57 protein-coding genes (2 of these 57 only partly in view) are annotated in these 56,826 nt (G+C 44.9%); 29 read left to right on the top strand and 28 right to left on the bottom strand.

Translation table 11 applies throughout. The features are described 5' to 3' along the window. The 3 genes from LIN78_RS00500 to LIN78_RS00510 form a co-directional block, all read left to right on the top strand. A protein-coding gene (locus tag LIN78_RS00500) for a hypothetical protein (RefSeq protein ID WP_227177413.1) crosses the window boundary here: on the top strand, positions 1 to 253 show its 3' portion. It extends 59 nt beyond the left edge of the window; only the last 253 of its 312 coding nucleotides appear in the window; its start codon lies beyond the left edge, outside the window; the stop codon is at positions 251 to 253. Positions 254 to 435: 182 nt separating this feature from the next. Further along, positions 436 to 1,593 (top strand): ribonucleotide-diphosphate reductase subunit beta, encoded by a 1,158-nt coding sequence (locus tag LIN78_RS00505; protein WP_227177415.1) that lies wholly within the window; start codon positions 436 to 438, stop codon positions 1,591 to 1,593. Positions 1,594 to 1,767: 174 nt separating this feature from the next. Continuing rightward, positions 1,768 to 2,160 carry a hypothetical protein gene (locus LIN78_RS00510; RefSeq protein ID WP_227177417.1) on the top strand — a complete coding sequence of 131 codons (393 nt, stop codon included), beginning with the start codon at positions 1,768 to 1,770 and terminating at the stop codon, positions 2,158 to 2,160. Positions 2,161 to 2,835: 675 nt separating this feature from the next. On the opposite strand, the gene LIN78_RS00515 is transcribed toward LIN78_RS00510, so the two are convergent. Continuing rightward, positions 2,836 to 3,054: a hypothetical protein gene (locus tag LIN78_RS00515; RefSeq protein WP_227177418.1), complete on the bottom strand. Its 219-nt coding sequence runs from the start codon at positions 3,052 to 3,054 to the stop codon at positions 2,836 to 2,838. A gap of 229 nt (positions 3,055 to 3,283) precedes the next feature. On the opposite strand from LIN78_RS00515, the gene LIN78_RS18470 reads away from it, so the two are divergent. The 3 genes from LIN78_RS18470 to LIN78_RS00530 all read left to right on the top strand — a co-directional run bounded on the left by LIN78_RS18470 (position 3,284) and on the right by LIN78_RS00530 (position 4,620). Next, positions 3,284 to 3,637, top strand: a complete 354-nt coding sequence (locus tag LIN78_RS18470) for a DUF6862 domain-containing protein (protein WP_505744252.1) — start codon at positions 3,284 to 3,286, stop codon at positions 3,635 to 3,637. A gap of 78 nt (positions 3,638 to 3,715) precedes the next feature. Beyond that, positions 3,716 to 4,165 (top strand): hypothetical protein, encoded by a 450-nt coding sequence (locus LIN78_RS00525; protein ID WP_227177422.1) that lies wholly within the window; start codon positions 3,716 to 3,718, stop codon positions 4,163 to 4,165. Between the two features lie 2 nt (positions 4,166 to 4,167). Next, complete coding sequence (locus LIN78_RS00530; protein WP_227177424.1) at positions 4,168 to 4,620, top strand: hypothetical protein; 453 nt, start codon at positions 4,168 to 4,170, stop codon at positions 4,618 to 4,620. 656 nt (positions 4,621 to 5,276) lie between these two features. Here the strand turns inward: LIN78_RS00530 and LIN78_RS00535 are convergent. The 3 genes from LIN78_RS00535 to LIN78_RS00545 all read right to left on the bottom strand — a co-directional run bounded on the left by LIN78_RS00535 (position 5,277) and on the right by LIN78_RS00545 (position 9,560). Further along, a complete protein-coding gene (locus tag LIN78_RS00535) occupies positions 5,277 to 7,232 on the bottom strand; it encodes a methyl-accepting chemotaxis protein (protein WP_227177426.1) in 1,956 nt (651 codons plus the stop codon). A 466-nt stretch (positions 7,233 to 7,698) separates the two neighbouring features. Next, positions 7,699 to 8,472, bottom strand: coding sequence for a hypothetical protein (locus LIN78_RS00540; protein ID WP_227177428.1), 774 nt, complete (start codon positions 8,470 to 8,472; stop codon positions 7,699 to 7,701). Between the two features lie 212 nt (positions 8,473 to 8,684). Beyond that, positions 8,685 to 9,560 (bottom strand): hypothetical protein, encoded by an 876-nt coding sequence (locus LIN78_RS00545; RefSeq protein WP_227177430.1) that lies wholly within the window; start codon positions 9,558 to 9,560, stop codon positions 8,685 to 8,687. A gap of 348 nt (positions 9,561 to 9,908) precedes the next feature. Here LIN78_RS00545 and LIN78_RS00550 point away from each other — a divergent pair, with 348 nt between their 5' ends. The 3 genes from LIN78_RS00550 to LIN78_RS00560 all read left to right on the top strand — a co-directional run bounded on the left by LIN78_RS00550 (position 9,909) and on the right by LIN78_RS00560 (position 11,424). Continuing rightward, positions 9,909 to 10,238, top strand: a complete 330-nt coding sequence (locus LIN78_RS00550) for a hypothetical protein (RefSeq protein WP_227177432.1) — start codon at positions 9,909 to 9,911, stop codon at positions 10,236 to 10,238. Positions 10,239 to 10,326: 88 nt separating this feature from the next. Further along, the gene (locus LIN78_RS00555) at positions 10,327 to 10,593 is read left to right on the top strand and encodes a hypothetical protein (RefSeq protein ID WP_227177434.1); all 267 of its coding nucleotides are present in this window, start codon (positions 10,327 to 10,329) and stop codon (positions 10,591 to 10,593) included. Positions 10,594 to 10,743: 150 nt separating this feature from the next. Then, the gene (locus LIN78_RS00560; protein WP_227177436.1) at positions 10,744 to 11,424 is read left to right on the top strand and encodes a DUF1345 domain-containing protein; all 681 of its coding nucleotides are present in this window, start codon (positions 10,744 to 10,746) and stop codon (positions 11,422 to 11,424) included. Between the two features lie 24 nt (positions 11,425 to 11,448). Here LIN78_RS00560 and LIN78_RS00565 read toward each other — a convergent pair whose 3' ends face one another. From LIN78_RS00565 to LIN78_RS00575, 3 genes are all read right to left on the bottom strand, one after another. Further along, positions 11,449 to 12,213, bottom strand: coding sequence for a hypothetical protein (locus LIN78_RS00565; RefSeq protein WP_227177438.1), 765 nt, complete (start codon positions 12,211 to 12,213; stop codon positions 11,449 to 11,451). A 123-nt stretch (positions 12,214 to 12,336) separates the two neighbouring features. Then, the gene (locus LIN78_RS00570; RefSeq protein ID WP_227177440.1) at positions 12,337 to 12,954 is read right to left on the bottom strand and encodes an FMN-binding negative transcriptional regulator; all 618 of its coding nucleotides are present in this window, start codon (positions 12,952 to 12,954) and stop codon (positions 12,337 to 12,339) included. Positions 12,955 to 13,055: 101 nt separating this feature from the next. Beyond that, complete coding sequence (locus tag LIN78_RS00575; RefSeq protein WP_227177442.1) at positions 13,056 to 13,913, bottom strand: helix-turn-helix domain-containing protein; 858 nt, start codon at positions 13,911 to 13,913, stop codon at positions 13,056 to 13,058. A 128-nt stretch (positions 13,914 to 14,041) separates the two neighbouring features. Here LIN78_RS00575 and LIN78_RS00580 point away from each other — a divergent pair, with 128 nt between their 5' ends. The 3 genes from LIN78_RS00580 (at position 14,042) to LIN78_RS00590 (ending at position 16,605) form a co-directional block, all read left to right on the top strand. Continuing rightward, positions 14,042 to 15,010: a phytanoyl-CoA dioxygenase family protein gene (locus tag LIN78_RS00580; protein WP_227177444.1), complete on the top strand. Its 969-nt coding sequence runs from the start codon at positions 14,042 to 14,044 to the stop codon at positions 15,008 to 15,010. 153 nt (positions 15,011 to 15,163) lie between these two features. Continuing rightward, the gene (locus LIN78_RS00585; RefSeq protein ID WP_227177446.1) at positions 15,164 to 15,745 is read left to right on the top strand and encodes a TetR/AcrR family transcriptional regulator; all 582 of its coding nucleotides are present in this window, start codon (positions 15,164 to 15,166) and stop codon (positions 15,743 to 15,745) included. Then, positions 15,742 to 16,605: a DMT family transporter gene (locus LIN78_RS00590; protein ID WP_227177448.1), complete on the top strand. Its 864-nt coding sequence runs from the start codon at positions 15,742 to 15,744 to the stop codon at positions 16,603 to 16,605. The genes LIN78_RS00585 and LIN78_RS00590 overlap by 4 nt, the downstream gene beginning before the upstream one ends. 8 nt (positions 16,606 to 16,613) lie before the next feature. On the opposite strand, the gene LIN78_RS00595 is transcribed toward LIN78_RS00590, so the two are convergent. Then, complete coding sequence (locus tag LIN78_RS00595) at positions 16,614 to 17,597, bottom strand: LysR family transcriptional regulator (RefSeq protein ID WP_227177450.1); 984 nt, start codon at positions 17,595 to 17,597, stop codon at positions 16,614 to 16,616. Between the two features lie 79 nt (positions 17,598 to 17,676). Between LIN78_RS00595 and LIN78_RS00600 the strand changes: the two genes are divergently transcribed. Both LIN78_RS00600 and aroE read left to right on the top strand, forming a co-directional pair. Beyond that, on the top strand, positions 17,677 to 18,894 hold the full coding sequence (locus LIN78_RS00600) for an MFS transporter (protein WP_227177452.1): 1,218 nt from the start codon (positions 17,677 to 17,679) through the stop codon (positions 18,892 to 18,894). Between the two features lie 118 nt (positions 18,895 to 19,012). Further along, a complete protein-coding gene (aroE, locus tag LIN78_RS00605; protein WP_227177454.1) occupies positions 19,013 to 19,855 on the top strand; it encodes a shikimate dehydrogenase in 843 nt (280 codons plus the stop codon). 73 nt (positions 19,856 to 19,928) lie between these two features. On the opposite strand, the gene LIN78_RS00610 is transcribed toward aroE, so the two are convergent. Beyond that, complete coding sequence (locus LIN78_RS00610) at positions 19,929 to 20,714, bottom strand: hypothetical protein (RefSeq protein WP_227177456.1); 786 nt, start codon at positions 20,712 to 20,714, stop codon at positions 19,929 to 19,931. 358 nt (positions 20,715 to 21,072) lie between these two features. Further along, positions 21,073 to 21,465 (bottom strand): lysozyme inhibitor LprI family protein, encoded by a 393-nt coding sequence (locus LIN78_RS00615; protein WP_227177458.1) that lies wholly within the window; start codon positions 21,463 to 21,465, stop codon positions 21,073 to 21,075. A gap of 158 nt (positions 21,466 to 21,623) precedes the next feature. On the opposite strand from LIN78_RS00615, the gene LIN78_RS00620 reads away from it, so the two are divergent. After that, positions 21,624 to 22,673 carry an RNA methyltransferase gene (locus tag LIN78_RS00620; protein ID WP_227177460.1) on the top strand — a complete coding sequence of 350 codons (1,050 nt, stop codon included), beginning with the start codon at positions 21,624 to 21,626 and terminating at the stop codon, positions 22,671 to 22,673. A 30-nt stretch (positions 22,674 to 22,703) separates the two neighbouring features. Here LIN78_RS00620 and LIN78_RS00625 read toward each other — a convergent pair whose 3' ends face one another. The 10 genes from LIN78_RS00625 to LIN78_RS00670 form a co-directional block, all read right to left on the bottom strand. Beyond that, positions 22,704 to 23,099 (bottom strand): GFA family protein, encoded by a 396-nt coding sequence (locus LIN78_RS00625; protein ID WP_227177462.1) that lies wholly within the window; start codon positions 23,097 to 23,099, stop codon positions 22,704 to 22,706. Between the two features lie 109 nt (positions 23,100 to 23,208). After that, on the bottom strand, positions 23,209 to 24,393 hold the full coding sequence (locus tag LIN78_RS00630) for a M20 aminoacylase family protein (protein WP_227177464.1): 1,185 nt from the start codon (positions 24,391 to 24,393) through the stop codon (positions 23,209 to 23,211). A gap of 44 nt (positions 24,394 to 24,437) precedes the next feature. Continuing rightward, the gene (locus tag LIN78_RS00635; RefSeq protein ID WP_227177466.1) at positions 24,438 to 24,917 is read right to left on the bottom strand and encodes a GFA family protein; all 480 of its coding nucleotides are present in this window, start codon (positions 24,915 to 24,917) and stop codon (positions 24,438 to 24,440) included. Between the two features lie 76 nt (positions 24,918 to 24,993). Beyond that, positions 24,994 to 26,319: a GGDEF domain-containing protein gene (locus tag LIN78_RS00640; RefSeq protein ID WP_227178288.1), complete on the bottom strand. Its 1,326-nt coding sequence runs from the start codon at positions 26,317 to 26,319 to the stop codon at positions 24,994 to 24,996. A gap of 101 nt (positions 26,320 to 26,420) precedes the next feature. Next, complete coding sequence (gene speD, locus LIN78_RS00645; RefSeq protein ID WP_227177468.1) at positions 26,421 to 26,810, bottom strand: adenosylmethionine decarboxylase; 390 nt, start codon at positions 26,808 to 26,810, stop codon at positions 26,421 to 26,423. Then, complete coding sequence (locus tag LIN78_RS00650) at positions 26,803 to 27,504, bottom strand: hypothetical protein (RefSeq protein ID WP_227177470.1); 702 nt, start codon at positions 27,502 to 27,504, stop codon at positions 26,803 to 26,805. The genes speD and LIN78_RS00650 overlap by 8 nt, the downstream gene beginning before the upstream one ends. Continuing rightward, positions 27,501 to 28,565 (bottom strand): fused MFS/spermidine synthase, encoded by a 1,065-nt coding sequence (locus tag LIN78_RS00655; RefSeq protein WP_227177473.1) that lies wholly within the window; start codon positions 28,563 to 28,565, stop codon positions 27,501 to 27,503. Before LIN78_RS00655 ends, LIN78_RS00650 begins: the two co-directional genes overlap by 4 nt. Beyond that, positions 28,562 to 29,134, bottom strand: coding sequence for a hypothetical protein (locus LIN78_RS00660; protein ID WP_227177474.1), 573 nt, complete (start codon positions 29,132 to 29,134; stop codon positions 28,562 to 28,564). Before LIN78_RS00660 ends, LIN78_RS00655 begins: the two co-directional genes overlap by 4 nt. A gap of 175 nt (positions 29,135 to 29,309) precedes the next feature. Then, on the bottom strand, positions 29,310 to 30,836 hold the full coding sequence (locus tag LIN78_RS00665) for a DUF945 family protein (RefSeq protein WP_227177476.1): 1,527 nt from the start codon (positions 30,834 to 30,836) through the stop codon (positions 29,310 to 29,312). An 84-nt stretch (positions 30,837 to 30,920) separates the two neighbouring features. Next, the gene (locus LIN78_RS00670; protein ID WP_227177478.1) at positions 30,921 to 32,108 is read right to left on the bottom strand and encodes an MFS transporter; all 1,188 of its coding nucleotides are present in this window, start codon (positions 32,106 to 32,108) and stop codon (positions 30,921 to 30,923) included. A 148-nt stretch (positions 32,109 to 32,256) separates the two neighbouring features. Here LIN78_RS00670 and LIN78_RS00675 point away from each other — a divergent pair, with 148 nt between their 5' ends. Beyond that, complete coding sequence (locus LIN78_RS00675) at positions 32,257 to 33,165, top strand: LysR family transcriptional regulator (protein WP_227177480.1); 909 nt, start codon at positions 32,257 to 32,259, stop codon at positions 33,163 to 33,165. A gap of 78 nt (positions 33,166 to 33,243) precedes the next feature. Here LIN78_RS00675 and LIN78_RS00680 read toward each other — a convergent pair whose 3' ends face one another. Next, on the bottom strand, positions 33,244 to 34,068 hold the full coding sequence (locus LIN78_RS00680) for a prohibitin family protein (RefSeq protein WP_227177482.1): 825 nt from the start codon (positions 34,066 to 34,068) through the stop codon (positions 33,244 to 33,246). 160 nt (positions 34,069 to 34,228) lie between these two features. On the opposite strand from LIN78_RS00680, the gene LIN78_RS00685 reads away from it, so the two are divergent. Then, positions 34,229 to 34,528, top strand: coding sequence for an ArsR/SmtB family transcription factor (locus LIN78_RS00685; protein ID WP_227177483.1), 300 nt, complete (start codon positions 34,229 to 34,231; stop codon positions 34,526 to 34,528). Position 34,529: 1 nt separating this feature from the next. Then, on the top strand, positions 34,530 to 35,519 hold the full coding sequence (locus LIN78_RS00690) for a cation diffusion facilitator family transporter (protein ID WP_227177485.1): 990 nt from the start codon (positions 34,530 to 34,532) through the stop codon (positions 35,517 to 35,519). Positions 35,520 to 35,528: 9 nt separating this feature from the next. On the opposite strand, the gene LIN78_RS00695 is transcribed toward LIN78_RS00690, so the two are convergent. Further along, positions 35,529 to 37,145: a methyl-accepting chemotaxis protein gene (locus tag LIN78_RS00695; protein ID WP_227177487.1), complete on the bottom strand. Its 1,617-nt coding sequence runs from the start codon at positions 37,143 to 37,145 to the stop codon at positions 35,529 to 35,531. A 284-nt stretch (positions 37,146 to 37,429) separates the two neighbouring features. Between LIN78_RS00695 and LIN78_RS00700 the strand changes: the two genes are divergently transcribed. Further along, positions 37,430 to 39,370: an ATP-binding protein gene (locus tag LIN78_RS00700; protein WP_227177489.1), complete on the top strand. Its 1,941-nt coding sequence runs from the start codon at positions 37,430 to 37,432 to the stop codon at positions 39,368 to 39,370. 58 nt (positions 39,371 to 39,428) lie between these two features. Further along, a complete protein-coding gene (rlmF, locus tag LIN78_RS00705) occupies positions 39,429 to 40,436 on the top strand; it encodes a 23S rRNA (adenine(1618)-N(6))-methyltransferase RlmF (protein WP_227177491.1) in 1,008 nt (335 codons plus the stop codon). A gap of 92 nt (positions 40,437 to 40,528) precedes the next feature. Here the strand turns inward: rlmF and LIN78_RS00710 are convergent, their stop codons facing one another. Continuing rightward, positions 40,529 to 41,305 carry an SDR family NAD(P)-dependent oxidoreductase gene (locus tag LIN78_RS00710; protein WP_227177493.1) on the bottom strand — a complete coding sequence of 259 codons (777 nt, stop codon included), beginning with the start codon at positions 41,303 to 41,305 and terminating at the stop codon, positions 40,529 to 40,531. A gap of 29 nt (positions 41,306 to 41,334) precedes the next feature. Continuing rightward, positions 41,335 to 42,738, bottom strand: coding sequence for a purine-cytosine permease family protein (locus LIN78_RS00715; RefSeq protein ID WP_227177495.1), 1,404 nt, complete (start codon positions 42,736 to 42,738; stop codon positions 41,335 to 41,337). A 285-nt stretch (positions 42,739 to 43,023) separates the two neighbouring features. On the opposite strand from LIN78_RS00715, the gene LIN78_RS00720 reads away from it, so the two are divergent. Further along, positions 43,024 to 43,995, top strand: coding sequence for a helix-turn-helix domain-containing protein (locus LIN78_RS00720; RefSeq protein WP_227177497.1), 972 nt, complete (start codon positions 43,024 to 43,026; stop codon positions 43,993 to 43,995). A gap of 9 nt (positions 43,996 to 44,004) precedes the next feature. On the opposite strand, the gene LIN78_RS00725 is transcribed toward LIN78_RS00720, so the two are convergent. From LIN78_RS00725 to LIN78_RS00740, 4 genes are read right to left on the bottom strand one after another with little or no spacing between them, the layout of a single operon-like run. Beyond that, the gene (locus LIN78_RS00725) at positions 44,005 to 44,844 is read right to left on the bottom strand and encodes a DMT family transporter (protein ID WP_227177499.1); all 840 of its coding nucleotides are present in this window, start codon (positions 44,842 to 44,844) and stop codon (positions 44,005 to 44,007) included. Beyond that, entirely contained in the window at positions 44,841 to 45,701 is an 861-nt protein-coding gene (locus LIN78_RS00730) for a DMT family transporter (protein ID WP_227177501.1), read from the bottom strand. The genes LIN78_RS00725 and LIN78_RS00730 overlap by 4 nt, the downstream gene beginning before the upstream one ends. Positions 45,702 to 45,715: 14 nt before the next feature. Continuing rightward, positions 45,716 to 46,699: a GlxA family transcriptional regulator gene (locus LIN78_RS00735; protein WP_227177502.1), complete on the bottom strand. Its 984-nt coding sequence runs from the start codon at positions 46,697 to 46,699 to the stop codon at positions 45,716 to 45,718. Between the two features lie 18 nt (positions 46,700 to 46,717). Next, positions 46,718 to 47,731: a GlxA family transcriptional regulator gene (locus tag LIN78_RS00740; RefSeq protein ID WP_227177504.1), complete on the bottom strand. Its 1,014-nt coding sequence runs from the start codon at positions 47,729 to 47,731 to the stop codon at positions 46,718 to 46,720. Positions 47,732 to 47,960: 229 nt separating this feature from the next. Between LIN78_RS00740 and LIN78_RS00745 the strand changes: the two genes are divergently transcribed. The 8 genes from LIN78_RS00745 to LIN78_RS00780 all read left to right on the top strand — a co-directional run. After that, on the top strand, positions 47,961 to 48,683 hold the full coding sequence (locus LIN78_RS00745) for a GntR family transcriptional regulator (RefSeq protein WP_227177506.1): 723 nt from the start codon (positions 47,961 to 47,963) through the stop codon (positions 48,681 to 48,683). A gap of 51 nt (positions 48,684 to 48,734) precedes the next feature. Beyond that, complete coding sequence (locus LIN78_RS00750; RefSeq protein ID WP_227177508.1) at positions 48,735 to 50,231, top strand: aldehyde dehydrogenase; 1,497 nt, start codon at positions 48,735 to 48,737, stop codon at positions 50,229 to 50,231. A 328-nt stretch (positions 50,232 to 50,559) separates the two neighbouring features. Next, on the top strand, positions 50,560 to 51,846 hold the full coding sequence (locus LIN78_RS00755; protein WP_227177510.1) for a quaternary amine ABC transporter ATP-binding protein: 1,287 nt from the start codon (positions 50,560 to 50,562) through the stop codon (positions 51,844 to 51,846). Continuing rightward, a complete protein-coding gene (locus tag LIN78_RS00760; protein ID WP_227177512.1) occupies positions 51,843 to 52,688 on the top strand; it encodes an ABC transporter permease in 846 nt (281 codons plus the stop codon). The genes LIN78_RS00755 and LIN78_RS00760 overlap by 4 nt, the downstream gene beginning before the upstream one ends. A gap of 75 nt (positions 52,689 to 52,763) precedes the next feature. Continuing rightward, positions 52,764 to 53,636 (top strand): glycine betaine ABC transporter substrate-binding protein, encoded by an 873-nt coding sequence (locus LIN78_RS00765; RefSeq protein WP_227177514.1) that lies wholly within the window; start codon positions 52,764 to 52,766, stop codon positions 53,634 to 53,636. A 148-nt stretch (positions 53,637 to 53,784) separates the two neighbouring features. Next, the gene (locus tag LIN78_RS00770; RefSeq protein ID WP_227177516.1) at positions 53,785 to 54,666 is read left to right on the top strand and encodes a dihydrodipicolinate synthase family protein; all 882 of its coding nucleotides are present in this window, start codon (positions 53,785 to 53,787) and stop codon (positions 54,664 to 54,666) included. Between the two features lie 15 nt (positions 54,667 to 54,681). Then, a complete protein-coding gene (locus LIN78_RS00775; protein WP_227177518.1) occupies positions 54,682 to 56,004 on the top strand; it encodes an NAD(P)/FAD-dependent oxidoreductase in 1,323 nt (440 codons plus the stop codon). A gap of 127 nt (positions 56,005 to 56,131) precedes the next feature. Then, on the top strand, positions 56,132 to 56,826 hold the 5' portion of the coding sequence (locus tag LIN78_RS00780; protein WP_227177521.1) for a transporter substrate-binding domain-containing protein. 76 nt of this gene lie beyond the right edge of the window; only the first 695 of its 771 coding nucleotides appear in the window; its start codon is at positions 56,132 to 56,134; the stop codon falls past the right edge of the window.

Raw genomic sequence — 56,826 nt, forward strand, 5'->3', positions numbered from 1 at the left:
CGAAGCATCCGAAACGGCAGAGGAAACGCCAGATAATCAGACAGAAGCAGCAGCTGAGGTACCGGTCGTAAATGAAGTGATCGAAGCGTTGGTAGAAACAACGGTTGCTATCAACCAAGCATCAGATTATTTACAAACCGAAGCGATAGCAGAAGTCATTTCGCAAACCGCCCAACCAGACAATGAGCAAGCCCCTCCTAACCCTCGTATTGCCCCTTGGTGGCAACGATGGTGGACATGGTTCAGGCGTTGAGAAGTAAAGGCAGCTTCGGCTGCCAATTCGGTTGCATGCCTTTCACAGCAAATGGGCAACCTTGTGAGTCGCTAGTCAGTGTGTCTCACTAAACATTAACCCTATGTGAAATCGGAATTTATCGGCAGGGCTGCTAGTCAAAGTAGTAGCTGCCGAACGCAAAATATTAGGAGTATCACACCATGCTAAGCTGGGACGACGAAATCAAACCCCAAACCCAACCTGCTGCAGCGCCATCTGCGCCAGCTTTGAAAGATCCTGCGCCAGTTTACGCAGCCTCTGCAGCACAACAACAAGCTAGTAGCATGGTGTCTGCTAGTACCAATCGTATTAACGTGGTCGACAAACGTATCATCAACGGCATGACCGACGTTAACCAGCTAGTTCCATTCAAATACAAATGGGCATGGGAAAAATACCTAGCGACTTGTGCAAACCACTGGATGCCACAAGAAGTGAACATGCAGCGTGACATCGAGCTATGGAAAGACCCTAACGGTCTGACAGAAGACGAACGCCGTTTGGTGAAACGTAACCTAGGCTTCTTCGTGACTGCAGATAGCTTGGCAGCAAACAACATTGTGTTGGGTACATACCGCCAAATTACTGCACCAGAATGCCGTCAATTCTTGTTACGCCAAGCGTTTGAAGAAGCGATTCACACTCACGCTTACCAATACATTGTTGAAAGCTTGGGTTTGGATGAAGGCGAAGTGTTTAACGCTTACCACGAGATCAAATCGATCCGTGATAAAGATGAATTCTTGATCCCGTTCATCGATGCGCTAACTAACCCAGAATTCAAAACCGGTACGCCAGAAACCGACCAGCAATTGCTCAAATCGCTGATCGTGTTTGCCTGCATTATGGAAGGCTTGTTCTTCTACGTTGGTTTCGTGCAAATCTTGGCGCTTGGCCGCCAAAACAAAATGACTGGTGCCGCAGAACAGTACCAATACATCTTGCGTGACGAATCCATGCACTGCAACTTTGGTATCGACTTGATCAACACCATCAAGCTAGAAAACCCACACTTGTGGACTGATAGCTTCAAAGGTGAACTAGAAGACCTATTCCGCAAGGCTGTAGACCTAGAATACGCCTACGCCGAAGACACCATGCCACGTGGCGTGTTGGGTCTAAACGCTAGCATGTTTAAAGAATACCTACGCTTCATTGCCAACCGCCGTATGCAGCAGATCGGCCTAGAGCCAATGTTCCCAGGCGTAAACAACCCATTCCCATGGATGTCTGAAATGATCGACTTGAAGAAAGAGAAGAACTTCTTCGAAACGCGCGTGACAGAGTACCAGACCGGCGGCGCGTTGAACTGGGAGTAGGTCTTCATCGAACGACCGATAAGTTTGCAAAAACGTCAAACAAATTTGCAGTGAGAACTGCTTGAAAACAGGTTTAGAGGTACTTCGGGCCACTGAAGGTCTCTGAACCTGTAGATTCAATAACTCCATTCGGTACCAAAAACTCTAGCTCTAACCTCGAGAGCCTCCTCTCCTATGTCTAGTCAAATGGAAAAAATACTTGGTGGTCCGATTGGATTTGAGAAGGTAATACCAGGAACAGTTGTCAGGGAAGGAAAGGAGATTGTTTACTTCTCCGACGACGGCACATCGGATTTCCTCACTCAGTTCAATAGACTAACAAAAGATGTTAGCCCACGACATGCGAAGCAAGGGGGGAGGACATCGCAAGGTTGCCGTCTTTGGTTGCCAGATGGAACCCTCTTTCATCCAGTCGGCTACCACGGGGACGTTGATGGGTGGCGCAAGGACATTGAGTGTGGTGCGCGCCAACTTAATTTGCTGCTTGCAAGAGTAGATGGTGATCGGATCGTTGTTTCAGATGGACGATCATTTGCTTTAGCCGACTGCAAAGTTGCGTTTGATTGATATTGCCATCGCCTTTGCGGGCGGAGCAACTTAATAAATTGTGCCAAATCGTAGCGCTTGGACGGATCTAGTTCTAGTCGGCAACAAGCCCATAGGGGAGATACCCTGGATCAAGAAGCTCTTAGGAAAAGCGCAGAGAATCTAGAGTTGCTACTTCAGCGATATGCGGCTCTTAGTGATGACGCAGCTCTGTTGTTGGCTGCTTTGCGCAGACTCTTGCTTGATGCGAAGACAGGCGCGATAAGTTCGCCTGTCGATTGGCAAGCTGTGCCGGGCGACTATTTATTCGACGAAGGGCAGTTGCGTAAATACCTAGGTCTTGAAAGTGCTTACGCTAGATTCAAAATCGAAATAACAGGGGGTGAAACTCCTGCGTTAAGGATGTTTCGGGAGCAGATGGAGGTCGGGAAACTGGAGCGATAGAGAGTGTTACGGGTTCACGATCTGCTGTTTAACTGACAACTGGACGTAACCTGTGTAGCTTCAATACGTCAACGCAACGCCTTATCAATAATCTGTTGCGGTGTTTTCATTGTTATAGCGAGGGAGGATTGGCCAATGTACGATGAGGTGTTATCGCTGGAGACTTTGAAGGTCGCTGCGAAATAATGGGCTGACAACAAAACTGGAGTTTGAGCCTCTGTACTTAATTAGCAACTTGTTCCTGTTTTTCCCTTAAAGACCTATCACACTTCCTACGACTTCTAGTCGATGCTCGTTTCCATTTTCTCTGACAATCCCAAGCGAATTCCCACGTTGTTTTAGCGAGTCAGCAACGGCTAGTAGCGCAAACGCCTTACGCATGGCCTCTGCTTTGGTGATGCCGTTCCGGTTGGCTATGTCTGTTAGCTTTTGATCAATCTCATGAGATAAATTGATAGTCAGTCTACTCATGTCATTCTCCAAATGAACGTTGTCTATCTGCAATATTACTGTATTTCATGTGAGAGGCACCAAGTCAGTGAGGGACTGCCGGTCGATGTACGATAAGGATGACTCTGTGGTGACGTAGGGCGTTGCAACGAAATAGCCGACAAGCGGAAGCGAGAACTTGAGAAATGAACTTCTAACGCTGAAAGAGTTCAAGTTTTTTATTAAATAATAAAATTATTTAATCTATATTATCAATTATCAAAATCATCTACATCAGCTAGCTGTAGCAAAGCAAAAATGTATCCAAGGCGATGCTGCTGCGTGCAAATTGAGAAATCAGCTAGTTACTCTAGATATAGCACGAGACAAAGCTATTGATGACTTTATCCAGACATGCAAACCAGACGACTGTCGGTCTATGCAAGAATTTCTAGGAAAAATAATCATCCAAGAACAACGAATTGCAGGCTTGCAGGCTAAGGGCGCAACGGGGTGTTCGGTGGTAATGGCTGGATGTACTCCGGAAATGTACGATCAATTGTTACAGGAGCAAAAATCAGCCTTAGAAGCCACAAAAGGTGAACTGGCTACACTTTACAAATAACTAAATAATGTATCCTACGAGTATAAAATCGGCGAAGAACCCCTTGTTAATCTGGGTGACAAGGTTACCGAGTTTATCATGTCAGGTGGGGCAACTAGTATTGTTCTCAAGCTTGCTCAGAAAGGTTTGGTCAGCGAATTATTTTTGATCGAGACAGGATTGAGCTCAAGGGCAATAGGTGGTAGTACGAATATTACACCATCCATAGGTAAGACATCTGTCTACGTGTCGTACATAGAGGATGGTACGATTCAATTTATAGGTATTACTGATGATTTGCCATCAAGAGCAGTGGCACGCCTCTCACAGAAAGGTATTTCTATTTCTGCAATTCCAGGTCTGCAGAATATATCAAGGGCAGATGCTCGGGCTGTCGAACAAACGCTAATTGAATATTATGGGCTAGGTAAAAATGGTGGAGCATTGCTTAACAAGATAAATAGTATTGCTGTTACAAATCCAATTTATAGTAATTCAATACAGCGAGGTCGAGCGTTGTTAAGATCAATCGGTTATCAATGGTTTTAGACATGTTAAAAGCAGGCGATACATTTTCAATTGAAACTGATTCAGGGGTCGGTTACTTTCAGTTTATTAAAATTAACAAAACATATGGCAGCTTAATTCGCGTCGTGCCAGGTGTATTTCCTTTTGATGATTGTTTTTCTCCTGATCGTTTACAAGTTGAAAGTAATTTTTGGTGCTTTTTCCCTGTTTCAGCTTGCTTGAAAAAAAATCTTATAAGTAAAGTTGGATGTTATCCAATTCCTGAACATGCTGTAGTACCATTTTTCAGGCATGGAGTTGTAAATCAATCTACCAAAAAGGTGGATACTTGGTGGCTTTGGAATGGAGAGCAAGAGTGGATGGTTGGTGAGTTAAATAATGAGCAAAGGAGACTTCCTATTCTGGGTGTTTGGAATGATTCTCTTTTGAGAAACAGGCTTGAGGCCGGCTGGCTTCCTGAGCTGGATATCTGGTGAAGTTAATCAGTTGTAAAGACAGGCGCTATTTCTGGTGTGCGGGTGCTTGGGCTAACTCAAACCACCCTCCTTGGGGGGGGGCTCTTAATCGCATCATGCGACGCCCAGAAAACAACGTTGCCGACAATTACCGTGTGTTGCTTGCAAAAAATAGCCCTAACATGGTTCTCAACCTCGCTCCTTTCAGTCGCTGGAAGCTGCGCGATAAGGCCGCGCAGCGCCGGTTAGCCCTGGGTTAGGCCATGCAGAACAAGTGTAAATCCACGCGACGGAAGATCCCAGGCAAGGAAGTGTGGTCCGGATACGAAACCGATCTCGACGTTCCCTATCTACACAAGTGATTCTTCGGAAAGTCCATTGATGAAGTCATCCAGTACTTTCGATGCAATTTCATTGAGCGCATGGACGAACTTCTGCATGCCCCAAGCCTGTCTTCCAGTACTACGTCCACGCTTTTGGTCAGTACTTGATGTCCCCCGACGCCAAGGGCGAATCTGCAATTTATTGGCACATAAATAAAAAGTGGATCTAGGCAAGTTTCCTTGCTTAGGTCCACTCACCTAAAGGGTTGTTTTTTGCGGTTGGGTTCTAGAGAAATCGTTTGCTTTCGGTATTCTCTTCTTCCATTAATGAATGTGGTGAACTCTAGCGCTTAATTAAACCTTAAATCTACCTACTAGGGCCTTTAGGTTATCTGCCAGCGTTTCTAATCTGGCAGCATTTCCATGAGCATGTTCAGAAACTTCTGCGACCCGATTCGCCTCCTCGTGTAATTGCCCCATATTATGGTCAATATTATTTGCAGCTTGATTTTGCTCTTGGGCTGCAGTGGCAATTCGAATGTTCATATCTCGAATGTGTGCAACGGCTTCTAGGATTTCCCCAAAGTTTGAGGTGACTTTTTCAATAGATGAAAAGACTGTGTCAGAGGTTTCACGGCTTGCGCTCATGGTTATTACAACCTGCTGTGTGCCACTGGTTAAGCGATCAAGCATCGTTTTAATTTCTAGCGTAGAAGAGGCGGTACGTTCAGCTAATTTACGAACCTCATCAGCTACTACCGCAAAACCTCTTCCTTGTTCTCCTGCTCTTGCTGCTTCAATGGCGGCATTAAGCGCTAGTAAATTGGTTTGTTCAGCTAAATTCTGGATAGTACCTAGAATTTGTGAAATGTCTTGGCTGTTTTGATCTAGACGACTAATCACATCCGCTGCTTGTCGAATCTCTTGGTTGAGTCGACTGACTTGTGACACTGCATTTCCGATGAGCGCTTCACCTGCGTGAGCATATTGGCTGCCACTATCCGCCGCACTTGCCGCTTGATTACACGCCTGTGCCACGTCATGAGATGATGAGGCGACTTCATGGCAGGCCGACTTGGTTTGATCTACTGCGGCGCTTTGGCGTCTGGCATTGTTCGCCATATCACCCGAAACTTTAGATGTATCGGCAGAAACTTGTTTGACTTCACTAGCCGTTTGACTAATTTGACTAACGAGCGTGCGAATAGATGCTAGAAACTGATTAAACAGTGATGCAAGTTCTGCTGTTTCATCGTTACCTTTTACAGGAAGGGTTTTGGTCAGGTCTCCCTCTCCCTGAGCCATTTCTCGAAGCCCCTGTGATACGCGCTGAATAGGTTTAACAATCAACCCTGCAAATCCATAGCCAGCAAGTCCAAACAGGATGGCTAGTACAGCCGTTGCAACTAGCATGATCAATGTGACTTTGTTTGCGGCCGCATACACTTCACTCTCTTTGGTGAGGCCGATAAAACGCCATCCTAACTTAGGTGATTGATAGATATTCGCCATATAGGCAGTGCCATCAATTTCAACATGTTCCAAATTTGTGGTGCTATTAGCTAACACTTGATAGGCGCCACCAAGTTCGGCTAGCTTTTTAAAGTTACTAGCAGGTTTAGATGGATCTACTAGAACTGTGCCGCTGTTCTCCACCATCATCAAATAACCGCTGTCTCCAATCTTGATGCGCTTTACCACATCGGTCAGTTTCTTCATGGAGACATCAATGCCAATCGCTCCAGAGTTTGTACCTAATGTCGTATCCAGGCTCTGGACTGTACTTACAATCACTGCATCGTCAGGAGCCCAATAATACGCCTCTGTCATTACTAGCTTGCCAGGCTCTTTCATTGCACTCTCATACCAAGGCCGTTTGCGCGGGTCATAGTTCTTCATGACTTTACCTTTGGGCCACTGAATGAATCCACCCTCTTTATTACCGGTATAGATATATGCATAGGCCGGATGGGTGCTGCCGAACTGGTCGAATAGTTTAAATATGTCACTCTCAACGCCGCCATTGGTGTCAGGCGTCATTTCATTTCCGGGGTTGTCTAAATACTTCGTTACCGACCCATCCATCGAATGGACATTGGGGTGTTTAGCAAAGAAACGAACATTTTCCCCTATATCATTAAAGTACTGAGTAAAAGCGGTATCAACTTGTCGGATTTCTCTTGTGCTAGAGTCCACAAAATTGTCGATGGCTTGTTGGCGCAGACTCGAAATTGCAAAGCCAGAAATGAGTAGTACAGGTAAAGTAGCGATTCCAACGAAACAAATTGCTAGGCGAGTTTTAATTTTCATGTGTGCCTCCTCTGTGAAACTTCGTGTCTCTCAAACGACTGCCGAAATTGCTCAAACACCCTGAGATGTAGTCAGATTGTAGTCTGAATAGATGCAGCCGTCAGTACGAAGAGTTTAAAAGCAAACGAGAAATGTGACTGGTAAATATTCGTATATTTTTTTTCAATTTTAGTATGGCTGAAATCTTTAAAATATGTGTTTTAGTTGCCGAGGCTCTATGGCCCACTGCAAACTAATGAACGCTGTAGAAATCACTTATGCTATTGATTAATAAATGATTTAAGAATTTTTGCCTGAAATGAAGGCGAACGGCTTAACGTGATCCATAAACTTCCTTCATCCTCCTATTGGCTCTACGTATTCGGGAAGGTAGATGCATTGCTTTCAGGCTGCCGCCGATTGAAATTCTGGGTTGTAACTTAGATAAGTGAAAAGGGGTTTCTGAGAGTAGAAGCCCCTTTTTATTTTAAGCGTCAATAAATACTGAGGTACTGTTCTTACTTGCCAGAGCGGCAATGGAGAAGAATTGTTTTAACTCGAATATAGTTTGATCATCATCTTCATGTGGAGTGTTGGACAAGTCATCTATGTTTTCTTCATTTTCATCTAAAACGCCGAGAAAATATGCACTTAATTTGGTGTGCGATGGAGGAAGGTCACCTAGCGTAAATAGCATATGAAAAATTTGGCTTGATGTGATTGTTCTCTTCCAAACTTTAAATCGAGGCCAGTGGCGTTTAACTGATGACGCTGATTCAAATAAAGCTCCACGCTTCCTTGATTCATCAACTTCTACACCATCGTAGTGAAAATCACTTAGCGCTTTTAATAACTTTAATCCGCGTTTGGTGTTTAGATCTGATGGTAGTTTAGAAACTAGCCACTCTTCCGCCTTTTGTGAGATAGGATAGTGAATACTACCTCCACAACCAAAATCTGTTGATCGAACATTCCACTTACAGTTAGTGCAATGTTTTGCAAGCTCTTCTAATGGAGCAGCTTCCGCAAGACAGTCCGATATTTTCATCTCAACCACGGTATAGTTGCCTGGTTCTCCAACGGCCATTAAGAAGCTCCACTCGCTTTCTGGTTTGTTTCGTGTTTCCTCTGTTGGATTATTCCTCATTAAATTTAGCGTATGCAAACCTCGAGACTTCGCATTCTCCATTCGAAGAAGATCTTCATTGGAAACGGCTTCTCTCACCTTGCAAGGAAAAGACCCATAGTAAGCTATTGTCATTTTATTGCTGTCCTGTTGAGTTTTAATGTGAATGGCAAATTCATGAATGGTAAAAGTTTATTGGTAACTGAGAGCATGACCAGCGATTGAGAAGATGAATCTAGGTAAGCCTAATAAAAGTATTGAGTGACTTGCCCGGTTGTATGAAATTGGCCATCCCTAATCTAAATGGCCAATTTCATTAGGTTGCTTTCTCAAGCTTCCCAGTTCTATCAATACTCTGACGAAATCTCCGGGCACTTCACTTTGTTGGCGGGTTTCACTTCTTTGGCTTGAAAACTGCTATCTAACATCCACGCACTAGTTCGGTGGCTTTGCATGTTATTGCCTTGTTGGCGAGAGACGTTAATTGCAATCACGTTGTTTAATTTGCCAGATGTGCAGCCAGCCTGAAACAAGATGCCTTCATTTGCTGCTAGCTTAGGTAGCGGAATATTCACCATGTTTACAGGTGATTTGGCCTGATCATTTGCAGACATGGCGGCGTAGTTGCTGCTGACATCAATAATGAAAGCTGCTTGCGCATACTTTTCGATTTGCGCTAGCTTTGGGTCTCCCGCCATTGGTTTGGCCATGGCGGTGATATTTTTACCTGCAACGGTAAAGACTTGCAGGTCCATCCAGTGGTTGAGTAACTCTTTACGGCTAGGTAGGTTTCCAGTTGTCGCTGCGCTGGCGGTAGTTTTGCTGTTGCTGCTTTCGTTTGCTGCGCTGTCTGCCCCATTTGCCGGTTTGTAGAGGCCATCAAATGGAACGTCGCCCCATGAGCCGCTACATCCTTCTACGTGTAGCTTCATGCCGCCAGAGGCGCGTTTTAGGGTCATGCTGCAGCGGCCTTCGCTAAAATCCCAACCACCAGGCGCATCTGCCAATTTACCTTCGCCTGATCCACTGCGTAGATTGCCTGCTTTCCCTTTTTGCATCACTTCTAAGGTGAATTTTCCATTTGGTTGAATGGTTAATTCCCGTTCAAATTGTTGATCGGTTCCGCTATAAACACCCTGTTTTGGATAAGGCGAATATTCTGCGGCATTTGCAAGGCTAGCAAATGCAGCGCTGAGGATGACCGTAATGGCAATGGATTTCATGTTGTTCTCAATTGTTGTGGTTTTATGCAGAAAGCATTCTACCTTACAATCAATTGGCATATTGACAAATATTTACAAGTGGAGGGTGACTACTATTTGTGATCGTACACATTGGGATTGTCGTATTCACAAACACCGTCGATTTTTTGGAAATGAAATACTAGAGTTCATCATTTAGCTTACGAAAAACATGTATCAAAAAAGTGTAAATTGCTTGTTACATTTTCTATTGAATCTTTACAGTTTCATTCCCCATGGTTTGTCTACGGTTGTTAAACCCCGCTCGTTTTATAGAATAAGTAGGTAAATATCGTGCCTGCTACATTCGGTAAAACAAGGGGAAATGCCATGAAAATTCGTCAATTATCTGTGATTGTGCTAGGTCTATTAACTGCGTCTGCCATGGTGTCTGTAAATGCGGCAGATGGTCAGTGGGCCAAAAAGCATCCTCGTCGTGCAGAAGTGAATGCGCAGTTGAAAGAACAAAATAAGGCGATTCACCACGAAGTAAAAACTGGTGAAATGACGAAGGTAAAAGCCAAGAAATTACATCAACAAAACCACCATATTCGTAAAGAAGAACAGGCAATGGCAAAAGTAAATGGTGGGCATATTACAAAGGCTCAGCAAAAAGTTTTACATCACCAAGCGAACAAAGTGCAGAAAAAAATCTCTTAACAAGGGTGATTTAACGATGTAGTGGATTTTCTTCTACGCAACCGATGTCCCAAACTGACTTCGGTTGCGAATGCGGTGAGGTATAAAAATGAAAATGGATGATTTATTTACAAACGCAAATTTAAGCGACCGAGCAAAAGCGGCGATTGCATTACAAGTACCAGATAGCGGAGAGGCGTGGTTGGATGACATGATTCGCCAAGCGATCATTAAAGAAACAGCCAAAGAAGCGATGCAGGCATTTATTAGCAAAAACGATACGGGGCTAAGCATTAACACAGAGAAGGTGTTGGTAAAGTCTTTTCAGATTGCGGATGCGTTTTTGCAGCAGTTTGAGAAGAAGCGGTTGGGTTAATCGATTTCTATTTGGTTTATTTCAACGCCGCAATCTGTGGCATTACGCTCACTTTCTTTCTTCCTGCGCTAGTCTGGCGTTGGCATTTTTGCAGTATGCTACTGCCACTTGTATGGTGCTTGGCATGACGTGGAAGAAGGGATTATTAATATGCCTGTCAATGCAGATGCTGTAAGAATGTATCCTATGTGGATGCGTAGTCACCCTCGTTTAATGATTGCCATTGCAATCGCCTTTTTAGCTTACTTTCTAGCGCCTGTGGGTTGGGTGGTGAATGGCGTCACACGCTGGATAATTGCGTGGAATATTGGTGCGGTGTTATATCTGCTGCTTGCTTTGCAGATGATGTTTGCGTCTACGCATGAAAAAATGCGCCAGCGTGCAATTAGAGAAGATGATGGGCGATTTTGGGTGCTATTGCTGGTGGTGGTGTCCGCTTTAACATGCATTGGCGCCATCTTTGCCGAGCTGGCGGTAGTCAAAGATTTGCATGGGGTAGATCGGGTGGCCCATATTGCACTGGCCGCGCTGACGATTGCATCGTCTTGGTTTTTTACCCAGACGATGTTCGCACTTCATTGCGCACATGATTTTTATTTAGCGACTAGCCGTAGTCATCAGGGCGGTTTAATTTTTCCTGGCGATCAACCGCCTGACTATAGCGATTTTTTCTATTTTTCGTGTGTCATTGGCACATCTGGTCAAACGGCCGATGTGAGTTTTAGCAGCCGATCTATGCGAAGAATCGGCGCTATTCACTGTATATTGGCGTTCTTTTTTAATACGACGGTGATTGCACTGACCATTAATATTGCGTCTAGTTTGGTATAAGCCTTTTGCAATGTGTGGCTTTTATCAGCGATTGCAGCCTGCATTCGGGTGGCTGACGGCAAGATAATGCGCGGTGGTTTCAGACTGCTTGGTTTCAAAGCTCATCATGCCTAGCGCATCATCTAAACTGATCTCACGGTAATGTTCCGTATAAAACCCATCTTGCTGTAATGCTTGTCTGGCGGATTGTTGTTGCTCGGTTAGTGCATTAGAAAGCTCGCAAGCCACTTGAGAGTCTGTCAGCATTTTCTGAATATAGTTTTCAACGACTTGTGAGTGTCCACAACGCAAGTTGGCGTTAGGGGTATTGCCTTCTCTGCGGTAAGCCAATACGGTTTTGATTCGATGGTCTGCACTGCAAAGCGTTTCTCTTAAAAAAGTCGCGTGGCCGGTTGGGGAGTCTTCGACCAATAAGCGAGTAATGCCCCGATCATTAATGGCTTCTAAGATTTGCTCAGGATCATTGGCGACGATCACTTCTTTATGCGGTGGCCAAATGTCTAGCTGCGCATGGTTGCCTCTGCATTCGCCTGCATGAAAAACATAGTAGTCTGGATAGAGGCGAAGTTTATCTGGTTCATTGCCAAGCCTAGATCGGTATTCATCGTAAAACACCGTGCTCGCGGCTAAGAGCAGCGAGGCAACCCCCAAAGCACCTGCTGGTTGCTTAACCACTACACCAATCCGATCGCTTACCTGAAAATCTGGCAGCAAGGCGGCGATAGAGGTGGGTTGCTTGTCTTTATAAAAGACAAAATCTGCCAATGTGATTGTTTTGGTGGTATGCATGGCGTTTCCTTACCTAATAGTCGCGTTGCTAGGAAAGACTAGGGCGATTTGACCAGCATACCGTCAAGGTTATATTGCGCTTGTGCTGAATAAGACCTGATTATTTCTAAATGCGAAATGATCTTATTTGAGGTTTTTCATGAGTGATGCTACTGCTAGTTGATTGGATTGCGATAGCCCATCGACTACGCCTTGAAAATCTTCTGTCGAGCGATTTTGGCTTAACTTGAATTTTCCTTTTATTGATGTCACTGCAATTTCAATGCCGATAATCGCCTTCAGTTGGGTTGCAATATAGTCTGCTGGCGCATCAGAAACGGCCCATGGTTCAACTAATCCAGATTCTTGTTGCTGGGTGAGTCGATCTATTTGTCGATAGACCCATTCACTGTCATCCATTACGGTTACTGTCCCTTTGACTTGTACCATCGTGTAGTTCCAAGTAGGTACTTGTTTGCCATGTAGTGCTTTACTCGGATACCAACTCGGCGTGATGTAGGCTTCTGGGCCATTAAATATCACGAGCACTTCGCCACCCTGTTTTAATGCGGCGAGTTGTGGGTTTGCCCGCGCAATGTGTGCTTGTAAACGCAGTCCTTGTTCGGACTCGACTAATAAAAACGGGATGGCATTCGCTTCTAGCCCATGACAGCTAGTGATAAGTGTTCCCAACGGGTAGGTACGAATAAACGTATGAAGGGTGTTTGGATCGTCTTGGCGAAAAGAGGCAGGGCAGTACATATCACACCATGTTAGTTAGCGGTTGAAGGCCTAGTATGGTGTGAAAAATGGTTGGCTAAAAGTGCCAATTTATTAATAGTTGATAGAGCCATTTTGTAGTGTTAAGCGCGGCGGTTCAAAAACTGCTTTCTGAAAGAGAAGGGCGTTACTTTCTGCATCTGTTTAAAGAGGCGATTAAAGTAAGACAGCGAACTAAACCCTGCTTCTTCGGCAATTAACGCGATGGGCTTGTTCGTACTAATCAGTTGCTGGCAAGCATGTCCAATTCTTAATCGATTTTGGTATTCGACGGGGGTGCAGGCATTGCTTTGCTTAAATAGACGATGAAAGCCACCAGCAGATAAGGCGGACATCTCTGCCAAGTGCGCTATATCTAATACTTCTGTGAAATGCGTATGCAAATAATCCATGACTTTCTGCAACCGGGGGGCTTCGATCTGCGGCGATGCTGGTTGTGTCGACACTGTGGTGGCGTGTTTGTCCTCTGTGAGTAAAGAGAGAATGGAGATTAGCGTAAGCGTCTTCTCTGCTTCTGATTGGGCATTTAAGGTCAGCATCTTTTGGGCGATGTTTTTTGCCGCCTCCCTAGAAAAGACAAGCCCTTTTTCTTGTTTGGCGAGATATTGTGCCATGTTGCCCCATTCTGGAATTAACTCGCCTAGCGCTGTTAACCATGTCCGGCTAAACCAAAGAACAATGGCTAGCATGGGCTGAGTCTCATCTACCTTTTGGGTGGCGTACCAAGTATGTGGTTGGTTTGGGCAGACCAGAACCAAATCTCCCTCCTCAAAAGTCGCGATTTGATCGGCAATGAAACGTTGCCCGCTACAGTTTAAGGTGAGGGTCAGTTCGTACTCTGGGTGGTAATGCCAGATAAAGGGGATGCTATCGATTTCTCGCCATAGTAAGCCCCAAGACCGATTTGCCTCGATTTGATGGTGTTCTCTAAGTGGCTTCATGAGGATGTGTATGTGGTTAATTTGGTTAGTATAGGGCTATTTATGGTTGGTGATGAGCCATTTTTGAACGTGTATCGCATGAAAATGTAGTTAGCAACACACATTAAAAAGATAAAGAGGAAGACAAAATGAATGATCGCTACCAATATGGGGATAACCGCCCCGGTAACCCAAGTGTGGCCTATACCGACCGTGTGCAGTTAAGAGATATCCAAAAGCAAATCCCATTACGTGTTCTGAGTGAAGCAGACTTTGCGCATTGGCAGCGTTATGGTTATGTGATTGTGAAGCAGGCGGTTAGCCAACAAGCGGTGAATGAAACTGTGGATTTTTTATGGGAGTTTCAGCAACTAGATAGAAATGATCCAAGCAGTTGGGATCAGACAGAACGTAAATCCCATGAGATGGTCGAGCTAAATGGCTCGGGCATGGTGGAAGCGTATCACCATCAAACCATGTGGAATAATCGACAGAATCAACGCGTTTACGATGCATTTGTCGATATTTGGGATACGGAAGCCTTATGGGTCACCATTGATCGCGCCAATTTAAATACCCCCAATCGTGGTAAGCGCAAGTTTAATGGGTTTATTCATTGGGATGCCGATACAACGTTGCGCCCCCTTCCCGTGAATGTGCAAGGTGTGTTGGCCTTGTCTGATACCAGTGAGCACACCGGTGGCTTTCAGTGTATTCCCAAACTATTTGAGCAGTTCGAGTCATGGTTAGCGACAGCACCTGCCGAGCGAAATCCTTGGCAACCCGATGTAGCCAATCTGCCATGGCAGCCGGCGTTTATCCCCTTGCAAGCGGGTGATTTACTCATCTTTAATTCCTTGCTTGCCCATGGGATTCGCCCAAATACCTCAGAGAAAGAGGTAAGGTTGGCACAATACATTTCTTTTGCACCGGCAGATGAAGAGAATCTTGCCTTTCGACAGCAACGAGTTACATCGTGGCAAGAAAGGCTGCCACCTGTTGGCTATGCCTTCCCTGGGGATCCACGAGAGTGGGAGAAAACGAAGTACCCACAGGCTGTACTTTCTCCATTAGGTGAGAAAATTTTGGGATTAAAAAGCTTTTCGGAGCGTGCTTAGTTCACAAAAATGAGTGATTGATCGGATCGGTTTCTCCCTTTGCCCTCTGTGACGAGAGGGCATTTTTCTATTTAACACTTGCTATTTGGTCTAGCCTTTTGCATACTTTCTGATAAGACTGGTCTAGTCAATTAAGAGTGAGTGGTGGAGAAAATGGGAACGCGCGAAAACATTGTAGAAGCAGGCTTAGCCGCTATTATCCAGCAAGGCTATGACGGCATGGGGTTAGAAGATATTTTGAAAACTGCGAATGCTTCGAAAGGGTCGTTCTACCATTTCTTTAAGTCGAAAGATAATTTGGTATTGGCGATTATCGAGGAGTATGAGTCGTTCTATACCCATGCACGGAAAACATTACTCAGTTCAAGCGACGTCTCCCCAAAGCAGCGCATTCACAACTATCTTCTCTTTTTAGTAGAAGACCAACGCGCACACGAAATGGCGCGAGGCTGTTTATATGGCATGTTGGCGCAAAGTGCCAATGCGCGTTCAGATAGTGTGCGCCAAAAGTTAGACCAGATATTTACCGATTGGCGTACGCACCTAGAAACAGAAATTCTCGCCGCGCAATCTGCAAACGAATTAGCTACTTCGCTCACACCGGCAGATGCAGCGGATTTTGTGATTTGCGCGTATGAAGGTGCGCTGATTAAATTTAAAGTAGATAGAAATATTACCGCGCTAGAAAAGTTTGTTGATGGCTGCATGCGTTTTTTGTTTGGCCAACCAGCATGAGTAAAACACTTTCTTCCGAGCGCCTAGGCCTTATCTTTATCTTACTCAGCTATCTGATGTGGACGTTGCATTATGCGTCTGCCAAAAGCTTAACGGTGAATCACTCTGTCTGGCAGATTCTCTTTGTCAGAAGTGCCATTGCAATTGTGATTTCGCTAGTTGTCTTTAACCGTAAAATCTTTACGCCCATCACGCCACGGCAAACCATTATTTTGTGTCTCATCGGGTTAGCGCAATTTGGTTCAGCCGGGTTTTTCTATGTCGCATCAAAAGACATGAGTTTGTCTTTAGTGACGATTGCCTACTCTGTCTCGCCATTTGTGGTGATGTTTTTATCTGCTTGGTTTTTAAAAGAGCGCTTAAACCGCTTTCACTATGCATCTACCTTTATTGGGCTACTCGGCATTATGTTAGCCAACGCAGATAGTGCGCATTTTCAATTCTGGCCTGTGGTTTTTGCGTTGATGGCGGGGACTTGCTGGGGAATTACGGTAGTGTCGGCACGCGGGTTTAAAGCGTTTAACCCTGCGCTACAACTGCTTGTTATCTCTATTGTGTTTCTGGTGTTGAGTCTTTGCTTTAACCAATCTCAACCGCTAATTCGCCTAGAAAGTGTTAAGTTGTATGGCCTACTTGGGATTGAGGTATTTCTAGCGCAGTACTTCTTTTTAAAAGCGAGCAGGCTGATGACCGCCAGTGCGATGGGGCCGTTTGAGTATTCTAGTTTGCTCTGGTCGATTCTGATCGACTTTTGTTTATTTGGTGGTGTACCAACGATTCAAATCATTGCTGGTGCAGGGCTTGTCGTGTTGTCTTATTTCTTTGTGATTAAAGCACAAAGTACTGCATCAAGTGATTAATGGTTGATTTACGCTTGTTTTGCTGCATGTTCAAACACGCTCGGTAAAACTTGCTTCATGGCATCGACAAAACAACGCAAGCGGGCTGGGTAAAATTTTGCGTAGGGGTAAACCAAGTGAACGGGTAGAGGGGTTGCCTGCCAATCTGGTAGTAGATGTACTAAATCCCCTTTATCTAGCGCATCATTCATTACCCAGCGTGAGCCTACGCCAATTCCCATTCCGCTGAGAATGGCATTTTTCATGGCATAGAGATTGTCGGTACGTAGTTTCGGTAAGAAACGAAGCACGGCCTCTTCATTTGTTTCACTATGCGCTAAGGAAATATGGGTTTGGTAAAAGGTAGTGAGCGCCACCCATGGGAAGTTAGCCAGATCGGTCACCTTTTCTACTTTGGGATATTTAGCCAAGCACTTTGGCGAGGCAATCACGATCCGCTCGATAAACCCCAATGGGACCGCCACCATATCTGGGTAAGTGATCTCTCCCACTTGAATCGCGCAATCAATCCCTTCACCGATGAAATCATGAAAGGCGCGGTCATCATGCAAATTCCACTCCACCGATACTTGATTGTACTTTGCTAGGTAATCCGCCAATGGGCCGATGAGTTGCTCTTGCCCAAACGCATGTGGCGCTAACACGCGCAGGATGCCTTGTGGCTCTTCTTTTGCCTGCATTAAGTCAGATTCTACGTTGTGCCAAGTGGCTAACAATGCCTTGTAGCGTTCATAACTTCGTTCCCCATCGGGGGTGAGGCTCAGTGTATGTGTGGTTCGTTTAATTAGGTTTAATCCTAAATAGCTCTCTAGTAATTGCAGGCGCCGGCTAATCGTCGGTTGCGTGGTATTTAGTAAACGAGCAGCAGCAGACAAATTGCCACTATCAACAATTGCGATAAACGTTTCGATGAGTTCTATGCGATCAAAAGCAATTTTTCGAGAGGCTGGCGTCATGAGAGTATGGTTATGCGTTAAGTGTATGAGCATCATACAAAATTCGCTACTACAAATAAATAAGATAAATGATCAGAATAGGTGCATTCATTAGATTAGCAAAGAAAGAAATATCATGAGTGAACCGCAAAGCTTGGCCGCTACACCGCCAACAGGCATCAAAATAGACCTAGATATTTCACGTGCACTAGTGCTACTGATGGCCATTAGTGTGGGGCTAGCCGTTGCTAGTATTTATTACAGCCAGCCAATGCTTGGTGCCTTGGCAAGCCAGATGCAAGTTTCAGAAAGCGGCATTGGCTGGGTGCCGACCATCACCCAAATTGGATACGCCTTGGGTATTTTGCTACTTGCTCCATTGGGTGACCGGTTTGATCGTAAGCAGATCATTCTTCTTAAAGGGGTGTTGCTTGCATTGGCCTTGTTTGCATTTGGCGCAGGCATGCAATTATCTCATCTACTACTCGCCAGTTTTGTGATTGGAATGGCGGCGACCATGGCGCAGGATATTGTTCCTGCTGCGGCAACCTTGGCGCCAGAAGCTAAAAAAGGACAGGTAGTTGGCACAGTGATGACCGGCTTATTACTTGGTATTTTGCTTTCTAGGGTGGTGAGTGGGTTTATTGCAGATTATCTTGGATGGCGGTATGTGTTTATTGCGGCTGGCGTGGCGATGAGTCTTGTTGTTGTAGCGATTGCAAAAGGGTTACCTAGTTTTAAACCAACTAGCCAGTTATCTTACGCTAAGTTATTAATGAGTTTATTGCACCTTTTAAAGCAGTATCCCTCTTTAAGCGCTGCTGCATTAACTCAGGGCTTACTTTCCGCGGGTTTTAGTGGATTTTGGTCAACGCTAGCAGTGATGCTACATGGCGCTCCGTTTCACTTCGGTAGTGCAATTGCCGGGGCTTTTGGCTTGGCGGGAGCCGCAGGTGCCTTAGCTGCCCCCATTGCCGGGAAGCTCGCAGACCGTTCTGGGCCGCAAAAAGTAACCGAAGTGGGGGCAATTCTGACTGCTATATCGTTTATTTTTATGATGGGTAGTGTGTTTGTTTCTCCTGCAATTGCTCTTTGGATTCTGGTGATTGGTGCGGTGGGATTTGATATGGGCGTTCAAGTCACCATGATAGGACACCAAAGTATTGTGTATCGTTTAGATGCGAGAGCGCGAAGCCGCCTTAACGCTGTGCTGCTAACCGGCATGTTTATTGGCATGTCTGCCGGTGCGGCCATTGGCGCTTACTTACTTGGTCACTTTGGCTGGTTGGCGGTGACAATATTTGGTGCGATTTGCGGTGGACTTGCTTGGTTGGTTCGCTTACGTCAACGCTAGGCAAGCTTCTGTAATTCAGTCGTTAATTATGGAAATAGTGCTCGCTATTAACAATTGAAATTTGCTGCACCCTTGGGTTTTGTATGATGCATTTATACCAAACCCAAGGGAAACTGAAATGAATTTCTTGAAACCAATCACCGGCTCGTTTGCTTGTCCTGCCGCCGAAAATCCGACTGTTGTGATGATCGAAGCTGCGTATAAACAACTTGGTTTGGATTGGTTGTATGTCAATTTAGAAGTCTCTCCTTATGCGCTGGCTGATGCTGTTCATGGCGCAAAAGCCATGGGTTGGCGAGGGTTTAATTGTTCTATTCCCCACAAAGTCGCGGTGATTTCCCATTTGGATGAGTTAGGCAAGTCAGCCAGGTTAATCGGTGCGGTCAATACCATTGTTCGCCAAGGCGATCGCTGGGTTGGCGAAAACACCGATGGACGAGGCTTTGTCTCTGCGCTTCAAAAAGTAATTTCCCCTAAAGGTAAAACGATTGCATTGCTTGGGGCCGGCGGCGCAGCCAGGGCGGTTGCGGTGGAATTGGCATTAGCAGGGGCTAAACGAATTTTGGTGATTAACCGTAGTGCAAGTAGAGGCGGAGAGTTAGTGACTCACCTCAGTAAACATACCTCTGCAGCGAGTGAATTTATCCTCTGGGATAAGCCATTTTCAGTACCAGAAGGCGTAGACATTCTAATCAACGCCACTTCTATTGGATTGTATCCAGATGTGGATGGGATGCCTGAAATTGATGTCAGCAGTTTATCTACGTCTCTCGTCGTGGCAGATGGGATTCATAACCCCCCATTAACTCCATTTTTAAAGTCAGCCAAACAAGTGGGCTGCCAAACGGTAGATGGCTTAGAAATGCTGGTGCAGCAAGGTGTGCTAGGTGTGGAGTATTGGACAGGGTTTCGACCAGATGCGAGTGTGATGCGAGCCGCGTTGGAGAATTTACATCTTTAGTAAATTCACCCCTTGCGGGGGACGGCACGACAAGGAGAAGATGTCGTGCCGTCTAGGGAGACCTGCCTTCGTCTTAGTTAATTTTTATGGCGAGTGGCGCTGTGAAGTCTAGCGAGTACTGTGTACTCGACTCAAATTGATCTTCATTAGAGGCTTTGCTAAGGTGAAATTTATGCACTCTTTCTGCCTCGCAAGTTCTTTCAACCTTTGCTAATACTTCTTGGATATGATCGATCCGCTGGTTGGTTATCTCGGGGTATTCCGCGCCATATTTTGTATTCAAACGATAGCGGCGAAGGTCTTCAATATCTGGCATCTTGGTGATTTGAATAGGGGTGCTTGTTCCGGGGCAAGTAAAGGGGTCTCCCGCCCAGTACGCTATTAACTGTTCTCCGTAAGTACCATGCTGGTTTTGGTCATCTAGCAAACCAATACTCAATGCCAGATTGTTCAAAATAGCCTCTGCATGAGCGCTACTTCTTTGCTGGATAGCAAATAGCCATCTGGAAAACGCTTTTAGCATCTGCTCAAACTGCAGTTTTGAAAATGCATTGATTTTTGCATCAGAAATGTTGGATAACGTCTGGTTAAGCGCTGCTAATCTATCTTCTGGCAAGCCTCCTTGATGCGATAAATCAATAATATCGATCATCGAAAAACCATTTTGCTGAAGGAACTTACGCGCATCAGGAGACGTGCTAATGTCATGTTGCATTGGACCAAATCGGTATGCACCACTGGCAAAGCGGGCATGAGTAAAGCCACCTACGTCCACAGACAATGTATTTCGATGGGTTTGTACTTTTAAGAAAGCATTCCAAAGTAATTCACAGTGTCGTTCGGTGAAGTACTGACTCATTCCTCATTCCTCGTTGCTAGTCTTGGCTTCATCCCTGTCTTGATCATGAACGTACCAGGCAAGTCTATTGGTTACCGGTTCACAGAATGGATGTGCGATTCAATTTTAACGATAATGCAAAAGTCATTATGTCAATGTATTTAACTATATATGCTAAATGCTTTTTTTGCAAATGAATGGTTGGTCAGTTTTGTGTTTTTTCTATGGCATTAACCTGTGATATTCGCCTGTATGCGCTTTAGTTCAATGCAATACGAAAGCTTCTTTTATTTATCATTTTCTTTGTAGTATAAGGAGGAAGTATGACAATTTTATAAGTGCATAGTTTATGTTGAGCTTCGCTGACGTTAAACATGACTTAATCCTCACCGTAATAATTTCCAAGATCTTTTAACTCGTTGTGATGCGCGTAGGATTTATCGAAATAGCAAAAGCTGTACTGCACATTTTGTTCTGCGATTGCACCAAATGCACCTGAGTAGGCTTTGCAATAATTGACTGCAAAGGTTTTCCATGCGGCCTGGCTTGCCGTTAGTACTTTTACATGTTGTCCTGCAAATTTAGGCTGGTGACTAATTTCAGATAGCGTCTTTGTCATGCGCTTGTCGAGTTTCGCTTGCTCTTTGGCAAGGCAAGTCACCTGATCATCTTTTGACCCGCACAATTCGTCCGCCTTCGATGCCGCTTGTGTGGTGAATATTGGCAACAGAAGCGTAAGGCCAAAGAATGTATAAACAGTGGATTTTTTCATGCGTATGATATTGTTTGGAGATGATTTTACTATAAATGACATTTGGATTTTATGCCAATTTAATTATTTGGATGATCATGGCTGACCGCCAGCAGATCGGGTAAAATTACACAGATAGCAGGTAGATTCATCTAGCTGCAGTTATCTGGATGATCTTCATGCGTATTCAAGCATTTCACCAAGCGCTAGCCGAAATTGGCGCGCGTCCTTGCCATATTGGCAAAATTAATCGCGCGTGGTTAAAAGGGCTGCCTTTAGATACCGGCACGCGACATCAACGTGCTAACGATTATTTTCCCTTATCCGTTAGAGAAGGCTTGCCTCCCATTGCCAGCACAATGGAAGCGCTTGCAAGTATCCAGTCTCAACATGAAGGGGAAGATGGCGCCTTACGTTTATTGGTGAATTTGGCGGATGGGCAACTGGTAGAAAGCGTGTTGCTACCCCGAGATGGCTTATGTATTTCTAGCCAAGTGGGCTGTGCTGTCGGCTGCACATTTTGCATGACTGGGAAATCCGGTTTACTAAGGCAACTTGGCTCTGCAGAAATGTTGGCGCAAGTCGTACTCGCCAGACGCATCCGCCCTGTAAAAAAAGTGGTGTTTATGGGTATGGGAGAGCCTGCTCATAATTTAGACAATGTACTCGACGCCATTCATTACCTCGGCACCGATGGCAATATTGGGCATAAAAACTTAGTACTCTCTACTGTTGGGGATCCACGGGTATTTGAAAAACTCCCGCAACAACAAGTAAAACCTGCATTGGCCTTATCTCTTCATACAACCAAAGCAGATTTACGCGCCAAACTACTGCCAAATGCACCTAGGTATGAACCTGCGGACTTAATCGAAGCAGGGGAGGCGTATGCCAGAAGTGTGGGCTACCCGATTCAGTATCAGTGGACGCTATTAGCGGGGATTAATGATACCGAAGAAGAGATTGAAGGGATTCTCCGTTTGTTAAAAGGGAAATATGGCGTGCTTAACCTTATCCCTTACAACAGTGTAGAGGGGGATCATTTTCAGCGCCCAGCAGCAGAAAAGGTCGAGGCAATTCGCCGCTATCTGCAAGGCTATTATATTTTGACTAAGGTGAGAGATTCTGCCGGGCAAGATGTGGATGGTGGCTGTGGTCAGCTAAGAGCAAGAGCGGCGGATACGATTGATATCAGCCGCCTAAGTAAACGACATACCAAATTACTCTAGTCTTGGGCAAATAGAGGCTAGCTACTTTCTCTATTTATTTCCCCAACCCGGATAACGAGGAATATCACTGTTGTAGCAGAGCCAATCGACTTCTTCTGCAGTAAAAATATGTGCGGCAGGTGTTTGGTTGGGCGACTCATCTAACGTTGCTACCCGTAATACCCAATGAGGAGCGCCTTCGCGTTTTGCGATAAGTTGTGAGCCACATACTTTGCAGAAATAGCGCACTTTCCCTTTTGAAGACTCGTAACCCGTCAGTAAATCTTCCCCTGTTAGCCATTGAAAGTCTTCCGGTTTCACCCCCGCCGCCGTGTTAAAGGCCGCTGAATGAGATTTTCGGCAGGTGGAGCAAGAGCAATGCGATATCGGCGTACAAAGTTGTTTAGCCTCAAAAGTCACTTGCTTGCAAAGACAACTTCCTTTCATTGCGTTCCTCGATAATGTGTAGGGTTGGTTTGAGTGTGCATGGTCTATGCGAAAACAGCGATACTAAAGAAGGACGCATGCAAGACAAATGAAGACTGTGTTGTCCGTTTTATTTGAGAAAGGCTTCTGTTAGCTTAACCCAGTAGCTAGCGGCAAGTGGCAGCGCCTCATCATTAAAATCGTAGCCAGGGTTATGGATCATGCATCCACCACCCATTTCCCCATCATTACCAACAAATAAGAAGCAACCAGGTACTTGTTCTAACATATAGGCGAAGTCTTCTGCGCCCATCAGTGGTTTTAGATCGGGGATGAGGTGGTCTTCCCCTAACCAATCGACTAAAACTTGTTTGGCAAATGCGGTTTCCGCGGCATGGTTTACCACGGGCGGGTAGGGATCTTCAAATTGGATATCTGCGCTTAAGCCAAAGCTTTCCGCTTGTAGGCGAATCAGATCTTGAATTCTGGTTTGTAAGGTTTTTCTGGTTGCTGGCGTCATCGCCCGCATGGTCATCAGTAAATGGGCGGTTTCAGGAATGACGTTTGAGGCCTCCCCTGCATGCAAACTCCCAACCGTGACAACCGCCGGTTCAAATGGATCAATATTTCTAGAAACAATGGTTTGTAAGGCGGTAATGATGGAGGCACCCGCCACAATCGGGTCAATTGCTTTATGAGGAATGGCACCATGGCCACCTTTACCGCGTAAAGTGACGCGAATGGTATCGGCAGATGCCATAAAAGGGCCTGGCAAAAAGCCGATTTGTTTGCTGGAGTAGCCGGGCATATTGTGTAAGCCAAAGACGGCATCACAAGGAAATAAATCAAATAGCCCGTCTTCAATCATTTGTCTTGCGCCACCCCCACCAATTCCTTCTTCAGCAGGCTGGAAGATAAGGTGTAAGGTGCCATCGAACGTGCTTTCTGTTGCAATATGTTTGGCTGCGGCTAATAAGATGGCGGTGTGACCATCATGCCCGCAAGCATGCATCTTTCCATGGTGTTTGCTCGCGTATTCGAGACCTGTTTTTTCAACGATAGGGAGCGCATCCATGTCTGCTCGGATGCCTAAGCGTTTCGTTCCTGTACCTTTTACAAGTTTGCCCACCACGCCTGTCTTACCTAAACCACGATGCACCTCATAGCCCCATTCTTGCAGTTTGGTGGCGACAAGTTCACTGGTGGCCTCTTCTTGAAAGCCTAATTCAGGATGCGCGTGAATTTGACGGCGAATAGCGACCATTTCATCTTTGATATTCGCTATACCAGGCAGACAGGGATGTGGATGGCTCATAGATGCTCCTTTTTTTGCGGCACGGATTCAATGACTGAAACCGTTTAGGCACTGGCTTCTTTTTTTTGTGATTCATGCCAAGCATCAATCATATCGGCAAAATTTTCTGGGTTTTCTGGGTACTGCAAGACGTTATCTGGTAATTGCACCCATGGCTGTTTACTTTTGGTCCAGATATGCGCCACCGGTTGTAGTTGATTGGTTTGATTTAACGTACCGGCTTTTATACTGATTAAATCCTCTTGCCCTTTACCGTGGTGGAATAAGCGACTGCCGCATGTTGGACAAAATAGGCATTCCATTTCGCGCCCAGATGGTAATTTGCGCGTCCAGCTTTTTAGATCTTTGCCAGAGATTTCTACTGACTCTTGTTCAACCCATAATCCCATGCCAAATGCGCTGGAAGATTGTTTTTGGCATTCAGTGCAATGACAAGCAAACAAGGTTAAGGCTTCACCGGTTACCTTGTATTGAATATCGCCGCATTGGCATTGACCTTCCCATGTTTGTAGCGCTTCACTCATTGCAGATATACCCGACTAAGCCATTAAAACATCGAGTCTAGCCGAGATTAGTGTATCTGACTATGCTGGAGCAGGGCTAATCTAGGCTGACGACTTGATTTCTGCCATTGGATTTTGCTTTGTATAGTCGCAGATCGGCATGACGAATCAGCGTAGATAAAGAGTTTTCTTCGGTGTGTTCAGCTAAGCCAATACTAATACTGACTTGTAGTTCTGGATGAATAGGCTGCCAATTATGTTGGGTAATGGCTAAGCGAATTTGCTCGCAGCAGAAAGCTGCTTTAGAAATAGCCACTTCAGGAAATAAAATCACAAACTCTTCGCCGCCATACCTTGCCACAATGTCGGTTGTGCGGGTTTGTTGCAACAAAATGGTTGCGACTTCTTGCAAGACTAGGTCTCCAATCGCATGGCTAAAGCGGTCATTAATCGATTTAAAAAAGTCGATGTCCCCGATCATTGCACTAAAGGGTTGGTTTAGGCGAACCGCGTGTTCAAATGTTTTTGTTCCTGTTTGATCAATATACCGGCGGTTATATAAGCGAGTTAGCGGATCTCGGAAGCTTTGCTCTTTCAGTAACTTCGCTTGTTCTTCAATTTGTTGGTGGGATTCTCTTAAATGCTTATCCGCCAAATATAAACGCTCGCTCATGCGATTAAACGCTTGCGCTAATTTGCCAATTTCATCATTGCCGGCATGTTCGACAAATTGATTCATTTGTCCTGTATCAATGGCATTAACGGCCTCGGTTAACTGCTCTAAACGCCTAACTAAACGAAGGCTCATTAGGCTACCGACAACGAGTGCCATGAGTGCCGCTACAATACTGCCGGTAATTAAGGAGTTTCGAATCAATGCAGCATAAGCATCATCGACCGGTGAATGAATTATATTCTTCGCCATCAGAAAATAAGCGACCACTTTTCCATTCATTAAGATTGGTTTTAAGCTATTGCGATCTTCGTCTAATACGGTAAAACCACGTCGATACGGGGGGAGGTCGACTAGTGACCTGAATTGCGGATCAAACAAATGAAACTGCATTGATAACATCGATAATTTATGGTCAGTATCATCAATTTCTTTTGATAAGGTATTGCTACCTAATAGATGAAATAAACCTTCCTCATCTGAATGCGGTTTATGGGTTATTTCAGGATGCTTTTCTAGGAAGTGAAATAGACTTTCCTTTTTTTCAGCCTCTTCCCAAGAACCATAGGTGGCAATATAGGTTGAAACGCCTTTATTGATATGCATGGCCACATCATTGGCAATGCCTTCGTCGAACCGCTTGATTAACTGCGCATGAGCAAACCAGCCAACAGTTGCAATAGAAAAAATACTCAGTAACACCATACTGAGTATGAGGCGGATTTTTAGGGAAATCGCATTGACTTGCATCGTGGACAAGCTCACTTTTAAAGCGATAGTCCATTTCAGCTTAGCACCGGATTAGCAAATTGTCATGGTCGAAAAATAGGGGGAATTGATCAAAATTTAAATTATTTTGAATTCACTTCCCCACGTAGTTTTTCTTCTACTTTGATCTCTTTTGGTTGAAATGCCTGCTGTAAAACAGGGATGGCTAAGTAAGGATCACAGGATGCACACATAAAAATATCCATCGCCGTATAGTTGCTTTCTGGCCATGTATGAATAGAAATGTGCGATTCAGCTAATACTACAACGCCAGACAAACCACCAGAAGATTCAAAGGGATGGATATGGCTATGCAGTACCGTGGCATTGGCTGCTTTGGCCGCATCAATTAGTGTTTTTTCTACAAAATCGATGTCAGTTAAGCCTTGCCCACCCCACATATCGACAAGCAAATGCGTACCCGCATACAAACGACCATTTTTGCGGGAGAAATATAAATATGGATCAGTCATTTAAGTAGCTGTAGGTAAACTCAATAATGAGGATCAGAATAATTACTAGCCCAATCATCGATTCTAGGTGGAAACGGTGGGTTTCTTTCTTGCTATCTAGTAATTCTAATAGCCCTTCGTGTAACCACTCTAACTCATGCTCTACTCGTGACACACGATCAAATAGTAAGGCTTGTGTGGCGAGTTCTGTTCGCCATTTATCACTAAGGCTGGCTGGTCCAGTGCCAGATGGAAGTTCAAGCCGACGCTTTACAGCTAAAAATTGCAGCCCCGTTTTTGTACTATCTGCAATGGCTTGTTTAAGCATGGGGATATCATCGCCTTTGCTTAGTGCTTGCGTGCCCGTTTTGAGAAGATGTTGAAAATGCCTGCATTGCTCCTCAATCCGTTCGATGGTGTGTAGCAGTACATAAAAGCCAGCGATGGCGTTTAAGGCATCTGTTTTCATGGCTTCTGGTGCAATCACCACTGCCGATTGGTTTTGTAACGTTAAGTGTACATTCCTAAATTGCAAATCCAAACGGAAAGGAGAAGATGCATTTAACCAATCAAGAGGCGTTTCTTCTGTGGGCTCAATACACAATACTTTAATCGTATCGGGGTGTTCGTTTTTTTGACCCTCAGATAGCTGGTAACGAATGCTTGCATCCAAGCTAGCTTCTAAACTTTCTGGAGTAAGGATATGAAAACTCAACGTTTTTGCTCCTTGCGGGCAGGGTAAACCGGAAGTGATTCTGTGATGTCCTCTACTTCCGTTGGGTGAATATATTTTTCATCATCAGACAAAACTAGGCCGGGCATTGCTAATAATCGCCGCGTTTCTTTGCATAACATAAAGGAGCGAGAGATAAAGTCGCCATCTAAATGTTGTAAAGCATCTTGACCTAATCGCTTCGCTAACCGTGCATCCCATCTACTTGGCGTCCAGTCTCTTGGGTCAAACCAATCGGATGCAATCACATAGCCCCAAGGGGATAAAAAGGATGGTATCGCGACTTGATAGCTATGGACCTGAGGGAAAACCGTGCGTAGTGTTCTCACCAGCGCAGAGTGCTGTTGAAAGTCGACATGTGAAAACTCCATGCCTTGAACAACTACAATCCCATTCGGACGCAGTCTCTTTTTTAAATGCTGATAAAACTGCTTGGTATAAATCCGTTGTGCAGGGCCGTTATCGAACATATCGACGACATCGATAATCGCGAGATCGTAAAAGCTATCATCATTTTCTACAAAGGCGCGGCCATCAGTATGGACAACTTTTGCCCGTGGATCGCGAAAACCATTGCGGTGCCAAGTAGGCAGATGTTTTTCACAGGCTGCAACTACTTTCGGATCAATATCCACCATGGTGACTTTTTTCACGCACGGATGGCTTAGCGATTCACGAAGTGTCGCGCCTTCACCGCCACCAATAATCAGCACGTCACGTGGGTTGTCTAATGCTAATAAGGCTGGTTGGACGAGTGACTCATGATAAAGCGCCTCATCGTATTCCGAACTTTGCAGTACGCCATCTAAAAATAGTGCTCTACCTAAGTTGACTAAGTCGGCAATCAATACATTTTGAAAGTCCGTCTGTTCTGAATGAAGTACACGGTATGCTCTAAAGCCAAATATATCGACAGGGTCTGAGGTGTCTTCACAGTAGACAGGCGTGTCAGTGGGGAGTGGCTCTATTCCTAGATGAAAACACCCCGGACGCAATGTCGGCAGTAGGGGGACGGCCCCCCTAGGCGGAAAAGGTGTACTCATTTTGCAGAAACTAAGGTTAACTCTGCGTTTTCGTGAAATTCTGTTTCTAAGACTTCCAGATTATCATCGTCCCATTCGATGACCATTAACCCATCATCATCGTCTTGTTTAGAGACAAAAGAGTAAATAGAAATCTCATCTTCGCTGCTAGATGGCGTTTCCATAAATTTTACATCGTCGGAATCGTCGGCACTATATTCATACTCTACGCCGTTGTAGGTGATGCTTCCTTGCCCCTTTTTATCCGCTTGGAAGACATCTTTTTTTGTAAAGCCGGCCTCTTTGGGTTTCATGCGCTTACCAATCAGCCCAATTTCACCATTACCTGTAGGGTCTAACATCCAACTAATGATTTGTCCGTCTGCTGTTTTACCATTGGCAATAAACCAAGTGCTGCCGTCTGGTTCTTTGATGGTATTCACGGTTTCAATCTTGATCGACATCATTTTGTCACCGTTTTTCCATTCCAATTGATCAGATGCTTTGACGGTACTAATCTCTGCTGCGGAAATGGCAAATACGGATGTGCTGCTTAACCCTAATAGAATGGCAATGAGGTGCTTTTTCATTCGATTACTCCCGTTTAATCAATGAATTTATTACAGCAGAATATAAGTATGCTGCAGACTATTCAATAGAATTTTGATGAAAGCAATCAGGGATGAGCGATGATTGTGAAAAATGCTAAGTCACGGTTGGCCCCCCTAATGAATCGCTGGTAGTCACTAGGGGGAGGGGAAACTATTATTGCATTTGAACCGCTGCCGCTTCTAGTTCCGCAATAGATTGGTAGGTTTTGTCGAAGATCGTAATCTTGCCACCTTCAAACTTAAATGAATGTAGGAGGTGATTGTTTTCTTTTTTCAGCCATCCTGCTTTGATAAGTTTATCCAAACTAGGATTCGCTAATACTTCTTTCGGAATTAACGACCAATCAAAGTTGGCAGAGGATTCTGCATAAAGTTTTTTCAATGCGGCCATTGGGTTGCCGCCAGAAATATCCATATCCGTTAGCCCTTTAAGGGTAGCAGACGCAGACATATTGGCTTTGGCACCGTCTTTAGTCTCGACTTCGACGGTACTGATCTTGAAAGACGGGTCATTTTTAGCAATGGTCGTCAAGTTAGTTAACGCTACCATGCCAATGCCCGCCATTTGCGCGGTCAGTTGATCGGTATTTGGTTTGCCTTTTGATTTAATCGTGTCGATTAACATCGTCTTATAAAGGTTTGCGATCGTTTCATTTAACCCGCTAATAGAGGCTGCATGAATATGGTTGAGTTCCATGCCAAATTTGGCAGATTTTACTGGTTTTTGGTTGATGGCTAGCTCATCACATTTCTCGCAATTACCTAATTCATATAGATAACTTAGGTCAAAGAAGCCATCTTTTAGCAAGCCTTTATAGGTGAAGGCTAGGTTATCCATTTTCACCGAGTAAGGTTTGGCAGCTGGTTCTGCGGTGTCTGAAGCTGGGGCTTCAATTGGGAAGGCTGGCGGTAGACTTGGCTTCATTCCTGACGCACTAATGGATGCAATTTTTAGTGTGCTATTGCCGGCTAGTGGATTAAATTTACCTTCCACAGGTTCAGTTTTTCCATCATAAACCAGGCCTTCGAGCAGGATGTTTTCTTGTTTACTACCCGTTGTGTTGACTGCTAACTTTGGTAGCTCGAAGTGAAACTCAATTTGATCTTGTGCTTTGGTGTAAGTAAATTGCTGAGAGGCAGCCGCTATTTCAAAGGTGCCCATTGCCGTTTTTTCATTCAGCGCCTCTGTGTTTAGATAAACGTGGCGGTCTTCATTTAAACCAACGGTATAACCTAATTTCACCCATTTTGGATGTTTGCTTATCCAGTTAGCAAATGCCGCATCTGATTTTGCCACTTCTGCAAATAGCGTAGGCAAGTCTAGATCATAATCCACATGGTACCAGCCGGTTTTAAAGCCAGTGGCAGTATTGAGTAATGGACCATGTTTGATGTGTTGTTTAATCGTGAGTTTGACGGGGGGCTTTTCGTTACCCGACGCATCAATGCCATCGCGAATCAAGATCGTGAACTGATTGTCTGAAGACAGAAAACTGCGATTATATTTGGTATCGACAATCGAAATGCTATCTCCCGCTAGTAGAGAAATCACTTCTTTCTGAAATTCGCTTTGCGCATTTTTAATTTCAGTTTCAGCTTTTTGGCCTGCATAGTAAATGGAACCAGCACCACCTAGTGCAACAACGGCAACAAGGCCTCCAATTAACGGGAGCTTTTTCATTTCAGGGTATCCTGTATATTCGCTAACCGTTAATTTTATGCCAATGTCACCGTTTTAAGCTAGTTAAATTACTGTTAAATCTACTTAGGGTTGCGGTTGGGCAATTGCACGAACAGGTTTGTCTGTTTTTGGCTGACGGCAAAGCAAGTACAAATAGTACAAACAAATCCCGCCAATTAGGCTGATGATTATCCAAGAGAGCGCAGGGCGCTGCCACTCGATAGACTGTTGGTACAGCCAACCGCTTAATACATATCCTACGCTGCCAGAAATTGCCATACTGATTGCGTTAAAACCTAAATAGGCGCCACGCATTTTAGGATCAGTATGGTGGGCGATGGATTCTTGCAATGCAGGGTCTCCAATCACAATCCCTAAGGTAAAGACGACGAGCGCAGGCCATAATAGGTAAGCGGATGATGTCACACTCAGCATGAGTAATCCGGCAATCATTAGCCCCATGCCGGTTTGTAAGCGAGCATCACTAGCCCATCTGCCAATGCTCCATTTTGCGATTGGATATTGCAAAGAAAGGGTAAGGATGGTTTCTACCGTATACATCCAAGATACTGCTGTCTGCTGCCCGGTGATTCGAATCACCAGCAGCGGCATGGTCGACATCATTTGTAGCCATAAAAACCAGTAGCCAGAACCTAGTAGCGAAAAGCGGACAAACCACTTGTCTTGCCAGACCTTCTGAAGTCCGGATAGTAAATGCGCTTGTTTTACGCCCACTCTAAAGGGCGGTAAAAAGAAGGCGGTGAGAAGAGAGGCTAATAAGAATGCGGCGGCACCTGCGTAACAAACCCATTGAAAATTAACGACGAGCAACCAACCACCAAGTGCTGCGCCACCAGCCGTGCCGACGGTACTGAGGGTGCCCATTAGCGCATAAAATTTTGTCCGTTCATTGGCTCTGGTCAGTTTGACAATGACAGCACCTTTTGGTGAATCAAATAGCGCGCCACCTAATCCCGCAATGAGGCAGGCAAACCAAAGAGACCAAACCGATGTGGCATGTGCAAAGCACAGAAAAGAAACCGCACGAAGTGCTAGCCCACTTGTAATAAATGGCTTGGCACCCAAACGATCTGCCAGCGCGCCAGCAAAAACGGTAAGGCTTTGTTGGATACCTGTTCTTAGCCCTAACCCTACCGCGACAACCGTAGCTGACATGCCAAGTTGATTGACAAAATGGACGGTGAGAATCGGAAAAAGAATATAAAAACCAATAAACACCAACAAGTTATCAATGATAACTAGTTTTTGCATCCGCTTTCTTAGCGCATTTGGCAGGCTTTGTCTTAGTGTAGGGCGTTGCATCTTGATCAATCGGTCAGGTGGTGATGCTTGCCAGTCTAGGTGGGTTGTTAGATATAATCTATACCATTAACTGTTATAGATTCTATTAAGATTTGTTATGACTATTTCTATTGATGATCTGACCTTACTGCAAGAGGTGGCAAGTGCAGGTAGCTTTAGTAAGGCAGCTGCTAAACTGGGCTGCTCGCAACCCCAAATTAGCGTGCGGATTGGATTGTTAGAAACCTATTTTGGTGCGGTTTTATTTGAACGGCATCGTCGTGGGGTGAAAGCGACGCCTGCCTGTATGATGTTGCTGCCGCATGTGACAAAAGCATTGGCTCAAATCAATGATGGCAAACTGGCGGTGCAAGGTGCGCCAACCACACCAAGGATCACGATTGGCAGTTTGCCTTCTTTAGCGCACACCATGTTTTCTCCACTACTGGCCGCGCTTGCCGATGCGCCAATCGAAATTGCGTGTACCACTGGTGATACGAGCGAACTGTTAAAAGAGTTATTAGACGATACGGTTCAAGTTGGTTTTGTCTTAGATGCGCCTGCGGTTGCAGGGCTACAATTAGAAATGCTTTGGAAAAGCCCAATCATCTGTGTGGTGGCGGCAAGCCATCCGCTTGCGAATAGCAAGAATTTGAAACTAGCTGATATTGTGGGGTATCGCTTAGCCCCACAAGATTGGGACGATGAGTGCGATACGCTCATTGCCAGTATTTATCGGCTACGCACGGTAGCGATGCCACTGCACAAAGTGGCGCCAGCCAGTGCGGCAAGGGCATTGGTGATGGAGCAAGGGTTTGTGTCTTTTATGCCAGAAATCACCGTGATTCGAGAGTTAAATGCGGGGACGTTGGTTCGGTTAAATGTGACAGACTTACCAAAATGGTATTGGGAAATCATGATGGCGTATCGCCCAGGGAAGCTACAATCGCCTGCTAAAGCAATGTTACTAGAGGCAGCTAGGACATTAGCGAGAACATTAAGACCTGCAAATAGTCACGCAAATTAATGTTGGTTTTTACGAAATTGCCCCACTCAGTGCGAGATTCCGTTTGAGCGGGGCAGGGGTAGTGCAAAGAATGCCCAGTTATTGAGAGGCTGCCGCGGCACCAACTTTAGGGCTAAGATTAATGAATGGTGTTGCTTGTCCACTCACCTGAGGAAGTACTCCGTCCCATTTCTCAATTGCTTTTAGCTGAACGTATTCCTGACCACCTTGTGCGCGAATCGCTTCTGCTTGAATACGGATGGTTTCTGCTTCTGCTTTTGCCATCGTGATTTTTTGCTGCGCTTCAATTTCAATCCGCTGCAAATCGTTTTTCGCTTTTAGTGCATTTTGTTCTGCCGTTTGTTTCGCTTCAATCGCTGCATCAAAAGAGTGGCTGAAGGTGAAGTTAGTAATTTGTACCGCTTCTAACGCAATATTGTAATTACGCAATTGGGCGCGCAATTGGTTCTCAATGTCAGATTTGACATCATCCCGCTTGGCTAATAATTCTTCTGCTGAATACCGAGCGACGACGGCTTTGACCGATTCTTGAATACGTGGATCAATGACTTTGCCTTCTACATCTAAACCGACACGGCTATAGGTATCACGGAGCGCATCTGCATTTAAGTGATAGTTCAGCGCCACTTTAGTAGAGACGCGCTGCAAATCTCTTGTACCAGCATCGGCAGGGCTCTCCGCTTTTAATGTTCTGACATCAACAGGAATAATGGTATCGACGAAAGGGACCTTCATGTGTAGGCCTTCCGATTCAATATTTTGAATTTGACCAAAGCGTAGCAAGATACCTCTTTCGCCTTGATTAATTGTGTAAAAGCTAGCGTTGGCAACGATACCAATACAAACCGCTGCGATGATAATTGGTAGCTTACGACCAATCATTGCGCCTACTGCATTTGCCATAGTCCTTCTTCCTTTTCAGTATTTATCCGCTATAAGCAAATGTCATTTTGCCTGAAATTATATGTAAAGCAATGTTAAGCGTAGGGTTTTGTTTTACTTGATGAATGATCTGTTGTTATATAACATATGAACAACTATTCAATTGTTTGTTTGATAAATCATGCCAACTGATCAACATGTCGTCGTCCTTGCTGACTTATTTCGTTTACTAGGAGATAGTACGCGATTAAAAATTGTGCTGACCTGCCTAGAAGAGCCAGTTTCTGTTAGTAATATTGCAACCATCAACGGACTAAGTAATTCATTGGTGAGCCACCACCTGCGCTTATTGCGGGCGGCGAGGGTGCTAAAAGCGGAACGACAAGGGAAGTTGGTCTTTTATTCGGCGGCAGATCAGCATATTTCTGACATGTTAGCGGGGATGCTGACCCACATTGATGAACCAGATGAGGAGCATTGAAATGGGACATTCACACGATCACCAGCATGACCATGCGCATCATGATCACCATCATCATGAATTACCCAAAAAACTAGGTAAGGCGTTTGTATTGGCCATTGTGCTGAATACGCTGTTTGTCTTTGTCGAGTTTATTTATGGCTGGCTAGCCAATTCAGCCGCCTTAATGGCAGATGCTGGTCACAACTTATCCGATGTGCTTGGACTTTTGGTGGCGTGGGGCGCAACTTTTCTTGTGAAGAAAATCCCTGATTCACGTTATACCTACGGTTGGCGGGGCGCATCGATCATGGCGGCGTTACTCAATGCGGTGATTTTGCTGTTGGCTTGCGGCGCCATTTTGTGGGAAGCATTTGATCGCTTAATTTCGCCGCCAGTAGTCGCGAGTACAACGGTGATGGTCGTCGCTGCGATCGGGATTGTGATTAACGGATTTTCGGCTTGGTTATTTGCAAGCAATAGTGATCATGACATTAATATTCGTGGCGCCTATTTACATATGCTTGCGGATGCCTTGGTGTCGGTTGGCGTGGTGATTTCCGCATTTGGTATTTCGCTCACTGGCTGGAACCGGATTGATCCAATTCTAAGTGTGGTGATTGTGGCGGTGATAGTGAAGGGGACATGGAAGTTGCTGACAGAGTCGCTGCAAATGGCGATGCAATCTGTGCCCTTATCGATTGACCTAACTGAAGTCTCCTCCACGTTGGCCGCTCATCCTGGGGTTCGGCAAGTGTATGATTTACATGTTTGGCCGGTTAGTACAACGGAAGTAGCACTGACAGCAAAGCTAGTGATGCCGGATGGTGGCACAGACGAGGATATAAACCAGCTATCGTTACTAATGAAAAGCCACTTCCAAATCAGCCATGTAACGTTACAACTAGAGAGGACCTCTTTGTCTGCTCATTGTGTGTTTCATGAAGAAGGCCATTCGCATGACCATCAAGATGATGGGCATCATCCTACGCATGCCCATCACGCTCACTAGTGAAACATCTTACAAACGATATTGCTGCAATATCCGAATCTGATTATTGGCCAATTCATCAAGCATGCTTGCCGTTGCGGCGGTTTCTTCTGCCGCAGCACTGGCTTCTTCGGTCATTTGAGCGATCCGTTCAATGTTCACCGCAATATTATTACTTGCGACACTTTGCTCTTTAATGGCTGATGCAATGTCTTCTACGGTATCGGCTGTACTCATTGCAGAATGTCCAATCGCCTGAATCGCCGCATCTGCAGTGTCTGCTCTCGATACACTGCTATTCACAATTTCAACTGTGGCTTCCATTTGTTCTGCCGCATGTTGAGAGTGATGCTTCATCGTTTCAATCGTACTAGCAATTTCTTGTGTTGAAGTACGTGTGCGTTCAGCAAGCTTACGTACCTCATCCGCCACGACTGCAAACCCTCTACCTTGCTCACCTGCACGAGCAGCTTCAATCGCCGCGTTTAGCGCCAATAGGTTGGTTTGTTCCGCCACTTCTTTAATCACCGAAACCACTTGGCCGATTTGTACACTTTGCTCTTCTAATGCACGGATTGATCCTGCCGTATCTGTGACGGTCATCGCAATTTGCTTGATATCGGATACGGTGCTGCTGATGGTTCTAGAGCCTTTTTGTGCTTGATCACCGGCATTTCTGGCAAGCGACAATGAGCTTTCTGCTTGTTCTGACACATGGTTGATACTGACCGTCATCTCTTCAACGGTGGCAGCGACATTGGCAGAGGCTTCGCTTTGAGTATTACTTGATACAGAGACTTGATTGGCTGTGTCGCGCATTTGTCTTGCATTATTTGCTACTGAACGCGCTCCTTCCAAGATTTCCCCTAAATTCTTCTGCATATGAGAGAGCAATCGATTTAGCGACTCAACGGTTTCACCCACTTCGTCTTGTGAGTCTGATTTTGCACGTAGCGTAAAGTCGAGAGATGAGCTGACATTGCTCACTGTCGATTGCAGTGTTTTTAAACCTTGGGTAATGATGCGATACAACCGATAAGCAAAATATAGGGTTAGTACAAAAGCAAACACGACACCAATTGCAATCATGAGGATGGTAAAGTTTGCATCATAAATGGCGACGGCTTTATTCGTTTCAGCCAGTTTTTTATTGAATTCGATGTGTTCATTTAATGCCCCAATCACCGCCTTAATTTTTGGCGGGGCAACATTTGCTGCTATTTCTTTTGCGCCCGCCTGATCATTTGCTTTTGATTTGGCGAGGACTTGCTCTAACACCGCACGATAATCATTCACAGTTTGCATGTCTGCTTTGATTAACTTTTCATCATCCGTATTAGAAATTAATGAGTCTTTGTAAAAATTTAGATGCTTGTCTAATTGGTCATTCGCTGTTTTGATATTGGCTTCAAATGCAGATTTCTTCGCAGCATCTTCTGTCATGATGTGACTAAGAATGTTGGTGCGAACGGTGAGCAGTTCTGCTTTTGCTTCCTCTAAAGTGACCAGACTTGGGACCGTGTTATCCGAAAACTCAATGAGTAAGTGCTCGATTTTGTATGCAGATACTACGCCAGCAATCCCCACCAGTAAGAGTAAACCTAAGCTAATTCCAAAGGTGAAAATTGTCCTTGTTGCGATGCGCATAGCGCCCCCTTGCAAGATTGATCAAACAGAATGATGTGCCTTTATAAAACCCAGAGGGCATCTTTTATCCTTTATAGGAAATATGATGGATAACTTCAAGATGAACCTAGGGAAAATAACTGCTTTAGATCAATAGAAAGTAGAAAAAATGAATGTTGTTTTCTGTTGAATAAAAGATTGATAAGTGGCAAGGTTTTTAATCAAAAATAAACCATACTAAGTAAATATAGTGCTTAATAAGTTGTATGTGTTTTGCGCGTCGTTTATCGCAGATTGGGTAACTAATGTCCGAGTCATCAATTGACACGCTTATTTCATACCAAATGTTGGCGGCCTATGAATGGCTTGCGACACCGATGTGGTGTTTTGATGTCACGAATCAGAAAATGTATTGGGCAAATCGGTCTGCAGCCGCCATTTGGAATGCATCAGATGTAAATGACTTGCTTCAACGAGATTTCTCTGACTTATCAGAAACATCAAAAACAAGATTACGCGCAGATCACCAAACTCATTTAAGTGGTAAAACCACCAAAGAACAATGGACTTTATATCCCAATGGACAACCCATGACGGTGAGCGCTCATGGGTTTAGCGTGTTATTACCTGACGGTGCGATTGGGTTGATATACGAAGGTATTTTATTAAGTAATGCGGCAGACCCTAGTACTTTAAGAGGGATAGAGGCCGTGCAGTACACACGGCTAAACATTGCGCTTTTTGATTCTGCTGGCCGTTGCATGATGAAAAATCCTTCCGCAGTGAGATCATTTGGCGTGCTGGGTGAGTCATCTGCATATGATCAGTTGGCGGGATTCTTTCTAAACCAAGCAGATGCAGATGCAACCCTGCAACAATTAAATAAACAAAAAGACTATTCTGCAGAAGCTATTTTAAATACCCAAATGGGACCTATTTGGCATGGGTTTGATTTTCGTTGGGTCACCGATCCGGTTTCTGGTCAGCCTGCTATTCAAATGAATGCATGGGATATCTCTGAACTGAAGGCCGCAGAAATAGCTCTTCGCCAAGCCAAAGAGGCTGCAGAGGCTGCCAACCACGCGAAAAGCCGATTTTTAGCAACGATGTCACATGAAATCCGTACCCCAATGAATGGCGTATTGGGAATGGCTCAACTCTTATTGCACCAGCAACTCACAGAAGAAGAGTGCAAATCTTACGCAAAAGTGATTTTGTCTTCAGGACAAACACTATTAGCGCTGCTAAACGATATCTTGGATCTGTCGAAAGTTGAGTCTGGCCAAATGGCGTTAGAAGAAGTGTCATTTGATATGACAAAACTCATGCACGAGACTATTCGAATTTTTCATGATGGTATTCAGCAAAAAGGCTTAACACTAACCTGTCAATGGAGCGGCCCACAGGGGTATCAATACAAAGGAGATATCACCCGCATTCGACAGATGTTATCGAACTTAATTGGTAATGCCCTAAAGTTTACGCATACCGGTTTTATTCGCATTGAAGGACACGAATTAACAGCAGATGATGAAGAGGCGCTTATTGAAATATCCGTACGTGATAGCGGTATTGGTTTAACCGCAGAACAATGTGCCATGTTGTTTCAGCCGTTTTCGCAAGCAGACTCCTCTACCACCCGTAAATATGGTGGAACCGGGCTTGGCTTATCCATTGTGAAAAACATGGCAAAGCAAATGCAAGGCGATGTCGGCGTAGAAAGCGAAGAGGGTAAGGGGTCTCGTTTTTGGTTTTGTATCCGTCTAAAAAGAATGGAAAGTGAAGAGAACCTTATTACGACAGAGAATGAATCACTCGTTAACGCAGTGGCTAATGTAGATGAAGTAGACGATGTGACGAATCGAACCATCTTGCTGGTTGAAGATAATCCGGTAAATCGCTTAGTCATTAAAACCATGTTGGAAAAAGAAGGTTTTCAGGTGATTTGTGCAGAAGATGGGCAAATTGCAGTCAACCGCATTAACAACCATGAGGTGTTTGATGCGGTGCTGATGGATTGCCAAATGCCCGTGATGGATGGGTTTGAAGCAACAAAACAGATTCGATTATTTGAAGCAATGAATCATCTTCCGCGACACCCCATTATTGCCTTAACCGCTGATGCGTTTAAAGAAGATAGAGAACATTGTTTATCCGTTGGGATGGATGATTACTTGGCAAAACCAGTCAAAATTGATGTGCTAATTCATACCATCAGCAAATGGCTAACTCAACTTAACGGATGAAACTAAGAGATGCTCATTGCTAGGGTATAATCATCGGTTAGATAGATAGGAAAACTGCATGCGCTACGACCGAGAAAGACTCCCAGACTTTGTAAAAGTCTATAAAACCGATAGTTTACATCCAAGGAATTTGCACCAAGCTCGCTATCCAATGGATGACTTGGTCGCTGCTGTTCCGGCATTAGAAGCATTTGTTAGACCTAATCCACTGGGTGAGTCGACGATTGATTTCACCGATGCCGTGGCGGTTAAAACGCTAAACCAAGCCTTATTGAAACACTATTATCAGGTCGATTACTGGGATATCCCACCAGGCTTTTTATGCCCGCCGATTCCTGGACGAGTGGATTATCTGCATTGTTTGGCAGACCTGATCAAATACCCTGATGAACCGATTAAAGGCCAGCCTGCACCACATATTTTAGATATTGGCACCGGTGCAAACCTGATTTACCCACTATTGGGGCATCAAGTGTATGGATGGCATTTTGTGGGGAGCGATATTGATAAACTAGCGCTTCGTAACGCCAAGTTTATTCTGGAAGCTAACCCCAAGATCACCAAGCATGTCGATTTGCGTCAGCAGAAATATACCGAATCGGTACTAGATGGCGTGATCCGTGGCAGTGACCGTTTTGCGGCTGTGATGTGTAACCCGCCATTCCATGCTTCTGAAGAAGAGGCCAATGAAGTGGCGAGCGAAAAATGGCGTAAATTGGGTAAGCAACCCAACCGACGTGCCGGCGCCAATATTCCACCGGTGCTCAACTTTGGTGGTCAGTCGAATGAATTGTGGTGCCCTGGTGGTGAAAAGCAATTCCTTGAGCGCATGATTATGGAAAGCCCGCATTTTGCTCGCCAATGTGGTTGGTTTACTTCTCTGATTTCTAGCAAAGAAACCTTGCCTGGGCTTTGCCATTTGCTAAGAAAAGAAGGTGCCACGAAGGTACTGGTGATTGAAATGAAGCAAGGTCAAAAAACCAGCCGGATGCTTGCTTGGCAGTTTGAAGACAGCATGCCGCTTTATTGGGATGCAGAGCAGCCTGCAGAGGAGTCAGCGGATTAAGCAAAAAAAACGCCACCCGGAGGGAAATAAATCCGGATGGCGCGAGCCCCAACAACTTCAACTACAAACTTTGATAACTGGTTTAAAAACGCTTACAGCGCTGAAAATCCGTTATCGACAAACAAATGGGTGCCATTGACAAAGCTGGCATCGTCAGACGCGAGGAATAGGGCAGCTTTGGCGACTTCTGCTGGTTCGCACAAGCGGCCTTGCTGCTGAACAATGGCTTCTTCGCTGACATCTACGCCCATCGCTTGCAAATCTTCCAACTCTTTAATGCCATGTGGTGTACGGATAAAGCCTGGTGCAACCGCATTACATCGAATTCCGCGGTCGCGATATTCGATGGCAATGGCTCGCGCAAACATGTGGCAAGCTCCTTTCGTTGCGTCGTATAGCACTTCGCCTGGTGTGGCGCAGACGGCAGAAATGGAAGAGGTACAAACAATGCTACCTTTTCCTTTTCTGAGCATCTGCGGCAGCACGGCTTGCGTCATCAAGAACATGCTTTTGACGTTAACGCCCATTAGCCAATCCCATTCACTTTCTAGAATCTCTAGAAAGGGTTTGACGATTAGCGTACCCGCATGGTTAAACAGAATATCTGCATCGCCATAGCGCGCATGGATAGCGGCCACTGCTTCGTTGACTTCCGCTTTCTTGGAGACATCGGCATAGTAGGCACTGGCCGCACCGCCTTCATCACGGATTTCTGCTGCTAAGGTTTGTGCCATCTCTAAGTTGCGATCAATAATGGCAACCGTGGCACCTTCTTTTGCAAACAGGCTGGCAGCGGCGGCGCCGCAACCGCTGGCGCCTCCACTGATCAGGGCCACTTTACCGGCGAGTTTTCCTGGGATACTAGACATCTGTTTCTTTCACCTAATTAACGTCTGAATTAACGCTTTGATTCATAAGCCAACTTACCTTCAGAAAATCCGACTTTTTCGGTATCTAAATGCAGTTGTTTGTTACGGTTGATTAGGTAATACAGCACGCCTGGGATAATCAGTGCTGGCATCCAAGAGATGTCTGTACCAACGATCTTGTCGATTGGGCCTTTGTAGAAAGACAGTTCCATGAATGGAATTTGAGCGATGATGGATACACCGTAGATCGCTAGGGTGTTCCAGTTCACTTTGCCGTAGATGCTGTTTACATCGTACATCGCTGGCACACTGTAGTTACCTTTGCGGATAAGATAGTAATCAACCAAGTTGATCGCACTCCAAGGCACAAGCACATACACTTGGCCAATCAGAATATCGCTAAAGTAAGCACCAAAGTTGTATTGGGCGGCGATGGCAATCCAAGTAACAATCGCTGCAACAATCGCCATGATGATGAACTTGGTCATCATGCCAATACGTTGTGCGCCTTTGAAGCCGGTAAAGATGGTGGTGGTAGACATGTACGAGCTGTACAGGTTCATCACGTTCCAACCTAGTACACCGATAATGATGACGTAGTAGGCTAGTTGTTTGTGCCCAGGGAACAGATTTGCAATCGCACTACCTGGATCGGTAATTACATCCATTGCTGCAGCGGCCATAATGGCACCTAGCAGCATCACTACACCAGAACCGACAACAATTCCCAGATAGCTGTACCAGAAAGTTTCTTTGGTAGAAATATTGCTAGGCAGGTAGCGTGAGTAGTCTGCTACATAAGGACCTGCACCGAGTGTCCAAGATGCTGCTTGTGTCACTACCAAGGCAAAAGTCGCAAATTTGAAGGTATGTGCAGAGACTTCCCATACACCTGCGGGTAGTCCTTTTTGTAGCACAATGTAAGCTGCCATGATGAAGAGCACGCAAGAAAATGCACTCATCCACGCACCAAGTCTGTGAATCAGTTCATAGCCAATAAAGCCTACGATTAGCGTCAGTACACCAAACAGGATAATCGCGTTATTGTCGGATACAGGAACTACCGCTTTGATCGAGTCACGCATCACGACACCGTTTGCAGCGGTAAACAAGATGTAAGCAAGTACCACAATGCCCAGAGGAACGCCTGCACCAATCACACCAAACTGCGCGCGGCTTTGAATCATTTGTGGGATGCCCAGATGAGGGCCTTGTGCAGAGTGGGCGGCCATAAAGATGGAGCCGATCAAGTTACCCAAAATCAGACCAATGAATGTCCAGCCTAGGTTTAATCCTGCCACAATACCTAGTGCACCAATCACCATGGTGGTCACTTGCATGTTGGCACTACACCAAATGGTAAATAGGCGCTTGGCAGAGCCATAACGTTCATTTTCTGGAATGAACTCAATACTTCTATTTTCGATATCCATGCTCTCTCCCGTGCGGATGTCTCAAATACGTTGATAAATGTGCTTCGTGAATTTTGCTTAAAGAACGTACATCTTTTAGATGACCTATTGGTCGATGAAAATTTAGGTGAAGCAAGTAGAGGGCACTATCAGATTTTGGCAAGCGACAAAAAAAAGACATTGAATTGATCGTTTTAACGAGTGATTGGACATTAATCGTCATACGGTTGACATCAATATGTGATCTCACCAATCATGTCGGTGTGAGAAAACTGGTTTCTCATTTGTTCTGATTGGGTTCACTGCATGCCACTCGTAGAAAATTTAACGGCTCTCGCTCGTCGCGCTTCGTACGTGGTGAGCAAAAATTTAGAAGAGCAGGCGTTGCAATTTACAGATTGGCATTTGCAATACAAGCAAATTTCCTCTGGACGATTTAAAGGTGCTTCCGCCATCACGCAACTCAGTGGGGTGAGAATTCATGTGGAGGCACTTAACACCCGCATTTTGCAAAAAGGGGGAGTGCCAGAGGGTACGATTGCCGTTGGTATTCCATTAGAGTTAGAAGGCCCTGCCAATATTTGCGGTGAACAAAGCAGCAAAGATACGCTGCATGTTTTTTCTTGTTTCTCTGACTTTGAGTTTGTCTCTCCTGAAAAACATCTCGTTGCGAATATCGAACTAGAAACAAAAGCATTGTGTTCTACGGAAAACCAACTCCTAGCTAAGCAACTGCAGACCAGTTTGAGTGCGCCCGCTATTTTGTTGCAACCAGACGCTGCCACTCAACTTCGTAATATGATTCAGCAGATTAGTAAAATCAGTGCGGAATTACCGGTGCATGACATGGCGCTGCAAGCCTCTTGGCAATCACAATTAGAGCGCCGAGTGATGTTTGGTTTACTTGAATCCATCACCACGTCTAGCGATGCAATCAAAGAAGACCTTAAGCTGCGGAAAAGCTGGCAAGTTGTTAAACAAGTAGAGCGATTATTAGAAAATCCTGAAACTTGCGTGACATCCATTGCTGAACTTTGCGTTGCCTTGCATCTAAGTAGACGCACCATCCAATATGCTTTTGAGTACGCTATAGGGATGAACCCCGTAAGCTATCTAAGGGCCGTACGGTTAAACCATGTCAGAGCAGATCTCTTAAATGGAGAGTCCGTTACTTTTGCGGCAACGCAGTGGGGATTTTTACATCTTAGTGCGTTCGCGCAAGACTACTACAAGCTATTTGGCGAACTACCTTCCATCACCCAAAAGAAATTTAAGTAATTTCTTTCTCTAGCTTGCCAACTTCGGTGGGCGATGTGAACAGAAATAACTACCCGCCACAATCAGCAAGGCGCCAATGTAAAAGGGCGCTGCTGGTGGGGCGGAAAAGAAAATCCACGCAAGCATGGCTGCCCACAGCAATTGACTATAAGAAAAGGGCGCGAGTCTGGCTACATTTCCCATTCGATAACACAAAATCGAAATGCCCTGCGCGGCGGTAACTAGCATCCCCATGATTAATTCGTCCCACCCTAGGATGACCTTGGGGATCGGTTCGGCAGCTGCTAAAAGTGTAATGGCGGCTAAGCCAATAAAAAATGTCCAATTTAACGTCACTAATCCACCATCACTATCGCTTAGCCGTTTGGTGATGAGTACCGCAATGGCCCAACATAACGCGGAGGCTAATGGCAGAAGGATGACAAGCCCGCCAGCAGATAACTGCGGTGGGGAGATAATCATGGCGCCAGCAAAACCCGCTGCCACGCCTAACCAGCCTTTTAAGCTCACATGTTCTTTCTGGAAAAAGAAGGCAAGGATAACAATGAGAATAGGCGCTAAAAAGAAGATTGCCGTGGCATCTGCCATATTCATTAATGGAAGGGCGGTGATAAAGAAAATAGCAGAGCCCAATACGGCTAGGCCACGTAATGACTGTAAGATGGGGTGTTGGCTTTTAAAAGAAAGACGTAACCCTCTTTTGGGGACGACCAATAATAGGAGCAAACAAGGCACCGCATAACGCATCCATACCAGTTGAAACGCGCCATATTCCGCGCCTAGTTTTTTTGAGTACACATCCGACATTGCAAAACAAAAGGTTGAAATGACTAAAAGGAGGATGTTCATCCTACGTTTCCTTGGTGCGCTGGTGCGATGTTTTTAGGTTGGCGCAGGCATAAATAGCTACCCGCTAAAATAAATGCCGATCCTATCCAAAAGCTTTTATCCGGCATTTCTGTAAAGAATATCCACGCGGCAACGACAGACCAAAACATTTGAATATAGGAAAGCGGTGCTAAGCGGGAAACATTCCCAATACTATAACTGAGAATAATTAAGAACTGACCAATGGTAGATAGCCCACCCATGAGGATTTCTTGAGCGCCAATCTTTGAAATTGTAATTGGATTACCGATTAAAATGGCCGTTGAAATAATAAAGCCAATTAAAAATGTCCAATTTAGTGTGATGGTACTGCTGTCCACTCCACCTAAACGGCGTGTGAATAAGACGGCTAACGCCCAGCATAAGGCAGAGCTTGCTGGGAATAACATGGCAATGTTGCCACCAGCAAAACTTGGCGGAGAGATCACAAGCGCGCCGCCAAAGCTAATCACGACTCCTATCCATGCGAGCCAAGTGACTTTTTCCCGATAAAACACGAAAGCCAAAATCACAATGAGCACCGGCGATAAAAAGGCGATGGCTGTCGCATCGCCTATGTTCATCCGTTTCAGGCTCATGATAAATAGGATTGCAGATGCCAAAATGGCAAAGCCCCGCATAATTTGCATGCGGTAATTACTACTACCGAATGATTTTTTGAAGCCAGATCTGAGCAATAAGCAAGGCAGAATCAAAAAGGGAATGGCGTAACGCATCCAGACTAATTGCAATGCATCGTAATGCTGTCCTAGTTGTTTTGCGTAGGCGTCTGATAGTGCAAAACAGAGAGAGGCGATCACCAATAGGATAATGTTCATTTACTGCTAGCTTTCTACTCTGGTATCGGCAGGCAAGATGACTTCTTGCGCATTTCTGTGGCGGATAAGTTGTATTCTTTTCTAAATGCTTTAGAGAAGTGAGAGCTAGAGATAAACCCTGTTTCCTGTGCGATGTGATTGACCGAATAGTCTGTGTTTAGCAGGTACTTTAACGCGAGGTTGAGTCTAGCCTTTAGCGAGTAAGCCGTTGGGGTAATGTTGGTTTCTGCTAAAAATAAGCGTTCTAGTTGTCTGGTGCTGAGGTCGATCCGTTTGGCGATGGCGTCAATTGGTAAGGGGTCTTTCAGGTTCTTTTCAATGATGCTCATCGCTGATTTCACGTAAGGGTTATTGACCCGATTCACGAGAATAGGAGACGGTTGTTTGTTTTTTCCATCTGGCTTGACGTCTTCAATCATAATGCGAAGCGATTTTTCGGCAATTTCTCTGCCGTAATGTAGCGCAATGAGGTGCGCGGCTAACTGTGCAACCCCCACACCTCCTGCACAAGAGTACAAGTGGCGATCATGGATATAGAGTTGATCACAAGACGCATCGACTAACGGGTATTCGTGCTTAAAGTGATTAATGTGAAACCAGTTTACACTCACCTGAAAACCATTAATCAGCTGTTCTTTCGCTAACAGAAACGTACCTGTGCATAACGCCACCATTGGCGTTTTCTGAATAAAGTGATGCTTCATAAAGCGGGTAAGATCTTCATCTAAATGAAGATGCGAGCGTAAAACGCCCCCCACCACAATCAAATAGTCATAATGCACTTCACTATCTAGCTTGGCAGTAGGCAGTACTTCAATGCCCGTACTCGATTTGATGTAATGACCATTCGGGGAAATCACATCCCACTTAAAACGAATTTGCCTACTGGCATCTCCATCGTCTGATGCTAGACGAAACGCATCTAAGAAGTTCGAGAAAGCACTTAGCGTAAACTCTGGCGCCAGGATAAATCCGAGAGAAATAGGGGCTTGTTTCATGGTTTCTCTACTATCAAATTACTGTACATGGTTACTTTGTTGTCTTGCTTCAGAGGCGGTTAGGCCAAACTCTTCTTTAAACGATCGACAGAAATGCGAAAGGTCGATAAACCCGCATTCCGAGGCAATATAAGAAATGCTATGGGTAGACGTTTTGATTAAGGTTGCGGCATGTCCTAATCGCAGTTTCAAATACAGCCGGGTGGGGCTGATATTCAGTTCTCGCATAAATAGACGCTCTAGATGACGCGTACTTAGGTTGAGGTTGTTCGCGATTTCCTCTATCGATAGGGGGGATCGAATATTTTTTTCGATAAATAAAATCGCTTTTTTTACTTTTGGGCTACGTGCAGACGTCACCGTTGTTGGCGGTGGTTGTAGTGTTTGCGCAGGCAAGGGAAAGTCTGACTGCAAAATGCGCAGAGATTGCACGGCTTCATATTTGCCACGGTGTAACTCAATTAAGTGCGCAGCCAAATGGAGTGCGCCAATACCACCCGAGCAGGTGATCATTTGGTTGTCGATGGTATATAGGCTGTCGGAGTTTGCTTTTAAGAGCGGAAACTCATGCATGAATTGGTGATGATGAAACCAACTGACACAGACTTTGGATTGGTTGAGTAAACCCGCTCTAGCCAAGATGAAAGAGCCAGTACAAATACCAATAATCTTGCTTTGGTGTTTAGCTGCCTCTTGGATAAATTCGATACTTTGATTGGGTAGCTTATGATTGGCGTGGAGTAAGCCACCAACAACAGCTAAGTAATCGTAGTGTTTTTTTTCATAGATGGTTCTGGTCGGAACCACCTTGATATTGCAGCTAGATTTGATGGGTTGATTGTCGTGGCTAATGACATCCCACGCAAAATGAATTTGGCGGCTTAAATCCCCATCATCTGCAGCAATTCGTATCGCATCAATGAAATTAGAAAAGGCACTTAAGGTAAAATTTGGTGCGAGTAAAAAACCAACAGTAAGCACTTTTGGCTTGCTGTTACCACTTATAGGTTGAAAAGCGGATTCATGCTTCATTGTTTATACCAACACCTAAAATACCAAACTAAGGAAGAAGATGTTATGTAACTAACTGTTTAATAACACTTTCTATGCATTTCTTTGCTAGATCAAATTTGCTTTTATCCCCTGCGTTACTGTTGGTGATTTGAACATATTTGACCAAGTATGGTAATGATAGACATAAAAAATACTTGACGTCTACAAAATGTAGACATACGATGTGATCACTCACGGAGAACGTGTCATGGACAATGACGAGGTGAATTTTTTGCAAGAAGATGCACCACAAGGCGCTGATCGTAAGTTAGTGCTGGGACAAATCCTGAAGAAAAGAATTATTACGATGGAACTCGCACCCGGCGCGGTGTTAGAAGAGTCAGCCCTTAGTAATGAGTTTGGATTGTCTAGACCCCCCGTTCGAGAGTTGCTAAGACAATTAGCAGCAGAAGGCTATATCGAATTAGAAGCAAACCGTGGTGCACGCGTTGCCACCATGGATTATTCCTCGTTAAGGAATTTCTTTTTAGCTGCACCGTTAATTTATATCGCGACCACTAAGTTGGCCGCGTTAAACGCGACCAAAGATGAAATCGCGCAATTAAGACAGATACAAGAAAAGTTTAAAGAAGCAGTGGCTAGCAATAGCATCAATGACAGGGTTTTCTACAACGATCAGTTTCATTTGCTGATTGGGAAAATGGCACGAAATGCCTACTTGATGCCAAGTTTGAAACGACTATTGATTGATCATGCCAGGTTGGGAAAAACGTTTTATCAACCACATACGGCATCCATGCATGAAGACTTAGCGTCGGCAGTGAAGCAGCACGATGAGATTATTGCTGCAATCGAGAGTAAGAATGCTCCGCTAGCTGCTGACCTTGTAAAGGAACACTTTGAGTTGTCTAGACGGAATATGGCAATGTTTGTCGCTCCGGAAGGCATTGAAGTACCGACTGATTTTTAATTGGCGTGAGTTCAACTGTGGGCAAGCGCCTTTCATTATGGAGAGAGTCGCATGACCACACTGCTTACCAAAGAAGCTTATTACCAGATTGCTGAGAAGCTGGTGCTGCCTAGCAAGTCATTCATTAATGGCCAGCCATACTCAGCAAAATCTGGAAAGCTTTTCCAAACAACCAACCCAGCTACCGGCGAAGTGCTTGCTAGCCTACCAGCATGTTCTGCAGAAGATGTAGATTACGCGGTATCTTGCGCAAAAGCCGCATGGAAAGATGGTCGTTGGTCTAAACAGCATCCTGCTAGCCGTAAACAAGTACTGATCAAACTTGCTGAATTAATTGAAGCAAACGCAACTGAACTTGCCGTCATGGAAAGTTTAGATAGCGGTAAAACAATCTACGATTGCCAATTGGTTGATTTGCACGAAACCGTTAACTGCTTGCGCTGGCATGCAGAAGCGATCGACAAAATCTACGATCAAGTTTCTCCAGCTTCTAATAACCACCTAGCTATGGTTGTACGTGAGCCAGTAGGAGTGGTCGGTTTAGTATTGCCTTGGAACTTCCCTCTACTCATGATGGCTTGGAAAATTGGCCCAGCATTGGCTGCCGGTTGTACCTTGGTGATTAAGCCTGCTGCAGAAACTTCATTAACAGCTATTCGTGTTGCTGAACTAGCGCTAGAAGCTGGAGTTCCTGCTGGTGTGCTAAACATCGTGACTGGTTCTGGTCGTGAAGTTGGCGAGCCAATCGGTCGCCACATGGATATTGATGCAGTGTCTTTCACCGGTTCTACTGAAACAGGTCGTCGTTTCTTGCAATACTCTGCAGAAAGCAACCTCAAAGAAGTCGTCTTGGAAATGGGTGGTAAAAACCCATGCGTTGTCATGGACGACGTGAAGAACATCGATGCAGTGGCTCAGCATATCGTGAACGGTGCATTCTGGAATATGGGCGAGAATTGCTCGGCAATTTCTAGATTAATTGTTCATAAAGATATTAAAGATAAATTACTTGAAAAAGTATATGGATATGCAGACGAATGGAAAGTTGGTGATCCATTAGATCCTCAATTCCGTGTTGGCCCATTAGTATCAAAAAGCCATTATGAAAAAGTTTCTTCTTATTTAGATGATGGTAAAGTTTTATATGGCGGAAAAACACATGATGGCCGTTATGTAGAACCAACTATTATTGATGTACCAAGTAATTCTGCGAAATCTGCTAAAGAGGAAATTTTTGGGCCAATTCTGGTTGTAATTACTGTAGATAGTTTTAAAGAAGCAATTGAAATTGCAAATGAAACTGTATACGGTTTGGCTGCATCTGTATTTACAGATAATGGTACCCGCGCAATGCGTGCTGCACGTGCACTTCGTGCTGGTACTGTTACTGTTAACTCATTTGGTGAGGGTGATATCACTACACCATTTGGTGGTTTTGGTCAGTCTGGCTTTGGTGGTCGTGATAACTCTGTTCACGCTCATGACCAATACACACAGCTGAAAACCATCTGGTTGGATCTGAATACTTCTGAAGAAGAAGAGGTTTAATTTTCTCTCCTGCAGTACACAAAGCGATGGAGTTAAAGGCCCCCAACCGGGGCCTTTTTTTTCGTCCAATTTCTACGTGATATTCCCTAAATAGTTAGCCGACTCATAACCAAAAGTGAGGGCAAAAGGTAAAGAAAAGTATCTTTTATCCGTATTTAACGGTAGGTAAACTAGTCTCACATAAAGATTAAACAGCACTAAAGATATTTACTTTTTGAGTAGTCAATCTGTTTGATTCTTTTTAATGCGTTTGTAATTTTTAGTATTACTGCTTACCAAAATTTGGAAATGTTTTAAATATCTCCAAAGTAGAAAATTGGAAACAAGAATGACAACAGCGTTAAATATAACTTCGGAAATGGAAAAGGCTTCTTCGCTAATTGGCGGAAATAGTTTTGCAAATGAAGTTGCTCAAGTTCGTCCAACTGAATTATTAAAAGTTCAGAATCTTTGCAAAGTATTTGGACCGAGCCCAGCAAAAGCCATGGAAATGCTTAAGCAAGGCATGGGCCGTAATGAGATCTTTGAACAAACTGGCAATATGGTCGCCGTCGACAATGTTAGTTTGAGCGTGATGCAAGGTGAGATCTTTGTGATCATGGGCTTATCTGGCTCAGGTAAATCTACCTTGGTTCGTTTGCTAAATCGCTTGATCGAGCCAACTTCCGGCCAGGTAATTTTAGAAGGCAAAGACATTGCCCCTATGTCGACTGAAGAATTGCGTGAAGTTCGCCGCAAAAAAATGTCGATGGTTTTCCAATCTTTCGCATTATTACCAAACCGTACCGTGATCGATAACGTTTGCTACGGTTTGCAAGTGTCGGGTATTAGCAAATCTGATCGTTACGAAGTTGCACGCAAAGTATTGTCACGCGTGGGCTTGGGCAAGTACGAAACCCTTTACCCAGGTGAACTTTCTGGTGGTATGCAGCAACGTGTGGGTCTTGCTCGTGCGCTAGCGGTTAACCCATCTGTTCTATTAATGGATGAGGCATTTTCTGCGCTTGATCCACTTATCCGTTTTGAAATGCAAAACGAATTGCTACGTTTACAAAAAGACGAGCAACGCACGATTGTATTTATTTCTCATGACATTGAAGAAGCCATCAAAATTGGTGGTCGTGTTGGTGTGATGAAAGATGGCCAACTTGTGCAAGTTGGTACGCCAGCTGAATTGATTCAATCCCCAGCGAATGACTATGTTCGTGATTTCTTCAGAAACGTCGATGTCTCTCGCTTCCTGAAAGCCAATAGCTTATTAGTGCCAGTACACGCAGGTGGAAAAATTGTCTGTGATGAATCTGCATCTGCAGATCGCTTTGCAGATCAGCTGATTGATGCCGGTGCGGAATGTGGCTACGTGTGTAACAACGCCGGCAAATACATTGGCTGTGTCACTCCAGCTTCTTTACGTAAAGCCGGTCAGTCGGCCATTACCAATGCATTCTTAAGTGATGTTTTCCCTGTTTCTATCAAGGCTGATTTGCATGAGTTATCTCATATCGCCTTGCAGCAAGAACACGATGTACCAATCACAGATGAAAACGGTGGATTGGCTGGCGTGATTTCTTGCCGCGCTATTTTGAAACAAGTCATGCAAAGGAGAGAGGCATGAACTCATCATTTATCGGTAAAAGCGTAGAAAGCTTCGTTAACTTCTTGTTTATGCATTTTAGAAGCTGGTTCGATGCATTTTCAGCGGGTTTAGGCGCAGTGATTCATTTGTTCGAAATTTCGATTGCTGCGATTCCATTTTACGTGATGTTGGTAGCGATCGTTGGCCTAGCCGTTTGGCGTAAAGGCGTGTTCTTCGCCATTTTCGCAGGTTTAGCACTTGGCAGTATTCAGTACATGGGCTTGTGGAATCAGACCGTTTCGACTTTGTCGCTGGTGGTGGCCGCTACCTTCTTTAGCTTGGTGGTGGGTATTCCGCTAGGTATCTGGGGGGCACGTAACAAACGAGTTGAAGTGGTGTTGCGTTCTGCACTGGATTTTATGCAGACCATGCCAGCGTTTGTGTACTTGATTCCAGCCGTAATTTTGTTTGGTCTAGGCAAAGTACCTGCAGTCATCGCAACGATTGTGTTCGCAATGCCTCCTGTGGTTCGCCTGACCACCTTGGGTATCAAACAAGTGCGTGAAGAGTTGGTGGAGGCCGGTCGCTCATTCGGTAGTACCGATCTACAACTTTTATGGAACATTCAGTTGCCAAATGCGCTGCCATCCATCATGGCAGGTGTTAACCAAACCATCATGATGGCGCTGTCGATGGTGGTGGTGGCTTCGATGATTGGTGCCGGTGGTTTAGGCGAGTACGTAATTAGCGGTATTCAGCGTTTGGATATCGGGATTGGTTTCGAGGGTGGTTTGGGGGTGGTGTTGTTGGCCATCATCTTGGATCGCATTACCGAAAGCTTTGGCGTGAAGTCAAAGAAAAAGAAAAAGGTAAAAGCCTGATTTTAGTAGCAAATGTGTCGCAAAGAAGTGGTTGTTTCACTAAGAGTAGTTTCATTTTAGACAGGAGATAGTCTGATGTTTAAGTCATTCGCAATGAAAGCTAGCGCAGCTGCTGTTTGTACCCTAGGTTTATTGACCGCACAGGTAGCGAAAGCGGAAGAAGCGGCAGTGAAAATCGCTACTACTAACTGGGCCGACGTATTGGCCGTGGCTAACGTAGTGAAATACGTAATGGAAACCAAACTGAAACAGCCAGTTCAGTTTGTTCAAGCGGACATCGGTATTCAGTACCAAGGTGTTGCTCGCGGCGACTTGGATCTGATGGTTGGTGGCTGGTTGCCAGTGACTCACGCAACTTACTTTGCTCGTTACAAAAACGACATGGAAGATGTTGGTGTGATTTACAAAGGCGGTAAAAACGGTTGGGCAGTACCAGCGTATATCCCTGAATCACAATTGTCTTCTATTGCTGATTTGAGCAAGCCAGAAGTGAAAGAGAAGCTAAAAGGCACTATTCAAGGTATCGAGCCAGGTGGTGGTTTGATGCAAGCTTCAGAAAAAACTATTTCTGCTTATAACCTAGACATGAAACTACAGTCTTCTTCTGAAGCAGGCATGTTGGCTTCTATCTCTCGTGCTTACCCAGCAAAAGAGTGGGTGGTTGCAACTGTATGGAGCCCACACTGGTTGTTCCAGAAGTACAAAATGCGTTACCTAAAAGATCCGAAAGGTACTTTGGGCGGAGAAGAAACCATCCACGCATTTGGTTCTAAAGAGTTCGGTAAGAAGTTCCCTAAAGCTCACGCCATGATGAAGAAATTCAACATGACTTTGGCTGATGTAGAAGCAGTTGAAATGGAAGGTAACTCGACAAACGACTACGCCACTGCTGCGAAGAAATTTGTTGATGCACATCCAGAAAAAGTAAAAGCATGGTTGGCTAAGTAATCTTTGCCTCTCAGGGGGCTGTCGCCCCCTGGTTTGGCCTATTTAGTCAGAAGAATTAACAATACATCGTTAGTTCTTCTCGCTAAATAGAGATAGACCATACGCCATGTTGGCTAACGGTCTAGTGAAGTTAATCAAGGAGATTACAATGAATTTTCACGGCGTACACGTACCGTTAGTTACCCCATTTTTAGCCGATGGCGAAATCGATCATGCCAAATTGGCTTCTCATGCGCAAAATCTATCTGGCCGTGGATTGTCTGGCCTAGGTGTTGGTGGCACAACTGGTGAATACTATGCGCTGAGTTTTGATGAGCGTCTAAAAACCTTTGATACCGTTGCAGCAGCTGTTGGCGGCAAAATTGACCTTATCGCCGGTATCAACGCAACGACCACCACAGAAGTGATCCGTTTGGGTAAAGCAGCAAAATCAGCAGGCTTTAATTCTGTGCTAGTAGCTGCGCCTTACTACGCACAACCAACACAAGACGAACTACTAGCGCATTTGCAAAAAGTAGATGACGCAGTGGATCTGCCAATCATGCTGTACAACTTCCCAGCACGTACCGGTACTGAAATCAGTGATGCTGTACTAGAAACCATGTTGGAACGTAAAAACGTGGTCGCGATGAAGGAAAGTACTGGCGATATCTCTCATCTACATCATTTGATGATGCATTACAGTGATCGCTTCACTGTGAGCTGCGGTATGGATGACCAAGCGCTTGAATTCTTTGCTTGGGGCGGTAAGAGCTGGTTTGGTGGCGCGGGCAACTTCTTGCCAGAGCTACACGTAGAAATGCTAGACACTTGCGTCAACAAAGGTGACTTCACTGCTGGCCGTGCGCTAATGCGCAAATTGTTGCCAGTTCTAGAGTTGCTAGAGCAAGGTGGCAAATTTATTCAGTACGTGCGTTACGGTTGCGAACTAGCTGGTTTAGAAGTTGGCTTGGCGCGTGAACCACTAGGCGCATTGACCGAAGCAGAAAAAGAGTCTCTAAAAGCAGTGGTACTTCCGCTACTAAAATAATAACGGGCTGTTTATATGAACCAGAAACTCGATTTTGGAAAGCTACCTGCGCCAGACGGTCAAAATGGCTGGTGGGAAATTCTCGCCAAGCCATTGCCGGCAAAGCGTTATTCAGGTCAGCAAACGTTTGATTATGTGGTGATCGGTGGCGGTATCACAGGTCTGTGTGCTGCCAGACGTTTGGCCGAGTTATCACCGGAATCGACGATCGCGCTTGTCGAGGCAGATCGGATTGGACGAAGTACAGCAGGACGAAATTCGGGTTTCTTTGTTGATCTTCCTCACGATATTAGTAGTGATAGCTACTCAAAAAGCGTAGAGGAAGATCAAGCGGATGTGCGTTTTCAACGACACGGCATTGATTATGTTCGGTCGATTGTGAAGGCACATCAGATTGATTGCGACTGGCGTGATGAGGGGAAATTTCACGCTTGGGCCAATCCGAGAGGCGAAAAAGCCGTTGAATCTTTTACCAAGGGATTAAAACGGATTGGTGAGCCTTTTACGATGCTAGATAAAAGCGCGATCAAAGGTGTTACTGGATCTGACTTTTATTTAGGGGGGATGCATACCCCTGGCTGTAGTACCGCACAACCTGCCGCACTCATGCGTGGCCTTGCTTTAAATATGCCGGCGAATGTGAGCGTATTTGAAGAAAGCCCAGTGCTAGAAATGACGAATCAACGCGGTGTGCAATTACTGCGTTTTCAGTCTGGCAGCATTACCGCTAAACAAGTGTTGTTGTGTACTAACGCTTACGCAGCAGATCGTAAAAATGGCTTACTGCCGGTGTACACCTACGCGTCTTTATCGCGTGAACTAACGAATGAAGAAGTACTGCAACTTGGTGGGCAACGCTCTTGGGCGCTTATTCCCGCAGACCCAATGGGCACAACCGTTCGTCGTCTTGGCTTTAACCGTATTTGTATTCGTAACCATTTCTCATATCGTCCGGGTGTTGTGTTATCTGCACAAGATTTGGCCGAATCGCGTCATTTGCATCAGCGATCGTTTGAGCGTCGCTTTCCTATGCTTAGCCAAGTGAATTTTGAATACACCTGGGGTGGCGCGTTGTGTTTAACCACAAATAATGGTGTGTATTTTGGTAAGCGAGATCAAAACGTTTATCAATCGATTGGCTGTAATGGCTTGGGCTTAAGCCGTGGTTCTACCGCTGGGAAGTTGTTGGCGGAATATGTTCTCGGCCAACCCAACGATTTGATCGAGCATTTACTCAAAATTCCTACGCCAAAAACATTACCACTTCAGCCTTTTTCTGGCGTGGCCGTGAAAGCGGCGATTGCCTTTAAAGAAAAAATGGCTGGCATTGAAATGTAATGTTTGTTTGTTGGTTGGTTGTTTAGGTTTAAGTAGTACTCACATGCAGCAGTTGTGAGGGGGTTCAGGTGCATCCGAGGGATGCACCTTTTTTTTAGCGGTAGCAAGCAGTTCAGGGGGCAGAAACATGAAAATGAAATGGCTTTTGGTCAGCGGCATGCTGATTTCCCAATGCGTGATCGCCAAAGACTTAAAACTCGGCGTGATTGGGAATTTTCCTCCTTTTGATTACTTAGAAAACGGAAAGCCTGCTGGCTTTAACATTGATTTGGCAAAGCGTTTTTGTGATGTCATGAAGGAAAAGTGCCAGTTTGTCATTATCAAATGGGATGACCTGATCCCTGCTGTTGAAACCGGCAAAATTGATGCAATTGCAACCTCAATGGCCATTATCCCAGAACGCCAAAAACGAGTGCTATTTAGCAAACGATATATGCGGGTGGGTGGATCATTTGTCGCTAAAAAGAAGAAGTTTTTAACTACGTATGTCACCGCAATGGATTTAAGCAATAAGACGGTGGGTGTCCAAGGTAACACCATTTATAGCAACTATATGAATGGCAAATACGGATCGAATAAATCCATCAAGATTGTAGAGTACCCCGCAGTAGATGAGATGTATACCGACTTGCAAAGTGGGAAGATAGACATTCTCTTAGATGATCTGATCTCTGCTTATGACGGCCATATCACTCAGAAAAAATGGAGTGGGATGGACTTGGTTGGCTCTCCAATTATCGAACCTAAGTATCTTGGAGATGGAGAAGGTATTGCCGTTAACCTGAAAAATCCCCAATTAAAACAAAAGTTTGACCAAGCAAT

It is taken from the genome of Leeia speluncae (genome assembly GCF_020564625.1).
GTDB lineage: Bacteria > Pseudomonadota > Gammaproteobacteria > Burkholderiales > Leeiaceae > Leeia > Leeia speluncae.

Coding starts and splice junctions, on each gene's coding strand:
- LIN78_RS00505 (WP_227177415.1), top strand. CDS start 436: ATGCTAAGCTGGGACGACGAAATCAAACCCCAAACCCAACCTGCTGCA.
- LIN78_RS00510 (WP_227177417.1), top strand. CDS start 1,768: ATGTCTAGTCAAATGGAAAAAATACTTGGTGGTCCGATTGGATTTGAG.
- LIN78_RS00515 (WP_227177418.1), bottom strand. CDS start 3,054: ATGAGTAGACTGACTATCAATTTATCTCATGAGATTGATCAAAAGCTA.
- LIN78_RS00525 (WP_227177422.1), top strand. CDS start 3,716: ATGTCAGGTGGGGCAACTAGTATTGTTCTCAAGCTTGCTCAGAAAGGT.
- LIN78_RS00530 (WP_227177424.1), top strand. CDS start 4,168: ATGTTAAAAGCAGGCGATACATTTTCAATTGAAACTGATTCAGGGGTC.
- LIN78_RS00535 (WP_227177426.1), bottom strand. CDS start 7,232: ATGAAAATTAAAACTCGCCTAGCAATTTGTTTCGTTGGAATCGCTACT.
- LIN78_RS00540 (WP_227177428.1), bottom strand. CDS start 8,472: ATGACAATAGCTTACTATGGGTCTTTTCCTTGCAAGGTGAGAGAAGCC.
- LIN78_RS00545 (WP_227177430.1), bottom strand. CDS start 9,560: ATGAAATCCATTGCCATTACGGTCATCCTCAGCGCTGCATTTGCTAGC.
- LIN78_RS00550 (WP_227177432.1), top strand. CDS start 9,909: ATGAAAATTCGTCAATTATCTGTGATTGTGCTAGGTCTATTAACTGCG.
- LIN78_RS00555 (WP_227177434.1), top strand. CDS start 10,327: ATGAAAATGGATGATTTATTTACAAACGCAAATTTAAGCGACCGAGCA.
- LIN78_RS00560 (WP_227177436.1), top strand. CDS start 10,744: ATGCCTGTCAATGCAGATGCTGTAAGAATGTATCCTATGTGGATGCGT.
- LIN78_RS00565 (WP_227177438.1), bottom strand. CDS start 12,213: ATGCATACCACCAAAACAATCACATTGGCAGATTTTGTCTTTTATAAA.
- LIN78_RS00570 (WP_227177440.1), bottom strand. CDS start 12,954: ATGTACTGCCCTGCCTCTTTTCGCCAAGACGATCCAAACACCCTTCAT.
- LIN78_RS00575 (WP_227177442.1), bottom strand. CDS start 13,913: ATGAAGCCACTTAGAGAACACCATCAAATCGAGGCAAATCGGTCTTGG.
- LIN78_RS00580 (WP_227177444.1), top strand. CDS start 14,042: ATGAATGATCGCTACCAATATGGGGATAACCGCCCCGGTAACCCAAGT.
- LIN78_RS00585 (WP_227177446.1), top strand. CDS start 15,164: ATGGGAACGCGCGAAAACATTGTAGAAGCAGGCTTAGCCGCTATTATC.
- LIN78_RS00590 (WP_227177448.1), top strand. CDS start 15,742: ATGAGTAAAACACTTTCTTCCGAGCGCCTAGGCCTTATCTTTATCTTA.
- LIN78_RS00595 (WP_227177450.1), bottom strand. CDS start 17,597: ATGATGCTCATACACTTAACGCATAACCATACTCTCATGACGCCAGCC.
- LIN78_RS00600 (WP_227177452.1), top strand. CDS start 17,677: ATGAGTGAACCGCAAAGCTTGGCCGCTACACCGCCAACAGGCATCAAA.
- aroE (WP_227177454.1), top strand. CDS start 19,013: ATGAATTTCTTGAAACCAATCACCGGCTCGTTTGCTTGTCCTGCCGCC.
- LIN78_RS00610 (WP_227177456.1), bottom strand. CDS start 20,714: ATGAGTCAGTACTTCACCGAACGACACTGTGAATTACTTTGGAATGCT.
- LIN78_RS00615 (WP_227177458.1), bottom strand. CDS start 21,465: ATGAAAAAATCCACTGTTTATACATTCTTTGGCCTTACGCTTCTGTTG.
- LIN78_RS00620 (WP_227177460.1), top strand. CDS start 21,624: ATGCGTATTCAAGCATTTCACCAAGCGCTAGCCGAAATTGGCGCGCGT.
- LIN78_RS00625 (WP_227177462.1), bottom strand. CDS start 23,099: ATGAAAGGAAGTTGTCTTTGCAAGCAAGTGACTTTTGAGGCTAAACAA.
- LIN78_RS00630 (WP_227177464.1), bottom strand. CDS start 24,393: ATGAGCCATCCACATCCCTGTCTGCCTGGTATAGCGAATATCAAAGAT.
- LIN78_RS00635 (WP_227177466.1), bottom strand. CDS start 24,917: ATGAGTGAAGCGCTACAAACATGGGAAGGTCAATGCCAATGCGGCGAT.
- LIN78_RS00640 (WP_227178288.1), bottom strand. CDS start 26,319: ATGCAAGTCAATGCGATTTCCCTAAAAATCCGCCTCATACTCAGTATG.
- speD (WP_227177468.1), bottom strand. CDS start 26,810: ATGACTGATCCATATTTATATTTCTCCCGCAAAAATGGTCGTTTGTAT.
- LIN78_RS00655 (WP_227177473.1), bottom strand. CDS start 28,565: ATGAGTACACCTTTTCCGCCTAGGGGGGCCGTCCCCCTACTGCCGACA.
- LIN78_RS00660 (WP_227177474.1), bottom strand. CDS start 29,134: ATGAAAAAGCACCTCATTGCCATTCTATTAGGGTTAAGCAGCACATCC.
- LIN78_RS00665 (WP_227177476.1), bottom strand. CDS start 30,836: ATGAAAAAGCTCCCGTTAATTGGAGGCCTTGTTGCCGTTGTTGCACTA.
- LIN78_RS00670 (WP_227177478.1), bottom strand. CDS start 32,108: ATGCAAAAACTAGTTATCATTGATAACTTGTTGGTGTTTATTGGTTTT.
- LIN78_RS00675 (WP_227177480.1), top strand. CDS start 32,257: ATGACTATTTCTATTGATGATCTGACCTTACTGCAAGAGGTGGCAAGT.
- LIN78_RS00680 (WP_227177482.1), bottom strand. CDS start 34,068: ATGGCAAATGCAGTAGGCGCAATGATTGGTCGTAAGCTACCAATTATC.
- LIN78_RS00685 (WP_227177483.1), top strand. CDS start 34,229: ATGCCAACTGATCAACATGTCGTCGTCCTTGCTGACTTATTTCGTTTA.
- LIN78_RS00690 (WP_227177485.1), top strand. CDS start 34,530: ATGGGACATTCACACGATCACCAGCATGACCATGCGCATCATGATCAC.
- LIN78_RS00695 (WP_227177487.1), bottom strand. CDS start 37,145: ATGCGCATCGCAACAAGGACAATTTTCACCTTTGGAATTAGCTTAGGT.
- LIN78_RS00700 (WP_227177489.1), top strand. CDS start 37,430: ATGTCCGAGTCATCAATTGACACGCTTATTTCATACCAAATGTTGGCG.
- rlmF (WP_227177491.1), top strand. CDS start 39,429: ATGCGCTACGACCGAGAAAGACTCCCAGACTTTGTAAAAGTCTATAAA.
- LIN78_RS00710 (WP_227177493.1), bottom strand. CDS start 41,305: ATGTCTAGTATCCCAGGAAAACTCGCCGGTAAAGTGGCCCTGATCAGT.
- LIN78_RS00715 (WP_227177495.1), bottom strand. CDS start 42,738: ATGGATATCGAAAATAGAAGTATTGAGTTCATTCCAGAAAATGAACGT.
- LIN78_RS00720 (WP_227177497.1), top strand. CDS start 43,024: ATGCCACTCGTAGAAAATTTAACGGCTCTCGCTCGTCGCGCTTCGTAC.
- LIN78_RS00725 (WP_227177499.1), bottom strand. CDS start 44,844: ATGAACATCCTCCTTTTAGTCATTTCAACCTTTTGTTTTGCAATGTCG.
- LIN78_RS00730 (WP_227177501.1), bottom strand. CDS start 45,701: ATGAACATTATCCTATTGGTGATCGCCTCTCTCTGTTTTGCACTATCA.
- LIN78_RS00735 (WP_227177502.1), bottom strand. CDS start 46,699: ATGAAACAAGCCCCTATTTCTCTCGGATTTATCCTGGCGCCAGAGTTT.
- LIN78_RS00740 (WP_227177504.1), bottom strand. CDS start 47,731: ATGAAGCATGAATCCGCTTTTCAACCTATAAGTGGTAACAGCAAGCCA.
- LIN78_RS00745 (WP_227177506.1), top strand. CDS start 47,961: ATGGACAATGACGAGGTGAATTTTTTGCAAGAAGATGCACCACAAGGC.
- LIN78_RS00750 (WP_227177508.1), top strand. CDS start 48,735: ATGACCACACTGCTTACCAAAGAAGCTTATTACCAGATTGCTGAGAAG.
- LIN78_RS00755 (WP_227177510.1), top strand. CDS start 50,560: ATGACAACAGCGTTAAATATAACTTCGGAAATGGAAAAGGCTTCTTCG.
- LIN78_RS00760 (WP_227177512.1), top strand. CDS start 51,843: ATGAACTCATCATTTATCGGTAAAAGCGTAGAAAGCTTCGTTAACTTC.
- LIN78_RS00765 (WP_227177514.1), top strand. CDS start 52,764: ATGTTTAAGTCATTCGCAATGAAAGCTAGCGCAGCTGCTGTTTGTACC.
- LIN78_RS00770 (WP_227177516.1), top strand. CDS start 53,785: ATGAATTTTCACGGCGTACACGTACCGTTAGTTACCCCATTTTTAGCC.
- LIN78_RS00775 (WP_227177518.1), top strand. CDS start 54,682: ATGAACCAGAAACTCGATTTTGGAAAGCTACCTGCGCCAGACGGTCAA.